The organism is Flavisolibacter ginsengiterrae DSM 18136 (assembly GCF_059568575.1).
The window spans coordinates 115,343-173,013 of the sequence record NZ_JCANTR010000010.1; the positions used below are offsets into that span (position 1 = coordinate 115,343).

The following is a 57,671-nucleotide window of genomic DNA, read 5'->3' on the forward strand; positions in this document are numbered from 1 at the left end:
TTTCAACAGGTTAGTGATCTTGGTAGTATTATAAGCAATGTTGAATCCGAGATCCCAGTTCACGTTGGTTGACCTTACAGGAGAAGTATTTAAAACAAATTCAACTCCTCTGTTTTCAATGTTACCAACGTTAGTGGTGATCCTGTTTACGAAGTTGGCACCAGGTGCAACCGGAACATCACTTAACAGGTCCTTTGTCTTTTTAAAATAATAATCAACAGAACCTGAAATACGGTTGTTCAAAAAGCCAAAGTCCAGGCCTGCGTTTGTGGTAGTAGTGGTCTCCCATTTAATGGAAGCATCATAACCTTCTGGACGCAAATAGGTGTAGAACTGGTCTCCAAACTGGTACTGTGCAGATGAATTACTACGTGTGTAGCGGGTGAGATAGGAATAATAGCCTATACCATCCTGCTGGCCGGTAATACCCCAACCTAAACGAAGCTTTAATTCACTTACTGCGCTGGAAGTCTTAAAGAACTCATCTCTTAATTTCCAGGCTGCAGCTACCGCAGGAAAATAACCAACCCTCTTCTCTGGTGAGAACTTGGAACTGGCATCCCTTCTTAAAGAACCTGTCAACAGGTATTTATCTGCAATGGTAAAGTTCACACGACCCAGGTAAGATTCCAGTCTGTACTTAGGATCATCCGTGGCAAATGTGGGTTGAGAATTTGCAATGGTATCTTTTAGTGCTGGCTTGGCCGGATCAGCGATGGCCCTGTAACTAAAGGAAGCATAGTTGTACACATTGGTAAGGAATTCCTGGTAAGAGTGACCTACAAGGATATCAAATTTGGAATTGATTTCCTTTATTTCCTTAGCGTATAATAACTGGACATCAGCGAGTGTATTTTTCTTGCCTTGCTGGTAATAGGATCTTCTGCCACCCGTTTTATAATTGGTAGCAGAAAGTGAATCTATATTGTCATTACCACTTCCTTTTGCATAATCTATACCCAGGTTAACCAACAGGTGCAGTTCAGGAAGGAAATGCATTTTATAATCAACCTGTGCATTACCAATGAAACGGTTTACCCTGGAGCGGTTATCTCTCAGGTTGATCAGGGCCAATGGGTTTTTACCTGCCAGGTCGATGGGTTTGCCATCTGTCTGCAACCATTCGTAATAGCCTCCATATTTATTGGTAGCCAGTACCGGTTGTGTGGGGTCGAAAGCCACGGCGGAACCAATAGCTCCCTGGTCAGAGAAATTATTTTTAATGGTACTTGCTTTGGCATTCAGGTTCACAGTCAGGTGATCATCCAGGAATTTGGGCGACAAATTCAGGGAAGAAGACAAACGGTCGAATGAATTCTTCAGCAAAGTACCTTCCTGGTTTAAATAACCCAGGGACACACGGAAAGGCACAACACCTACGCTACCGCTGGCGCTGATATTATTATCTATACCCAGTGCTTTTTGATAGATAAGATCCTGCCAGTCAGTATTTGCAGAACCATATATTTTTTTCCAGGCATCATTGCCCGTTTCAGCAGCGTCCGCATTTACAATAGAACGGATCTGGTCGCCATTAAGGACCTTAACCTTGTTGGCTACTTCACTTAAGGATACCTGTGAATTAAAGTTAAATCGAACCTTGCCTTTAACACCTTTCTTGGTAGTAACGATCAAAACACCATTTGAGGCACGGGAACCATACAGGGCCGTAGCGGAAGCGTCTTTCAACACACTCACTGACTCAATATCATTCGGGTTGATGGTACTTAAAAGGTTCCCTGTTCCGGATATGCCATTACTTTCCACCGGAACACCATCAATAACGATCAATGGGTCGTTACTGGCGTTCAGGGATGCACCTCCACGAATACGTATCTTACTACCACCACCTGCAGATCCTCCACCGGAGGTAACCTGCAAACCAGCTACCTTACCCTGCAGCAATTGCTCAGGAGAAGGAATAAATCCTTTTTGAAAATCTTTGGCCGAGACCGAAGAAACCGAACCGGTGAGGTCCCCTTTTCTCCTGGATCCATAAGCCACCACAACCACTTCATTCAGGTTATTGATGCCTGATTGAAGGGTCACGTTAATTGAATTACTGTTAATAGGTAATTCCTGCGCACTATAACCTACTGATGTAAACACCAGGGTTGTAGCTGACGAAGGAATAGAAAGGGTATAACTACCGTCCTCGGTAGTTACTGTCCCAAGGGTTCTTCCTTTCACGGTTACAGACACACCTAAAACACCTTTACCGGTGGCGTCACTAACCTTTCCGGAGATCACTCTGTCTTGTGCGGATACGATCAGGGAAAAAAAGAGAAAGAGGGGCAGCCCAATACAATGGAGCAATTTTCTCATGTTCATAAGCAATGAATATTTATTAATAAAGCGGATTTTGCAGTCGTTAATGTGTATTGTGGACACAATTATAGTCGTTTTTTAACATTCCCTAAAATTTATTTCGGTTTCCTGACCAATATCATACGTTGGAAACGATTGCCCCTGCTAAGTTTCAGGGCTCAGGCCACATGTGTGCGTACTGGTTTTGACCTGTTAAGATCAGTACCTACCCTTTTTAATCCTGATTTCAATTTGTACAGCTTTCCTGGCCTGTGGGGAACATCCTCTTCCATTTCGTTCAGGTCAACCAGCCAATTCTTGAGGTTGATCCTTTTGCGGAAGTTCCTTCGGTCCAGTTCTTGGCCCAGAATGGCCTGGTAGAGGTCCTGTAATTCCCTGAGAGAGAATTTTTCGGGCAAAAGATTAAAAACTACAGGATGTTCCAGCACTTTTTCCTGGAGCCTTTGCAGGCAGGTATCAAGGATGAGTTTATGGTCAAAGGCCATTAAATTTAATTCGGCCACATTATGCCAGTGGAGCTCATTATCAGTAAGGTTGAGCTTATGGCTTTTAATATTTACCAATGAATAATAAGCCGTAGTAACTACTCTTCCTGAAGGGTGGCGGTGAATATCTCCAAAACTGTGCACCTGCTCCAGGTATACATCCCTTAACCCGGTACGTTCCAATAAAACCCTATAAGGCGCATCATCCAGGTTTTCATTAGGCGTTACCAGGTCTCCCAGTAAAGACCAGAGACCCTCAAATTCTTTAAGGTCAGATTTGATGAGCAAGACTTTTAATTGTTTCTCCTCATAGCCGAAAATGACGCAATCCACCGAAACGGCAATATTGAAATATTCCTTATGGCTGATCTTTTCAATAGCAGCGGTTTTCAAACCGGTGTTTGGCATAAGCAATTATTGAATGGTTACGGAAATCGTTTTAGATAATTGTTTACTGGTCACCTTAATGAAATAATTACCCTTGTTTAATTGTAAGGCATTCATTTTCAATTGATGACCTCCCTTAGAATGAAATTGGTCGTGTATGGTTGCTATAAACTGGCCGGTAACATTATAAAGATCCGCACGAAGATCACCCGCCACAGGAAGGTTTACTTCCAGCATATAAGAGGAAGTAATTGGGTTAGGATAAACCTTAGCTTCCAGGGTTGCTCCGGTCCATGGCACATTTATAACAGGTGTTACCGCCACATTATTTACATTCCGATTGACGTAGACGTGAAATTCACCAGGTGATAAATTCATATTCTGGATGGCGCCGGTAGCAGTGATGGTAGAATTCTGCAAGTAATCAAACCAGGTTCCTGCAGCAGGAAAAGTTATACCTGCCGATTGCGCATATATATCAAAGTTGCCTACAACCAATAGTTTGGAACTATCACCAGAGGATACCGTCAACCACTTCACAGGACCCGATAGGTTTTGCGCAATGCTGCCCGACAGGAACGCTTCCTTATACCAGGGGTGAGCGCGCAGGTGAAGGAGCTGGCTATAAGTATTGTAAACAGATTTTCGCCGGGGGTCATTCAGGTAATCCCAACGGATCGGTTTTTCTGCCAGGCGACAATCATTACTGACAGAACCATCGGAGCAGGTATTAATGGAATAGTTGTATCCCAGTTCACCAAACTGCCATATCATTTTAGGACCAGGAATGGTGAACAGGAAGGAGGCGCTCAGCTCCATTCTTTTTAAAGCGGTTGCAGTATCCTTTATATTATATGACCCGCTGGAACTGCCAAAATTCAGATTCTTATACACAATCCTTTCCTCATCATGGCTTTCCATATAGCTCACCAGGTGAGGTTTGGTAAAATTTCTAACGGTATGTATGGCCCTTGAGAAATCCCAATCCTGGGCAATACCCATTGAAGCCTGGCCATAATTATAATTCATATTGCCCCAGAGCATCATGCCATAATCTGCCAGTTCCCTTTCTTCCTGGTCAGCTGCAAAATGTTCCAGGATGGCATATGACCCCTGCGATTTAATTTGTAATGTATCATAATAGCCTTTCCATATGGCAACACGGCTGGCATCATAGTTACTCCATTGACCCACATTACAATTTCCCCCGTTGGCATCGCAGGTTTGCGTTTGTGTAAATCCTTTAGAGAGGTCAAACCTGAATCCGTCAATGCGGTATTGCTGCAACCAGTGCTCCACTACACGGCTGACAAAATATTTTGTGTCTAAACTGGCGTGGTTCATATCATAGCCAACATTAAAAGCATGTTTAGCCACAGGGTTGAACCAGGGATTATCAGCAGCAGGCCTGTTATTGGCCGCATCCCAATACAACTGAACCATGGGCGACTGCCCGAAAGAATGGTTAAGCGCTATATCCATGATCACCGCAATACCTTTCTTATGACAGGAGTCGATGAATTGCTTCAGGGAATTCCTGGTGCCGTAATATTTATCCGGCGCAAAGTAAAAATCAGGATTGTAGCCCCAACTGCTATTGCCTTCAAACTCGTTTAAAGGCATGAGCTGGACAGCATTAATACCAAGGTTTTTTAAATAATTCAGGCTATCCATTACGGTCTTCCAGTCGTGAGCGCTTACAAAATCGCGAACCAGCATTTCATAGATAACCAAACCTCTTTTGTCTGGCCTGGTAAAAGTACTGCTCCAGTTATAGGCAGGACTTGCAGTCTGTAGAAGACTTACAATGCCGGTCTGTCCGGAAGGATATGTTTTTAAGCCAGGATAGGTAGCAGCAGGAATGAAACCATCACTATTTGGATCTAGAACTTTTTCCGTGTAGGGATCTGCGATCTTAAGATTATTATCAACCAGGTATTGATAGGCATACTCTCTTCCAGGCACTAATGGATGAACACGCAACCAGAAAAATTTCCCATCTGGGGTTTTATTCATGATATCACTTGCCTGTGGGGTCCAGTTATTAAACTCCCCCATTACAGTCACATTGGATTTGTTGGGAGCTCTCAATACAAGGGTTACAGATGTATCGCCCGGCTCATAATTGATCCCGTCTCTTACACCAGCAGGCAGGGCTGCCACGGGCGATGATCCTCCAGACACAAAAATGTTCAGCGTATCATAGGCGGAAATGGCCCCATTAATGGCTGAAACAATAAATTGCTGGTTGCCGATGGCTTTAATAGTTGAATTGGCAGTAAGGGTAGTGCCTGTAGTGCCACCGATCAGTGTACCATTATGGTATAATTTCAGATCAGCCGATTGGCTTGAATTGGCAGTGAGTGTAATAAGGCTTCCGTTGATCCATGATTGAGGCTCAGGTACCGGGTCATATTTGGGTTGTGAAGGCGGGGCATCAATACGAACAGCCAGGTTATTATTGTATATCGGAACATACATATCACTGCCATCCGTGTTGCGTTGGGCCTTACAGGCAGAAGAACAATTCCCCTCCCGGAATAAAATAGCTATGCTTTTCAGAATTTCTCCGGGGGTCAATCCAAAGAATACCCTTGGGTTATTGATTGTGTATTGCCATTTATTGGCACTTACATAGGTTGCCTGGGCTGCCACTTCGGTCGATCCCCAGGTAAATGGGGCATGCAACCATCCTGCATAATTGTTCTGGCTTGTTATAGCCCCAACATGCACATACACATTACCAGTGAAACCCATGAGTCCCTGGTTGCCTTTAGTGGCATCTACAGTTATAGTAATTACATCATTGTCTTTGGGAAAAGTGGGGGTCCATGTCAGCAGTTGGGCATTGGTTACTATACCCGTAATGGCAAGCATACATACCAGCAGCAATCTCTTCATAGCAATTTGTATTCGGACTAAAGATAATAATATGTACTTAAAACACATTCTTTTTCCAAAACTCTTTCCAAACCGCCACTATTTTTACATGGAATATGACCAGCAACCCAAACAAAGAAGTACAAACCCTTACGCAGAAATTCCTGAAAGACGTGAAATCAGGTAGCATTTCAGCCAGGGAGATACAAGACCTTAGGGAAGTGTTACGCTTTCACGAAACTCGTTATTATATCCAGAATGACCCCCTTATTTCCGATTTTGAATATGATAGCCTGTATAAGGCATTGGAGTCATTGGAGAAGGAGAATCCTGATCTTGTGGTGCCTGATTCCCCCACTCAGCGGGTAGCAAAAGGGTTGACCAAAGAATTCCCGGCTGTGCAGCACCTGGTACCGATGCTTTCACTGGACAATTCCTATAATAGTGAGGACCTGGTTGATTTTGATCGCCGTGCCCGTGAACTGACGGGCCTGAAATTAATAGAATATTGCATTGAACCCAAGTTTGACGGGGCCAGCATTTCACTGGTCTATGAAAATGACCACCTGGAGCGTGGTGCCACCCGCGGTGACGGCGTGCAGGGAGATGATATTACACCAAATATCAGGCAGATCAGGAGCATTCCCTTATCCGCAAGATTTTCGGATTATGGCATTCAAACCATCGAGATCAGGGGAGAAGTACTGATCAACAAGAATAATTTCAAGAAATTCAATGATGCTCTTGCAGAACAAGGTTTGGTGCCACTGGCCAACCCCAGGAATGCAGCTGCCGGAACGTTACGGATAAAAGACCCCCTGGAAGTTAAAAGAAGAAACCTCGAAGCTTTTGTTTATCATGTAAGCTATTATGTAGAGCAAAAGGGAAAAGTAGAACATCCTCCGCTTCTCACTCATGCCCAAACCCTCCAAATGTTATGGGAACTTGGATTTCGCAGTCCGGCGAAAGAAAAAAAGGTGGTAAAAGGTATACAGGCAGTAATTGAATATTGCCACTCTTTTGAAGAACACCGTGACAATCTTCCCTATGAGATCGATGGTATGGTAATCAAAGTGAATGATTTTGATTTGCAAGATCGCATGGGAATGACCACCCACCATCCCCGTTGGGCTATAGCCTTTAAATTCAAAGCCCGCCAGGCAACCAGCAAACTTCTAAGGGTTGATTACCAGGTAGGCCGCACGGGTAATATCGGCCCCGTGGCTAAAATAGAACCTGTTCATATTGGTGGTGTTACGGTTAGTTCTGTTTCCTTATTTAATGAAGATGTGATCCGGGAAAAAGATATTCGTATAGGCGACACTGTTTTAGTGGAAAGGGCAGGTGATGTGATCCCCTATATTGTCAAACCACTTTCTGAATTAAGAACAGGTGAAGAAAAACCCATTAATTTTCCCAAACACTGTCCTTCCTGCGGCGACGAACTGTATCGGTCACCCGAAGAAGCTGCCTGGCGCTGTGTCAATATCAATTGTCCGGCGCAGGTGCTGGAACGATTGATTCATTTTGCCAGCAAGGATGCAATGGATATCAGGGGATTGGGAGCCGCTATCATTGAAAAATTCAATTCATTGGGCTTGCTCACTTCCATCCCCCAAATTTACCAGCTTGATTATGCTGCAATGGGCCAATTAGAAGGCTTTGGCAAAAAATCGATTGAAAACCTGCAGACAGCGATTGAAAACTCCCGGAAACAGCCCTTGCACCGGCTCATCTATGCCTTAGGCATTCGCTATGTGGGAGAAACCACGGCAAAAACACTGGCCCATGCTGTAGATCATTTGCTAGATCTGAAAAACTTTGATGAAACTAATTTGCAAAGCCTTGAGGATATCGGGCCCAAAGTTGCCGGAAGTGTAGTGCAGTTCTTTAGCAATAAGGATAACATCGAAATGATTCAGGCATTGGAACAACTGGGCCTTACACTAAAAAATGAAAAAAAGGAATATGCTTCAGCAGGAAACCTTGATGGACAAACGTTTCTTTTTACTGGTACACTTGCCAGGCTGAAACGAAGTGAAGCAGAAGAGATGGTTGAACAAAACGGGGGCAAGATCGTTTCAGGTGTAAGCAGCAAGCTCAACTATCTTGTGGTGGGTGAGGATGCGGGCAGTAAGCTGGAAAAAGCTAAAAAGATCAATACCATAAAAATATTGTCTGAGGATCAGTTTATAAAAATGCTGGAGGTTGAATCGTGAGCCAGGGAAAATCAATGGTCAAGCTCTCCATTTAACATGAATTGGGAAATTTCTTAGTCCCGGTAATTATAATTAGCTTTAAATAGGTTGCGGCATAAAATTTTCATGTAGTATATTGCCACTATTGTTGACCGTTATAACTTCTAAAGGCAAACGATATGATCAAAAAATTAGCCGGTGAAACATGGAAACCCCTGGTTTTTAAAGGAAGCAAAGACTTGCGTAACCGTTATGCTGTTTCCTCCTCGGGCAGGATAGCCAGTTTTAAAGCAGATGTATTGGAAGATGGGAAACTGCTGAACGGATCTTTAACCACGGGTTACCGCACCTTGAACCTGCACCGCCCAGGTCATAAAGGCACTTTATATATACATCGGGAACTGGCAAAGCTTTTTTTACAAAGGCCATCTCCAAAGTACAGGTTCGTTATTCATAAGAACCATAATAAGCTGGACAATTCAGTGAAGAACCTGAAGTGGGCAACGTTGGAAGAAATGATTGAGCACCAGCAGGGAAGCCCTGCCAAGATCGCTTATAAGAAAAAGCAGGCCAACCGGGAAGTGGGTCTCAAACTAACTGCATCGCAGGTAAAAAAGATCAAGGATCAGCTAAAAAATAAGAACCGAAGGCTTACCATTAAACAGCTTGCCGATAAATACGAAGTAAGCGAAATGACCATGTACCGCATTAAGAGCGGGGAGAACTGGGGAAGGGTATAGCATACTGGTCCGAACTATACAATAAGATTCAAAAGAGTCCTGGTTTATAGTTTCAGACATTTGGTATTTGAATTAACTTTAGATTCATAATCCTCACCTAAAACTGCCTTTTCTTCAATTCAAAATAAAGGAGGTGTTTATGGTTGTCCGACTTACATTCTGCAAATTTCTACCGGATAAGATTGCTGAAGCCAGGAGGATCTACAATGAAGAGATTGTGCCTGTAGTCAAAAAACAAAAAGGCAATCTCCGGATTTTCCTGCTGGAGCCTGTTGACACAGCAGATGATTTTATTTCTGTTACTGAATGGAAATCTAAAGAAGACGCTGAAGCTTACAACAAGAGCGGTCTTTACAAATCATTGGTGAACAAACTGGAAAAAGTTTTCATGAAACAACCCACCATCAAGGTGTACAACGAGGTTGAAACTTTCACTCCTTCCTATCCCATTTTATGAAGCTTGAAAAGTTGATTGCAGGAATGCATTCTGCAATCAACTTTTTACCTCTTTGACAAGGTAAAGTGAAGCTCATACCTGCGCATATTCTTTATCTTCATTTCATGATAGAACCTCAAACCCTTAGCTTTTTAAAAAAGCTAAAAAAGAATAATAATAAACCCTGGTTTGATGCGCACAGAGCCCAATACGAAGCAGCACGCATCGATTTTTCCAATTTTATCCAACTACTCATTGATGCGTTGCAAATAAAAGATACAACCATCACCGGCATGACATCCAGGGAATGTCTTTTTCGCATCAATCGCGACATCCGTTTCTCAAAAGACAAGCAACCTTATAAAACTAATTTTGGTGCAAGCATCAAAAGAGGTGGTCGAAAATCAGGTTTTGCAGGGTATTATTTTCACCTGGAGCCAGGAAACAGTTTTATCGGTGGAGGATTATGGATGCCGGAACCGGCAGTCTTAAAAAATGTAAGGCAGGAAATAGACTATAACTGGAATGAATTCCAGGCACTGGTAAAAGATAAGAACTTTAAGAAGATATATGGCGACCTGTATATGGCTGAGGGAATGAGCCTGAGCACCACACCAAAAGGATATGAAAAAGATAATCCGGCAGCCACATACCTGAAGTTAAAAGGATTCATTGCAGAAACATCGGTCAGTGACGAAGAACTGGTAAAGGGCAGTTTGCATAAAAAAACATTGACTGCCTTTGAAGCATTGCAGCCCATGCTCAATTTTATCAATACCGCCATTGAAGGGTGAACTATATCGGCTGGAAATTTGTTTCCATAATACATAAATTATTATATGGCAAAAACCTGGTTTATAACCGGCGCATCAAGTGGATTGGGAGAAGCTTTATCGAAAGCCGTTCTGGCTTCAGGTGATAATGCAGTCGCTACCTTTCGCAAACTGGAACAGTCAGAGGCATTTACAAAACAAGCCAAAGAAAACGGGCTTGGCCTGGTACTGGATGTAACCCATACAGAAGCAATACGTGAAGCATTGCTACATGCCATACACAAATTTGGCCACATTGATGTCCTGGTGAACAATGCCGGTTATGGTACTATAGGTGCCATAGAAGAATTCAGCATGGAAGAGATCAGGGCTCAAATGGAGACGAATTTCTTTGGTGCTGTAGCCCTAACCAAAGAAGCCTTGCCACTCATGCGTGAACATGGTGGAGGACATATCGTACAGGTTTCTTCTCAATCCGGCTTCAGGGCTTCCGGAGGATTTGGTATTTACAACGCCAGCAAATTTGCCCTGGAAGGATTTAGCGAAGCACTGGCGCAGGAAGTACAACCATTCGGCATTAAGGTGGTAATAGTAGAACCTGGCCCCTTCCGTACTCAATTCCTTGGCTCTTCTGCAAAGACACCCCAACAAACCCTCGATGCTTATAGCAAGACACCTGTTGCGCAGATGTACCAATACATGGAGCGGATGAATGGCAAACAGGAAGGTGATCCGGAAAAAGCTGCCAGTGCCATTGTTGATTATATTCACAATAACCGCGAACCCTTACGTCTGCCATTGGGTAAAACAACTATTCAAGGCATGAGGGCGAAACTGGCATCTGTGGAAAAAGACATTACAGCCAATGAAGCCATATCGGTAAGCACTGTTTTTGAAAACTAATTTATTCCTGCTTTATTATCCGGGATCATTGTTTTAATAACTTGACATTGTGGTTTGTATGGGATGTATGCACATTCAGGAAATAAATCCCAGGTAGCAGGAAATCTGTTTTTATCCTGGTGGAGTTCATTCCCTGGTTCAATGTTACCCTGTCTTTAACATATTCCCTGCCAGATGCATCTAACAGGGTGTAATACATCATTTCCTGCAAAGGCGAACGTACTATGACATTAATTTCATCCCGCAAAGGATTTTGCTGCAGGAATACATTGAATGACCTGTTACTAATAGTAATCACCACGATAAAGGAATAAGCCAGACTGCCATCCATGTCAACCATTTTCAGCCGGTAATAAGATACGCCATTCAATGGCCTTTCATCTGTATAACTATAATCTATAACCGATGAGGAAGTGCCGGAAGCTTTAATCATTCCAATGGAAATAAAATTGCGTCCATCAATGCTTCTTTCCAACTGGAAATAAGAACTGTTTTCTTCGTTAACAGTCTTCCAGTTGCAAATCACCTTGTCCTGTTCGGACATTGTTACCAGTTTGGCTGAAAAAGAAAGAAGAAATACAGGCAATGGCAGTTCACTCACATTTTCAAACATAGCGAGGTATGGATGATCCTTTCCCTGAATGCTGGTGAATTCACCACCGGCAAACAGGCTATTACCCTTTACCAGGAGCGTGTGGATCGTGTTATTGGCATCAGGCTGCCAATTGGTAGCACTGCCGGTTAAAAGGTCAAGAGATGCCAAATGATCACGGGTCAAACCTCCAATGGCGGTGAATTGACCTCCAGTATAAACACGGCTGCCGTTTACAGCCATGGTTTCCACTATACCATTAGCATCCGGATCCCATGCCGTGCTATTTCCAGTACCCGCATCTATCGCCGCAATATGATTACGTTGTGATGCTCCTAAAGTAGTAAATGCACCACCAGCCAAAATAGATGGACCATTTACCGAAAGAGAATAAACAGGTGCGTCAGCATTTGGGTTCCAGTTGGTAGCTGCGCCGGTAACACTGTTAAGCGCTGCTACATAACCCCTGGGCAAACTTCCGACAGAGGTAAAATCTCCTGCAGCATAGATCGTATTCCCAATCCCGGTAAGGTCTCTAATAGTACCATTAGCATTAGGATTCCAGTTGGTGATATTACCGGAAGCCATATCGAAAGAAGCCATATTATTTCTTAACTGTTCGGCAATGGAACTAAATGATCCTCCCACATATAACTGCTGATCCTGCATCCACAAAGCCCTAATGGGGGCATTGGCATTAGGATCCCAGGATGTTGGAAATCCTGTTGAAGCATCAATAGCCGCAAGGTAATTCCGGGTAAGACCATTCACATTGGTAAAATCTCCGCCGGCATAAACAGTGTTCCCATTTACGGCAAGGTCTCTTACTGTTCCAAAGACTGCCGGGCTCCATGAGGTCAATTTTCTTGCACTTACATGGATAGCCGCTACGTGATTTCTTTTACCACCTCCTATAGAACTGAAATCACCACCGGCATATACTGCATTTCCATTCACGGCTACAGAGAAAACAAGATCATCTGCATTGGGGTCCCAGTCAGAAAGCAAACCTGTGATCTTATCGATCGCTGCCAGGTGATTGCGGGATTTTCCCCCTACCAATACAAAACCACCACCCGCATACAATGTATTTCCATCTATAGCAATGGATGTCACCCCTCCATTGGCATCCGGGTTCCAGGAACTAACCAGGCCTGTACTGGCATCAATGGCTGCCAGGTTATTCCTTGGCTGTCCTCCAATAACAGTAAAATTTCCCCCGGCATAAATTGTATTACCATCTATATCAATAGAAGCGACCCGGCCATTGGCATTGGGATTCCAGGAAAGCAGGCTTCCTGAACTGGCATCGACAGCCGCAATATAATTCCTTGTTTGACCAGCCATTGTAGTAAAGTCACCCGAAACATAGACTGTACTGCCATTGATGGCAATTGAATAGGTAAGGTTATTGGCATTGGGATTCCAGTTAGAAGCTATTCCTGTATTGGCATCAATAGCTGCCAGGTAGTTTCTTGCAGATCCCCCAGCCTGCGTAAAATAACCCACAATATATACCAGGTTGCCTGACAGAGCCATATCAAACACCCAGCCCGTTACCTGGGGATTCCATGCAGTGGCTAGTCCGGTAACAGCATCCAATGCTGCCAGGCTGGTTCTTGGCTGCCCACCTATATGATTGAATTCACCGGCAACATATACAAGATTACCTGCCACACTGATATCCAGGACCGGCTGATCGGCATTGGCATTCCAGGAAGAAAGGGTGCCGTCAGCATTGATCCTTGCAATATAGTTGCGTGGCTGACCACCCACCTGAGTAAAGAAGCCTCCAATATACCATCCTCCATTGCCATCTGGTGCAGCCGTGGCTACCCTGCCGTTGGGTTTCGCAAATGAATAATTGGGTATTCCCGTTGCCTTATCAATGGATGCACCATACGGTAACGAGGGACCAACATAGGTAAAATCACCACCTATATAGAGCGTATCACCGCTGGCTATCATTGCACGAACCGCCCCATTTGTATACAATGAATCCGGAACAAGGGTTTGAGAAAAAAGCGAAGTGGCGGAAAGAATTCCGGGTAGTATCAGGCAGGCATACAACTTCTTCATAACAGTTAAGTATTTACCTTAAATGAAGAAGATGGCTATTTAAAATTATTAAAAATAAATACGATAAGAGCTCAGCGGTATAACTATTTCGTCAATATTTTAATAACTAACTATCAACTCATTGCAACTCTTCTCTGTATGTATTGGTACCAGGTGCTTACCATATATCAACCTCGTCGATTAAGTTGTATAAAGGCAACCAACAGCTTACTATTTCTCATAAACAAATGCGCTTAACTGTTAGTATGCTCCCATAAAGCATTACCGGATCCAATAATTTCGCTTCGACTGACTTAAAAGAGCAGCCATAAAAGTGAGTCAGTAGCTAAAGTGTTTCCTTGTCTTGTTGATTGTAAAAGAATTGTTTTTGCAGTTTTACAACAATAAGAATTGTTAAGACGCTATGAGGATCCTCTAATGGTTTGTATTCTTGTTGTAACCAAAAAACTGTACCCATGAAAAGAGATCTACTCCTTTTACCAGTTTTATTCATTGTCCTTTTTACTTCATGTGCAGGACATAAATATTATACTTCTTCTTCCTTTGATCAACAGACCGCCAGGCATAAGCTCATAGCAGTACTTCCCGCAGAAATGATCTTTACAGGCACACTGCCCAAAAACCTGTCACCTGAAGACATTGCCTTTATTGAGGAAACGGAAAGCCGCACCTTTCAAAATTCCTTATACAATAGCATACTTCGTCATGCCAATGGCAGGAAGTTCTATACCAGCATCAATGTGCAGGACATAGGCACTACATTAAAATTGCTCGAGGAAAATAAGATCACGATCCGGGATTCATGGAAACAAGATGACCGGCAGTTAGCCAAAGTTTTGGGTGTAGATGCGGTAGTGCGGATGCGCATTCAAAAGAAAAGATACATGAGCGACCTGGCCTCAATGGGTGTGAATATGGGCAGGCAGGTACTCTACCAGTTAGGCGCGGGCAGCCGCTTCCCTTTCCCCTATGTTTCTGACAAAACCAACGACATCTTTGCCTCCTGTAATGTTGTAAGTAACAATCAAACGCTATGGAACGACAACTACCAGCGTGGTGCGGACTACAACAACCCATCCGAGTCAGTCATCTATGATATCACGGATAATTTTGGAAAACATTTTCCGTATAAAAAGAAAAGTTGAGAAGTTAAACAGTTGACAGGTTGACCAGGAGTTAAAGCACTTAATCATTAGTGGGAGTGCTTCTCCAAATAGATCTTTGTTACGTAAAGATTTATTTCGTTAGGCCAGGATCATAGTCTGCCTGGCCTGACGAAAACATTATATTGCTAATTTATCCAAGCATCTTTTTTTCCATAAGGTATTCCGCTATCTGGACCGCATTGGTAGCAGCACCCTTGCGCAGGTTGTCACTGACGATCCACATATTCAGCGTATTTGGCTGGGTCTCATCACGACGCAGTCTTCCTACAAACACTTCATCCTTTTCATGCGCCCATAAAGGCATTGGGTACACTTGCTGCGAAGGATCGTCCTGCACAACGATACCAGGTGAAGTGCTTAGTAATTGCCTTACTTCATTCAGATCAAAGTCTTTCCCAAACTCCACGTTCACACTCTCACTATGGCCTCCCATAACAGGTATGCGCACTGTAGTAGCTGTCACTTTGATGGAATCATCTTTCATGATCTTCTTGGTCTCGTTCACCATCTTCATTTCTTCCTTGGTATAACCATTATCCAGGAACACATCGATCTGTGGCAATGCATTCAGGTCTATGGCATATTTATAAGCCATCTCACCCTCTCTGCCTTCTCTTTCATTGAATAATTGATCAACTGCTTTCTTGCCAGTGCCCGTGACACTTTGATAAGTCGATACCACCACTCTTCTTACACCGTATTTTTTATGCAAAGGCTGCAGCGCCACTACCATTTGAATAGTGGAACAATTGGGATTGGCAATGATCTTGTCATTTGCCGTCAACACATCTGCATTTACTTCGGGCACTACCAGGGGTTTGGCAGGGTCCATTCTCCAGGCAGAAGAATTATCGATCACGGTGATACCTGCAGCGGCATATTTCGGTGCCCACTCCAGGGAGGTGCTTCCTCCTGCAGAAAAAAGCGCTACGGCTGGTTTAGCATCGATCCCTTCCTGCAGGCTCACTACCTTATATTTCTTACCCTTGAAATCAACTTCTTTTCCAACTGATCTTTCTGAGGCAACAGGAACTAATTCATCTACGGGAAAATTCCTTTCAGCCAATACCTGCAACATTTTTGTACCTACAAGGCCGGTGGCGCCAACAACTGCAACTTTCATTTTTTTGTTTCTTTTTGTGGTTTGTTATAATGGCTGCCGGTGATCAGCCGGCAAAAAAAAGCCTTCCGGTGAGGGAAGGCTTGTAATCTATTCTGAACATACTCATACGTTACACACCTTCCGCTTGCGAAAACTGTTTCTTCGTACGTTTTGTATGTGTGATGATCATCATTGCAGGGCGAATGTAACCCCAAATCTTTTTCTTTCCAAATACGCTATATTTTTTTACAAATAGTTTTTACATTAGATGCGATGAGGCCAAAACTACTGCTGCCGCTACTTGTGGCGCTATTCAGTACCCCTGTTCTCCATGCCCAGACAATTGCGCGTTATGATATGGTGATCGATGAGATCATGGCAGATCCTTCGCCCCAGGTATTGCTTCCCAATGCGGAATACATAGAATTAAAAAATACCAGTGGCCATGATCTGAATCTTTCCGGGTGCCGGTTGCGTACAGCTTCCACCACCAGTGGTGCATTCCCTTCATATATTCTACCTGCCGACAGTTTTTTGATCATTTCCTCCACTACCAATGCTCCCTTATTTACAGGTTATGGTCGTGCACTTGGCATTCCTTCTTTTCCTTCCTTACTAAATGAAGGAACACTGCTTTCCCTCCAATCCAAAGAAGGAATAGTAATACATGCAGTCAATTATACCTCCGGATGGTACCAGAACCCGGTAAAACAAGATGGAGGCTGGAGTCTTGAAATGACAGATACTCATAATCCCTGTGCAGGCGTAAATAACTGGAAAGTTTCTATCGACCCACAGGGTGGAACTCCGGGCAGAAAGAATTCCGTGGATGGGGTGAACAGGGATGAGGCGCCACCTCAATTAATCAGGACCTATAGTCCGGACAGCCTTACAGTGGTTGCCGTATTTAATGAACCCCTGGACAGTCTTTCAGCATCCATTAAGACCAATTACAGTTTTAATAATAACCTGCTTATAAGCAGTGTAACACCTCAAGGGCCCTTATTCGACATGGTTACCATCAGGCTTGTTCAGCCGATGCAAAAAAAGACCGTATACAATTTGATTGTTAGTTCCGTAACAGATTGCAAAGGCAACACCATTGCAGCCTATAATAAAGCCAGGGCAGGATTAACTGAAGAAGCCATACAGGGAGACCTTGTTATCAATGAGATCCTTTTTGACCCGAGGCCCGGCGCTTATGATTACCTGGAGGTTTATAATAACAGCAATAAAATATTCGATGCCTCTCATGTATATGTAGCCAATAGAAATGCAGCAGGTGAGATCAGTTCAGTGAAAAAGCTTAGTGAGATACCCCAAACCATTTTCCCAGGTGACTACCTGGTGCTGACAGAAGATGCCATTTCGCTTCAAAAAGAATACCTGGTAAAAGATCCTTCCACCATCGTGACACTTACAACTTTGCCTTCTTTCCCTGATGATAAAGGTTTTGCTGTTTTAACCAACATGCAGGGTGGCATTGTAGATGAAGTGCCTTATTCTTCCAAATGGCATTTTGCACTGATTGGAAATGCTGAAGGTGTTTCACTGGAAAGAATTGACCCTTCCGATCCTTCCGCTGACGCAGGCAACTGGCACTCCGCTGCATCCACTGCTGGTTATGGTACTCCAGGGTATAAAAATTCTCAATATGGATCTGGTGAAGTTTCCGGTTCTACCGTTGATGTTTCGCCTAAGATATTCTCTCCAGACAATGATGGATATGATGATATTGCTTCCGTGAAATACATGGTGGAGGAAAGAGGTTATGTAGCCAATATCAGCATATTTAATTCCAATGGCTTGCCGGTACGTTACCTCGTCAAAAACCAAACACTGGGGATGAATGGTTATTGGAACTGGGATGGGTTGGACGACAAACAACAACAACTACCCCGTGGCACCTATATCATTTTTACAGAGATCTTCAACCTGCAGGGAAAAAAGAAACAATTTAAGAACACCATTGTACTGGCAAGAAAAAATTAGATCACTTAACTATTGCCTCCCAACATAAAAAAAGAGCCTATATGAAGGCTCTTTTAATTATTAGTTGATGGCTTTTATACCAATTCAATATCAAAGCTTACCAGCTCGTGAAATTGCTGCAAACGGCGGTCTATATCTGCTTTTGTGATCTCTTTTAACCGCTGTGTTCCAAATTTCTCTACACAGAAGCTGGCCATGGCCGACCCGATGATGATAGCAGTCTTCATATTCTCGTAAGAAATGTCCCTGGTTTTAGCCAGGTGGCCGATGAACCCTCCTGCGAAAGTATCTCCGGCGCCTGTAGGATCAAACACGTCTTCCAGCGGAAGTGCAGGTGCAAAAAATACCTCGTCACCATGAAATAATAAAGCGCCATGCTCACCCTTTTTGATGATCAGGTATTTAGGACCCATAGTGAGGATCTTTTTAGCTGCTTTCACCAGGGAGAATTCGTGACTCAGCTCTCTTGCTTCACCATCATTTACCAACAATACATCCGTCATGGTTAGCACTTCTTTCAGATCTTCTAAAGCAGTTTCCATCCAGAAATTCATGGTATCCAGTACTATAAGCTTGGGACGCTCTCTCAATTGTTCAATGACAGCTTTCTGGAGTTTTGGCATCAGGTTACCGAGCATCAAAAATTCCGCTCCCTGGTAACTTTCAGGGATCACAGGGTTAAAATCAGCCAGTACATTCAGGTCTGTTACCAGCGTATCGCGGGTATTCATATCCATGTGGTACTTCCCTGCCCAGAAAAAAGAAGGTTTGTCTTTTACGGTCTCCACTCCTTCTACCTGAACCCCCCGCTCTATCAGTTCATTCATTTCCGTCTCAGGAAAATCATTTCCAACGATAGAAACCTGCTGCACAGGCTTTATAAAGTTTGAAGCTGCATAGGCTACATAAGTGGCAGAACCACCAATGATCTTATCACTTTTCCCAAAAGGAGTTTCAATAGCATCAAATGCCATTGTACCAACAACAATTAAAGACATTTCTAGTTTAAATTAGATTAGAGATTACCACAATTCAAAGCCTGTAGCATACATAAACAGGCCAGGAAACACGGACGTTTATACGGCGTGCAAACCTAAAGCAATTTTAATAAGCAGCCTGTATTTATTTGGCATAAAAAGCCCTACAGACTGCCTTGGAATCTCCATTTATGTAAACCTGTTGTTAAAAGCGCACGCCAACTGAAAGGCCAAAACGCAAACCGGGCAAAAATCCGCTATAGCCAGAAGAAACAGTTTTGGCATTAGGATCTACCACCACGTTTAACTTATCACCGATGATTGGCAGGTCACCCACTGAGTCATTGATCTCTTTCTGTGCATCTGCCGCTTCCTGAGCGTCCCATGAATCAGTGGATGTAATATCGTGCATGACAACTTTGTGTTTGGCGCTATTTGCTTCAGGGCCCAGGAAGAAAAAGTCAAGGACCACTCTTTTGGCGATCATAAATTGTACCCCCAGTTGTGCACCCACACCATAACCTGTATAGGCGCTAGTAGTGGCAAAATTGGTGGGGGTGCCGTCAAGATCAGTGTCCAAAATAGTGGAGGCATCACTTTTTACATATTTCAGGTAAGGTTCAAAGTAAAAGCCTGACATGGTTTTCCTACCCAGGTACATGCGGTATCCTCCCATGATAGAAAAAGTTTTCATTTTCACATCCCTGTCCTTATCATCTATTTTAACTGATGTTGTCTTGCTCATGGGAATACCAATATTGAATGTCACAGATTTTTTACGCTTGAAATTGTATTCTCCCATCAGTCCTATCTTTCCAAAATAAAGGCTGGAAGGATTCCATTTTATACTGGTAGAAGACATATACTGCTCAACATTTGCAGCATCGCCGGACTGGGCATTTACAAGTTGGAAAATGCAACTAAGGGCGAGCAGGAAAAAAAATCTTTTCATGTAGTGTTGGTTTTGGTTGTATGAGGGGCTAAGATAATATGATTCAACTGAATTCATTATAAGTAACCCAGGGGATTATCATTTGATCCCTGCATCCTTATCTTTGGCGCTTTCATAGGCTATATGATCCATTTCCATCCCCTTCGTGTTGAAAAAATTGACAGGCAAACTGAAGACTGCGTTTCCATCACTTTTACTGTTCCCGAAGATCTTAAGGATACTTTCCGTTTCAAGCAGGGACAAACACTTACGATCCGTAAAAAATTCAATGGTGAAGAAGTGCGGCGCAATTATTCCATTTGCAGCAGCCTATTTGATAATACCCTGCAGGTGGCTGTAAAGAAAGTGGAAGGGGGATTATTCTCTTCTTTTGCCAATGATGAATTAAAGCCCGGGGATGAACTGGAAGTGCTGCCCCCTACCGGTAAATTTTATACCGAATTGTCTCCTGCACAGAAAAAAAACTATGTGGCCTTCGCAGCCGGCAGTGGCATCACACCTATTTTATCCATAATAAAAACCACCCTCCTAACCGAACCCCAGAGTCGGTTTACACTGGTATTTGGAAACCGCACCAAGAATTCCATCATTTTCAAAGAGGAACTGGAAGCCCTCAAGGATAAATTCATTGATCGCTTCCGGATCTATCATATCCTTAGCAGGGAAAGATCAGATGCGGAGATCAATTCGGGTCGCATAGATACCAATAAACTGGACCTGCTTTTCTCTAAATTGATTGACATTAGGCATAGCGATGAATTCTTTATTTGCGGACCTGAGGAAATGATCTTTTGCATCAAGGGATACCTGGCAGGTAAAGGCGTGCCTTCGGAAAATATACATTTTGAACTATTTACTGTGCCTGGGCAAAAGACAACAGGTATTGCTTCCCTAACAGAAGCACCAGAAGAAAAAGGAACCAGGGCCCGGGTACAGGTGAAACTGGATGGGATCGTTTTTGATTTTGACCTTGGATATGAAGGACAAAGTATCCTGGATGCTGCATTGGAAAAAGGGGCAGACCTTCCCTATGCCTGCAAAGGTGGCGTATGCACTACCTGTAAAGCCAAACTTACGGAAGGGGAAGTAAGCATGGATGTAAATTGGGGTCTGGAGCCGGATGAAGTAGCCAAAGGCTTTATTCTTACCTGTCAATCTCACCCCAGGACTGAAAACGTCAGTGTTGATTTTGATACCAGGTAATTATTGAGCGGCTACATCCTTTGCCGTTTTTTGTAGTAATTCAGTGATCGACCGCTTCACCCAGTACACTGTATTGGGCGCCAACCCTGAAGTATGAAAATATACCTTGCCCGAGGGATCCAGTACCACATGTGTTGGATAAAACCTGACACCATATTGAGAAGCAATGTTTCTTCCTCCATCAATCATGGTATATTTAAAAGGCATCTTTTCCAGGAAGCTGGTTATGTCATTGGGCGCATCAAGTGAAACACCAATGAAAAGCACGTTCTTATTGTCCTTGAACTGATCCACCAGTTTATTCAGATCAGGTATCTCACGACGACAGGGACCACAATTGATGAACCAGAAGTTCAATACAATGATCTTTCCCTTTGCGTTGGCAAGGTCAATGGGGTTGCCATTAATGTCTTTGCCATTGAACAACTCTAACTTTTTACCCGTAGTGAAAAAATTGCTCTCCTTTGGCTTTGGCATTTTGGAGAATTCAGCATCAATGGCATTTTCATTCAGTTTTATCAGTATCAGGGCTGTTCTTTGATCATTGGGATTTTCTGGCTTTAATCCATAGTCACCGCTGTTAAAGAGCTTTTTCCATTCCTGCAAAGCGTATATTTTGCCTGTTGAATCTTTTACAACAGAGCTATCTGTAACAGATATCTTAACCTGTGCCTGCAAGGCCAGGCTAAAAAAGCAAAAAATGATGGCCGCAATAATTTTCATTTCGTTCAATTACTAATAAAGATATAGTGTACTATGGCTCTTTCACAGCAAATAACCAAAAACTTAGTCATAAAGCTCTTCCGGAATTAACATCAAACAGGGGACTGTTTCATTAAATTTGTGGTAACGAAAACGCTATATGTCTACACAGGAACTTGAAAAGAACTTCCAGGAGAAGGTGGATGCAGAGGTTCGCATTGAACCCCGCGACTGGATGCCGGAAAAATACCGCCAGACCCTGATACGCCAGATAAGCCAGCATGCACACAGTGAGATTGTTGGCATGCTACCTGAAGGAAACTGGATCAGCCGTGCCCCCTCGCTAAAACGCAAACAAATATTAATTGCCAAAGTACAGGATGAAGCTGGCCATGGGCTTTACCTGTATAGTGCTGCAGAAACCCTTGGTATCACCCGTGATGAGATGATAGAACAACTGCACACCGGCAAAGCCAAATATTCGTCCATATTTAATTATCCCACGCTTACCTGGGCCGACATGGGAGCTATTGGCTGGCTGGTTGATGGCGCGGCCATTATGAACCAGGTGCCACTATGCCGCACTTCCTATGGCCCTTACAGCCGGGCTATGATACGCGTCTGTAAGGAAGAAAGCTTTCACCAGCGCCAGGGATTTGAAAGCCTGCTGGTATTAAGCAAGGGTACTCCGGAGCAAAAGGCCATGGTGCAGGATGCTATTGACAGGTGGTGGTGGCCAAGCCTGATGATGTTCGGACCACACGACGCTGAAAGCACCAATACAGAAGCCAGCATGAAGTGGAAGATCAAACGCTTTAGTAATGATGAATTACGCCAGCGCTTTGTTGATATGATCGCCGAACAGGTGAAACTGCTTGAAATGAACCTGCCTGATCCCGATCTGAAATGGAACGAGGAAAGAGGCCATTATGATTTCGGCAAGATCAACTGGGAAGAATTCTGGAACGTGGTTAGCGGAAACGGCCCTTGTAATAAACAGCGCCTGGATACTCGACGCAAAGCCTGGGATGAAGGGGCATGGGTTCGGGAAGCTGCCAAAGCACACGCAGAAAAAAGAGCGGCAAGAAATAAAGAGCAAATAGCTGCTTAAAACAAAAATTGATCAGAATGATATTCTTTAAAAAATATTTTTACGGGGATTACGGCGATAAAGAACAGGTAGCCAATAATAACGAGTCTTCACAAACCGGGGCTCATAACGCTGATCTTTCCTCTTTGAGTAAATCAAAGGGGGCCGAGTGGCCTCTTTGGGAAGTTTTTATTCGCAGCAAGCAGGGACTGGATCATAAACATGTTGGATCGCTGCATGCCTCCGATGCACAAATGGCCATTGAAAATGCCAGGGATGTGTATACCCGCCGGCAGGAAGGTGTGAGCATCTGGGTGGTGGAAAGTAAATACATCCATGCCTCCAACCCTGATGATGCTGAAAGCTTTTACGAACCTGCCAACGATAAGGTGTATCGTCATCCCACCTTCTATGACCTGCCGGATGAATTGACCCATATGTGATCCTGAAACCCATAACTTTTAATTGATCAAATTGCCGACAACAGAACTATTTCAATTCACCCTTCAGCTGGCAGACAGCACCCTGCTCATGGGTCAGCGCCATAGTGAATGGACAGGGCACGGTCCTGTGCTGGAACAGGATATTGCCATCACCAATATTGCTCTTGATTACCTGGGCCAGTCAAGGAATTTGTACCAGTATGCCGCAACGCTATATAATAATAGCAGCGAAGAAGATAAGAGGCTAATGGATACATATATCCCAAGACCCTGGAAATCTTTCAACCGCGAACTGCAGGAAGATGACCTGGCATTTCTAAGAGAGGAACACCAGTTCCTGAATGTTTTGCTGGCAGAATTGCCCAGGGGCGATTGGTCTTTTACCGTGCTGAAGGAATTTTTCTTCAGCGCATTTCAAATAAACCAATACCAGCAGCTCCAATCCGGCACGGATACCCAGTTAGCTGCCATTGCAGAAAAATCAATTAAAGAGGTTTCCTATCACCTGCGCTGGAGCAGCGAATGGGTAATACGCCTGGGCGATGGAACGGAAGAAAGCCATGCCAGGTTGAACCATGCATTGGCTGACACCTGGATGTTCACAGGTGAACTGTTTGTACCTGCCTCTTATGAACTGGTCCTGTCTCAGCAAGGCATAGCCGCAGATCCTCAAACATTGAAGGAGCAATGGCTGGAAAAAGTACATACAGTATTCCATGAGGCTACACTTGATATACCCACCCAAACATGGATGCAGCAAGGGGGCAAAGAAGGAAGACATACAGAACATATGGGGTATCTGCTGGCTGAAATGCAACAATTGCAAAGAACCTATCCTAATGCTACCTGGTAATGCCGGAAGAAAAGGAAATATGGCAGATACTGGCAGAAGTGAAAGACCCTGAAGTGCCGGTGCTTTCAGTAACTGACCTGGGCATTATACGTTCCGTTACAGTTACCGGCAACCATATTGATGTTGTGATCACCCCAACTTATTCAGGTTGCCCGGCCATGGATGTTATTTCCATGGACATACGATTGAAACTGATAGAAAAAGGTTTTCGGGATATATCTGTAAACCAGCAACTTTCACCTGCATGGACAACCGACTGGATGAGTGAGGAAGGCAAACAAAAGCTAAAAGCTTTCGGTATTGCACCCCCTAATCCAAAGCAACAGTTTTGCTCCACAGAAATGTTTCGCCAGGAAGCAGTAGCATGCCCAAGATGCAACTCCTACCATACCGAGTTGATCAGCCAGTTTGGGTCCACAGCCTGCAAAGCCATGTATCGTTGCCTGGACTGTAAAGAAGCTTTCGATTATTTCAAATGCCACTGACAGCCCCATAGAATTCATTTAGTTTTGGATCACCAAATCATACTACCATGTCATCGATCTTATTTGAGATAAAGGATTCCATTGCTTTTATTACGCTCAACCGTCCTGACAAGTACAATGCCTTCAACCGTGAGATGGCTTTGTCCATGCAGGAAAAGCTGGACCAGTGTAAAGAAAGCAATATCCGATGCGTGTATATAACGGGATCGGGTAAGGCTTTTTGTTCCGGCCAGGACCTTGATGAAGTGGTAGATCCCCAGGGCCCCAAAGTGGTCAATATAGTTTCCGACCATTACAATCCCATCATCAGCAAGATCAGGTATCTTGAAAAACCTGTTATTGCAGCCGTCAATGGTGTGGCTGCCGGTGCGGGTGCCAACCTTGCCATTGGCTGTGATATCGTTGTTGCCAAAAGATCCGCCACCTTCATACAGGCTTTTTCCAAAATCGGATTGGTACCAGATACAGGTGGTACTTTCTTTTTGCCACGCCTGATAGGGCTTCAAAAAGCGTTTGCATTGACCATGTTGGGTGATAAATTATCTGCAGAAGAAGCAGAGCGCATGGGCATGATCTATAAAGTATTGAATGATGAAACATTTACCGAAGAATCCATAGCTATTGCAACCACCCTATCTCAACTTCCCACCAAGGCTTTATCCCTCACCAAAAAAGCCCTGAACCAAAGCTTTATCAGCAGCCTCGAAGAACAATTGCATGCCGAGGAAGTTCTCCAGCAACGAGCCTCCGCCACCAAAGATTTTAAAGAAGGCGTACAGGCTTTTTTAGAAAAGCGAAAGGCGAATTTTACAGGAGAATAATAGAACTAAGATTAATATGATTTACCAGGATTTAACGGGAGAAATTATTGGATGTGCTATGGAAGTGCACAGGCAAATGGGACCAGGGTTCCAGGAATATGTATATCAACGTGCTTTAGAAATTGAATTACAACAAAAAGCAGTTAAATATCAACGTGAGTTCGATATAAAAATATTTTACAAAGGAGAATATATTGCATTGAGAAGAGTCGATTTTCTTATTAATGATGTTATTACCGTTGAACTAAAGGCACGAACCGAAATTGAAGATCTCCATCTGGCCCAGGCAATTAATTACCTGGAAAGTTCTGTCTACCCGGTAGGTCTCCTTATAAATTTTGGTGCAAAAAGCCTGCAATTCAAAAGACTCTACAACAAAAAGCTCCTTAATAATCAAACAAAATCAAATGAATTTTAATTCTTTTTACTTCCTCAAAAATCCTATTAAATCCTATGAATCCTAGTTCTATACCTAGTTCTACCCCAAGTTCCATCACCACCCACATGCTCCGCCTCGATCAATTCAGCCAGTGGCTGGGGATAGAGATCGTTGAGGTCAGCGAGGGCTATTGCAAGGCAAAGATGAAATTGAGGGAAGAAATGATCAATGGCCTTGGCGTGGTGCATGGTGGTATTGCTTTTTCCCTGGCAGACAGTGCCTTTGCTTTTGCCTGCAACAACCGTAATAACTTATCACTTGCGCTGGATACCAGCATGAATTTTACAAAACCATTATTGCCCGGCGATGAACTGGTTGCGGAAGCCAAAGAATTACACAACGGCAAAAGTACCGGGGTGTACCTGGTAACCCTGTATAATCAAAATAATGTGCAGGTGGGACTATTTAAAGGCACCTGTTTCAGAACAGGCAAACCCGTAGTTTAATGAAAGAAACCATTCTGCATTTATTTCAACAATATCCACATACTGCATTGCTGATCAGCATATGCATTAGTATTATAGTTGCGTTATTAGGAATTATCCCCAGCTTTTTTATCACTGCGGCCAACATTTTATTTTTTGGCTTTTGGGAAGGCACCGCCATTTCTTTCATTGGAGAATCTGTGGGAGCCATTCTTGCCTTTCTTTTGTACAGGGCAGGATTTAAAAAAAGCATATCGCTACAGTTACAAAAATACCCAAGGGTTCAGCGTTTAACCGAAGCAGAAGGCAAACAAGCTTTTTTACTCATTCTTGCTCTACGCCTTATACCCTATGTCCCATCCGGCCTTGTCACTTTTGCAGCTTCTATTGGAAAAGTATCAACGCTAACTTTCTTAATAGCCAGTTCCATAGGCAAGTTGCCTGCCTTATTATTGGAAGCCTTTTCTGTTTACGAGGTAATGCAGTTTGGACTGATGGGGAAGTTGCTGCTTACTTCCATATCCCTGTTGATTTTATTTTTCCTTGGCAGGCAGGTAGTATATAAGACCCGCAAATGAATTGCTCATAATAGGCATAAGCATTTGAAAAACGTATAGGTTTGTAATATGGCTTGTTATGAATTCAATGGCATCAAACCAGTGGTCCATCCCTCCTCATTCATTCATCCCCAGGCATCAGTAATGGGCAATGTAATCATAGGAAAGGATGTTTATATCGGTCCCGGTTGTGCGCTTCGGGGCGATTGGGGAAAGATCATCATTTCCGATGGCTGCAATGTGCAGGAGAATTGCACAGTACATATGTTCCCGGGTGTCACGGTGTTGTTGGAAGAAAATGCACATATCGGGCATGGCGCTATCATTCATGGTGCTACCATTGGCCGCAATTGCCTGGTAGGCATGAATGCTGTGATCATGGATGAAGTGGAACTGGGTGAAGAATGCATTGTCGGTGCATTAAGTTTTATAAAGCAGGGACAGTTAATCCCGGCAAGATCCCTGTTAGCAGGTAATCCTGCACGGATCATAAAACCGGTAAGTGATGAAATGATGAAGTGGAAATCTGAGGGCACTTCCATTTACCAGCAATTACCACTGCAATGCAAAGAAACCCTCAAAATTTGTGAACCTCTTCGGGAGGAAGTACCTCAGCAATTCATATCACCCATTGACTATAAACCATTTAAAAAAAGCTAAGTGCCATTGAAAACAAAAAGGCATTTCCTGTTACAATATTTTGTAATTTAAAGCCATAATTAACCGCTAAACCAAAAAGATCATGAGAAGAATTATACCATCTCTCATTGCTGCCTGCCTGACACTTTCCTCCATACAGATAAATGCCCAGCGCGACCGTTTTGCCTATGCCATTACCGACCTCACTAAAGAAGGTGCCGGCTGGAATGCCTTACGCAAACTGGATCTGCAAACAGGTGAATACAGCAATGTGATTTTAAATGGTACTGATAATCGTGTAAGCGTATATGATGCCATTACCCAGAAAGAATTAAAGCAGCAACCTGATGCCCGCTATGGCACTTTGCTGGAAACACCATTTGGTACAGGGGTAGCAGCTGCGGCATTCGACCGTAAGCACAACCGCCTGTATTTCACTCCTATGTTCGTCGACCAGCTACGGTATATTGATCTGAAGTCCATGAAGGTGTATTATGTTACCGGGCAGCCGTTCAGCAATAGCGGGGACATGCACAATGACCAGGCAAAGGTGATCACCCGTATGGTGATAGCACCTGACGGAAATGGCTATGCGATCAGTAATGATGGCAACACGTTTATCAGGTTTACTACCGGCAAAAAGCCATTTATTGAGCAGTTGGGTTCACTGGTTGATGACGCTTCTAATAATACTGTTTCCATTCACAATAGCTGCTCATCCTACGGTGGTGATATGATAGCAGATGACAATGGCAATTTGTACATTCTTTCGGCTCGCAACTCTGTCTTTAAAGTGAACACAGAAACCAAGGTGGCCACTTACATGGGAGGTATTAAAAACCTGCCACCTACATTCACAGTGAATGGAGCCGTAGTAGATCCTGATGGTTCACTATTGGTAAGCAGTGCTGTGGATGCCAGCGCTTATTATGTAGTAAATCCAAAGAACTGGACAGCCATGGCTTACCAGGGTACCAACAGTGTTTACAGGAGTTCAGACCTTGCCAATAGCAATTACCTGAGAAGCAATAAGCCTGTAAGACCTGAACTGGTAAATGTTCAACTGACAAGGTTTGCCCCAACAGACAAATTTGCCAAACTCATCGCAGTGTATCCTAATCCTGTGATCAATGATAATGTCACGGTTCAATTCAATAAGGTTCCCGATGGAGAATATACTATTGAATTAACGGATGTCCTGGGCCGCAGTGTCATTCAAAGAAAGGTTACAGTGAACCAGGAAGACCAGGTGGAATCCATGGGCATCAGCAGGAGCCATGCAAGAGGAACCTATCTTGTTAAAGTATTCGATAAACAGAAATTATCTGTGTTTACACAAAAAGTGCTGGTTCAGTAAACCCTGAACCCTCTGACGAAACGCTGGCCCGTAAGCCGGCGTTTTTTTATTGCTATCTATCATCCTTCCACACCAGTTTAACCAATTGTGCACTATCCTTGAAGTCCGGGCATTTCTGGTCACCCTTGCCGGTAAGTCCTCCACTCGGTGCACATATTTGATTGCATTGTTCATCTACCACAGTATTGTACTGATCGCAGCAATTACTGGAGAAGTAATAAACCTTCTTTCCCTTATAGTTGTATTCAAATACTTCGGCAGGCGGGTTCCACTTTTCCTGCTTTTTGATGGCTTCGATTCTCTGTTCGATGCAGGCAGGTAATGCGGTGGACGGGGACTTTTTACAATTCTTGCCGGCAGTGGCCAGCACAATCAGAGAAGTTAATAAAATCGATTTCATATGGCAATGATAGATGGACCGGTATCTTTGTAAAACAGCAAAAATAGATACCTCTTGGAGAAAAGCAATTTTGTAGACCAGATCAGGGTCTTTTGTAAAAGCGGACATGGTGGTGCGGGCATCAAACATTTCAGGCGCGATAAACTAACTGCCATGGGCGGCCCTGATGGTGGTGATGGCGGCCGTGGTGGCCATATCGTACTAAGAGGTAACAGCAACTTATGGACATTATTACACCTTCGTTATTACAAAAATGTTCTGGCAGAAGATGGCGAAAGAGGCAGTGACAACAACAGGACCGGCCGTAATGGCAAGGATATCATATTGGAAGTGCCCCTGGGTACCATTGCCCGCGATGAAGAAACAGGTGAAAAGGAAGTAGAGATACTGGCAGATGGTGAAGAGCAGGTATGGCTTCCGGGCGGTAAAGGAGGATTGGGTAATACCAATTTTAAAACCCCAACCAACCAGGCCCCCGAACATGCCCAGCCAGGATTACCCGGCCAGGAAGGATGGAAAGTGTTGGAACTGAAAGTCTTGGCCGATGTAGGCCTTGTAGGTTTTCCCAATGCCGGCAAGTCCACGCTATTATCCGTAATGACAGCCGCCAGACCTAAAATTGCAGATTACGCTTTTACCACGCTTACCCCACAATTGGGTATGGTGGAATACAGGGATGGCAAAAGTTTTTGCATCGCCGACCTTCCCGGTATCATTGAAGGAGCTGCTGAAGGAAAAGGCCTGGGTCATCGCTTCCTGCGCCATATTGAGCGCAATTCGGTGCTATTGTTCCTGATTCCTGCAGACAGCAAGAATCATAAAGAAGAATTTGATATACTTGTAAACGAACTGGAAGAATACAACCCTGAATTACTACATAAGCAATTCATTATCGCCATCAGCAAAAGCGATATGCTGGATGAAGAGTTGAAAAGAGATATCGAAAAAGAATTGCCTGAAGAAATACCCCATATTTTTATTTCTTCGGTTACCAACTATAATATCCAGGAAATGAAGGACCTGCTATGGAAGATACTCAACACCCCGGCCTCCTGATAAAAGTATGGTAGAATGATTAAGGCAGCATAGAAGATATGCTGCCTTTTTTTGTACATGGTCAGCGTGCTACATTACCTGAAGCAGGATGTATTATTAACATTAATAATAACAACCATGGTCCCATGCGCACTATCTATGTATAGAGATTGGGTATTCTCAGGCCAGGCTATTCCCTACCTTCTCCCTATCTACTCCCTATTTACGGTATAGATACTGCGTGATGATCACGCAGTATCTATACTCCAGGTAGGGCGTTGATAGGGAGTAACTATACCGGAGGCTCCCAGGAAATAAGCTTTAGACTAACAGTTGCGCAAAATCATAAATAGTTAAGTAGGCCAAACGGGGTGGCACATGGCATTTTTAAGTAGGTTTGCCATCCGCCAGCTTGCGGCGTTTCACAAAAAACAAACATGATGAAAAAATTTTTAATTGTCTTAACCCTTAGCATCTCCGTAGTTTTTAAAGCTGCGGCCGATGAGGGAATGTGGCTGCCCCTGTTATTGGGCCAGCAGGTGTATAATGACATGGTGAAAAAAGGATTGAAGCTCACCAAAGATCAATTGTATAACATCAACAAGGCTTCCCTGAAAGATGCCATCGTTATTTTTGGCGGCGGTTGTACTGGTGAACTGGTCAGCCCCCAGGGTTTGATCTTTACCAACCACCACTGTGGCTACAGTGTAATAGCTGGTGCAAGTACTATGGAACATAATTACCTCCGTGATGGGTTTTATGCCAAAAACAATGGCGAAGAGATCCCTGGTGGCAATTTGTCTGTTCAATTCCTGGTACGCATCAATGATGTGACCAAAGAAGTGGAAGATTCACTGAAAGGACTTACTGGTGCCGACAGGGCTGCCAGGCAGTCTTCCGTGCTGGCTTCCATCAACAAAAGGCTGTCTGATACAGCTAAGAACATCGAGACCAGGATCAGCCCCTTATTTAAAGGCAACCAGTTTTTGGCTTTTGTGTACCAGCGCTATACCGATGTTCGCCTGGTGGGTGCCCCGCCGGAGGCTGTAGGAAAGTTTGGTGGTGATACAGACAACTGGGAATGGCCCCGTCATACCGGAGACTATTCTATTTTCCGTGTGTATGGTACAAAAGATGGCCAGCCTGCACGTTTTAGTGCATCCAATGTGCCCCTGAAACCAAAATGGTACTTGCCTGTTTCAATGAAAGGTGTAAAAGAAGGTGACTTCACCATGATCTGGGGATATCCCGGTGGTACCAACCGCTACGAATCTTCACTGGGTGTGCAACTCTCCACTGATATCAATAACCCTACACTGGTAAAGCTGCGTGACATGCGCCTGAAATACATGTTTGAGCAGATGAAAACAGATCCTGCCATTAAACTGCAGTTGGCATCTGACTACGCCAGCATAGCCAACTACTGGAAGTTCTTTGATGGGGAGACCAAGCAGCTACTGAAATATGATGTGTATGGCCAAAAGAAAAAACAGGAACAGGAATTTTTAAAATGGGCAGCCAACAAGCCTGAGTACAAAAACATTTTTGCTGACCTGGAAACTGCCTATAATGCCTGGAGGCCTTATGCCGCTCACCGTATGTTTATCAACGAAGGTATTTTGGGATCACCATTATTAGCCTTTGCCGCCAGCCTGCAGCAGGTAGAAAATATTATGGTTAAACCAGGTGCTTCTTCTGAGGCTATTCGCAAAGCCATCGATGCTGCCAATAACTCCAGGAAAAATTTCCTGGCAAGTGAAAACAAGGCTTCTGATCAGAATATTATAGGAACAGTATTACAGATGTATTACAAGGAGGTTCCAAAAGACCAGCAGCCACAGGCCCTATTCCCTGCAATTAAAAATGAATACGGCTCACTGGATAATGCTTCTACCTACCAGAAATATGCAGAGTCCATCTTCAAGAATACCATGATCCTGGACGATAGCAAATGGAATGATTTTGTGAAAAACCCGGATGCCAATACCCTGCAACAGGATATGGCTTATAACCTGGTGAATACCATTTTGCGTAACTGGCAGGGGAAATACCTTCCGCTGTACCAGCAGTTTGTGACCAAAAACAATGAATGGGGTAGGTTATACCTGAAAGGTGTAAGGGAAATGAACCCTACCAAAGTAATGTATCCTGATGCCACTTTCACCATGAGGGTTTCTTATGGCAAGGTAGCTGCCTACAATCCAAGGGATGCCGTGCATTATGATTATGTGACCACTTCAAAAGGCATACTGGAGAAATATGTGCCGGGAGACTATGAGTTTGACCTGCCGGCCAAAGAGATCGAATTGCTGAAAGCAAAAGATTACGGACCGTATAAGGATGCCCGCACCAATAACCTGGTTGTTGGATTTATTACCACCAATGATATCACAGGCGGTAACTCAGGTTCTCCTGTTATCAATGGCAATGGTGAATTACTGGGACTTGCTTTTGACGGCAACTACGAAGCACTAAGTCACAAGATGGCATTTGATAAAGACCTGAACCGCACCATTTGTGTGGATATACGCTATGTATTATGGTGTATTGATAAACTGGGCGGAGCGCCACAGATCGTGAAAGAGCTGACATTAAGAAAATAAGTTACAAGAATCTATAAATAAAAAGGAGCAACCCATATGGATTGCTCCTTTTTATTTGTCAAACTTTTAATTATAAAAAAAGTCCCGCGGCTGCGGGACTTTTCCTTCAATAGCAAGCAACATTAGAAGCCCTGTTGCAGTGTGTCGCCTTCTTCATGGTGCATTTGCCTGCGTCCTTCGCTGGTTTTCTGTGAGTAGTAGTGAGCACTGTTGCCGTAACCGCTGCGGTTGTAAGCAATGCTACTCCTGCCACTAATAATTTCTTTTTCATCCGTAAACATTTAAGTGATTGTCCTGGCAGTGATGGCGGGATCTTCTTCTGACCATGGCCATCAGGAATTTGTCAACATAAGTTAGGACAATTTTTTAAAATTACCATCTGCCCAATACAGTAACACCACCTTTTACCTTCTGGTTGATCTTAACCTCAACCTTGGTATCAAGGGGCAATAAAAGATCTACCCTTGATCCGAATTTGATAAAGCCCATTTCAGCGCCCTGCTGCACTTTATCGCCTGCCTTTAAATAGTTGACGATCCTTTTGGCCAATGCGCCCGCAATTTGTTTTACCAGCATTTCCTTGCCGCCCTGCTTGTAAACCACGGAATGCCTTTCATTATCAGTTGATGACTTAGGATGCCATGCCACCAGGTATTTGCCGGGGTGGTATTGACTGTACAGCACCTCACCGCTTACGGGATTTCGGTTTACATGCACATTAAGAGGGCTCATGAAAATAGAAAGCTGCAAACGCTTATCCTTGAAATATTCGTCCGCCTGCACCTCTTCTATCACCACTACAGTCCCATCGCAGGGGGCTACAATAATATCCTCACCTTCGGTATGGGTCCTGTTGGGAATGCGGAAAAAGGACAGGATAAAGATCAACAGCCCTGTAATGCCCACTGCAATGATCCAACCCAGGATAGGGTAACGGGGCATCACCAGTAAAACGGTCAGCAAAACTACAACGGCCACTATCACGGTACTGATCACAATAGTTTGAAAACCTTCTTTGTGTATTTTCATTTATAAGATTGAAGGGGCAAAATTAGGAAGAAGGGCACAGAGAATTATCAAGTTTCCTGCAAGAGGGGCCCTGCTCTAAAATCTAACCGGATTTGATGCCCGATAGAGTACTTTTAAACTATGGTAGGCCAACCTTCAATCACCGCACAACCAGGGCAATTAGCTGCTTACTTTCAAACAGGTGTCACCAGGCCCTATGCTTTTCGGAAAGAACAATTGGTAAAGCTTAAAAAAGCCGTGTTGAAGTATGAGCAAGAATTTTATGAAGCCTTGTACACTGACCTGAAGAAAAGCCCCGAGGAAACCTGGGTTACAGAAATAGGCTTCCTGGTGGCCGAGATCAACCACACCTTGAAGCACCTGCACCAATGGATGCAAAGAGAAAAAGTTGCTACCAACCTGCTGAACCTTCCCAGCAGGAGCTATGTGTATAAAGAACCCCTGGGCACTGTTTTGATCATTGGACCCTGGAATTATCCCCTTCAATTATTGTTCACGCCTTTAACCGGTGCAATTGCGGCAGGGAACTGCGTAGTTTTAAAACCCAGTGAATTTGCGCCTGCCACTGCGGCCGTTATGCAAAAACTGGTAGGGGAAACTTTCCCTCCCAACTATATCATGTTTGCAGAAGGCGATGGAGCCATAGTGGTTCCTCAACTAATGGAGTCTTTCCGTTTTGACCATGTATTTTATACGGGCAGCACGCAGGTGGGTAAACTGGTGTACCAAATGGCAGCCAGCAAGCTGGTACCTGTTACGTTGGAACTGGGAGGCAAAAGTCCCTGCATTGTGGAGGCAGATGCCAACCTTAGGGTGGCGGCGCGGCGCATTGCTATGACCAAATTTTCCAACGCAGGACAGATGTGCGTAGCACCTGACTATGTGTTGGTACATGCATCTGTAAAAGACGCCTTGATCAAAGAACTCATTCATTGCCTCCGGCAATTCTTTTCCGACGATCCTTCTTCCAGTTATAATTACGGGAAGATCATCAACGAAAAACAATTTTACCGCTTGCAGCATTACCTTGAACAAGGCACCATCATTTATGGTGGCGCACATGATGCTGGTACGCTTTATATACAACCCACTTTGATAGAGGAGGTACCACTTAATACTTCAATGATGGGTGATGAGATCTTTGGCCCTGTACTCCCTATAATTCCTTTTAAAAACTTTGAAGAAGCGAGGGATATCGTAAACCTCAATCCGAACCCATTGGCCCTGTATGTATTTACCAGCAGTGAAGCCATGGAAAAGAAATGGACAGAGGAAGTTCCGTTTGGAGGAGGCTGTATCAATAATGCCAGCTGGCACCTTACTAATTTCAACCTTCCATTTGGAGGCAGGGGCAACAGTGGTATGGGCAAGTACCATGGCCGTTATTCATTTGATGTTTTCAGTCATAGCAAGGCTATTATGAAAACTCCCACCTGGTTTGATCCTGGGATCAAATACCCTCCATTCAAAGGCAAGCTAAACCTGTTCAAAAAGATCATTAGGTAATGCCTGGTTCATTTACCAGTGTTTCTCTTCGCTCTCCCACCTGTTGTCGCCACATAGCATAATACAAACCTTTTTGTAGTAGCAGCTCATCATGGTTGCCTGTTTCCACGATCTTTCCTTTTTCCAATACATAGATCACATCGGCATGCATGATAGTGGACAGGCGGTGTGCGATCAATATAGATATTTGCTCCTGGCTTTTGGAGACATCACGAATGGTATTGGTGATCTCTTCTTCTGTCAGTGAATCGAGTGCTGATGTGGCTTCATCAAAAATGAGTAATCGCGGGTGACGTAACAAGGCCCTGGCAATGGATATGCGCTGCTTCTCACCACCCGACAATTTCATGCCTCCTTCGCCCAACACAGTTTCTATTCCTTTCGATGACCGGTTTAACAGTTGTTCGCAGGAAGCTTTGTGTAGTGCTTCTTTGATATCCTCATCAGTAGCATCAGCTTTCACAAACAAAAGATTTTCCCTGATAGTACCGGCAAAGAGCTGTGTATCCTGTGTCACAAATCCTATCTGCCTGCGCAATTCATTATATCGTATTTGCTGGGCAGAGTGGTCATTGAAATAGATATCGCCTTGTACCGGCTTATATAATCCAACCAGCAGCTTTACCAGGGTTGATTTACCCGAGCCTGATGGTCCCACAAAAGCAATGGTCTCACCAGTTTTCACTGCAAAGGAAATTCCATCTACTGCATTGTGTCCAGCGGTTTTGTGCCGAAACACTACATCTTCAAAACGAATAGTCTCCAACTCCCCAATATTAACCGCATTTTCCGGCCGCAGTTCAATGGGCTTGTGCATCAGGTTGTCAAAGCTGTGAATGGATGCTTCGACTTCGCGATAACTTAAAATGATATTTCCGAGGTCCTGCAAGGGGCCGAAAATGGAAGTAGAGATGAATTGCATGGTAATGAGTTCACCCGTTGTCAATACTTTACGGAAGATCAACCAGAGAAGAATAAACAAAATGGATTGCTTCAGCAGGCTTAACGTGGTGCCCTGCATGAAGGTAAGTGTGCGTACCTTTTTCACCTTCACCATTTCCAGTTCAAAGATCTTCAGGGTTTGATCTTTAAGCCGCCGTATTTCGGGGAAGGTCAGTCCAAGGCTTTTTACCAATTCTATGTTGCGTAATGATTCAGTGATAACGCCAGACATTTTATTGGTCTCACGATTGATGGACCGTTGCGTGGTCTTGATCTTCTTGCTTAACAAACCTGTGAGTGAGCCCAGGACCAAAATGCCGATAACAAAAACAGGGATCAGCATCCAGTTTTTAGTGATGCTGTACCAGATGAGGAAACCAATACCTACAACCGAAGAAAACAAAATATTGATGAAGGCATTAATGAATTGCTGCGTATCCGTACGCACCTTTTGCAATACGGAGAGTGTTTCACCACTTCTTTGTTCTTCAAACTCCTGGAAGGACAATCGAAGCGTTTGTTTCAACCCGTCATTGAATATTTGCATACCAAACTTCTGCACGGCAAGGCGGGTAAAATAATCCTGGAATGATTTGGCGATCCTGGCCACCAGTGCCACTACGATGGCTATTCCCAGCCACCAAAGAATTCCATTTACCAGTTCATGCTCTGTACGATTACCAGGTTTGGAAGCATATTCGTCGATAATCTTACCAAAAATGACGGGATCTACAAGGCTGAGGAGCTGGCTAATACCTGCCAGCGCAAGAGACAATACGATAAGCCAGCGCTGGGGATGGAGATACTTCCATAAAATTGCCATTAGATAGTTAAAGCAAAAAACAGGCCTTTCAATTCCTTTGCAGCATCAAATGAATTTACGCATCAACCAATCCCTTTGCAGATCCCTGCCTAAAAGAAAATCTGTTTCATCAAATTTCTCAAAGCCCCATTTGGTATAAAAATCAATGGCACGCTGGTTCTTTTCCCATACGCCAAGCCACACGGCATCGGCTCCTATTTGCTTTGACCAGTCAAGGGATGCCTGCATCAATAGCTTACCCACTCCTTTACCAATTTTATCAACCTGGGAATAAAGCCTTGCGATCTCGATGGCATTTAAAGTTCCTAATGACTTAGGTGGTCTTGATTCGCGAAGCTTTACATAGCCTGCAACCTGATCGCCCTCTTGTGCCAACAAAAAAGTATTACCAAAAGAACCGACTTCCATAATAAGTTTTCCCCTTGTGAACTGGGTGGACAGGAACAGGTCCATGTTTTCTTTAGTATTATCAGCAGCAAAAGTGTCATAAAACGTTTGCCTGCTGATATCTGCTATCAGAACAGCATCTTCCCTGGTGGCCAAACGAATCGTAAGACTCATATTGCAATTTACTGGCAAAATATTTTGTTTAGTGATGAGTGACAGGTGTTTGGTTTAAAAGTACAGTCAAAGCTTCGGGAAAACCTTTTTGAAACATCGACAGGTGTCCTTCACCATTGCGGTAATGCATAATGGCGGATGGCAATTGTTTTTCTACAGTTTCCGCGTGAATAGCCGACACACTGCTGTCCAGGGTTCCCCACCAGTAATGGACTGTTTGCTGAATGTCTGAAATGGAAAACCCAAATTCCGTACAATACAAGCGGGCCTCGTGCACCGCCCCTTCGGCTCCATTTCGACAGGCTTCCTTAAAACTAAGGTCTGCAAGCGCATTCAGATATGTCACATCCCTGATCAGTTCATAATCAACATAGGCAAGACCTGTTAGCCTTTGCGGTATGGGAGACTTGAGTTTTTTATTACGTAATACATTCATAATATTTTTTAAGGCCCAGGGACTGTATTTGGCCATGCGGAAATACCACCGGTTGGCACCCATCTGCCGGAATACGGATGCATCAAAATGATGGCTGATGCCACATAGTATTCCAACATTCCTGATCAGTGCCGGGTATCGCCTTGCTATTGCCAGCGCATAGGGTCCGCCACCCGACCAGCATAATACGGGACAGGAGCTAATGAAAAGCTGGTGAGCCAGCAGAGCTACATCATCTGCAAAAGAAAGAAAAGTCCCACCTGGGTTAAATGTAGAAAGACCCATGCCCGGGCGGTCAACAGCTATCAACCTGGTATTGGTTTGGAGCAGTAATGCTTCCAGGTCAAGACCAAACTCATTTAGTAACAGCGGCTCCAGCCTTGAGCTGGGAGAACCATGAAAATACAGCAGGGGAAGTCCTGAAGGAGGGCCGTACAGGGCAAAGCCCAGCTTACGTTGATCAGGTAATGTAATAGCCTGGTGGTACATGCAAAAATGTAATAAAGATGTGCCAGCTCTGAAACAAAGTTGGTCATTGGTTTTGATAAAGGCATGCTTTATTTTTAGGAAAAAGAATCCATGTGTGCCTATCACAGAAAAAGCTGGGAAGAAAAACTGAATGTTGACCGCAGCCCCGAAATAGAAAAAGTGGAGAAAGACTTTGGTGGTGTGAAGGCCGGGCAAATGATGCTGATACCAACACCCAGGCTGGTAGATGCATATATCAGGCAGATTCCAAAAGGCAGGCAGGTTGATAGCCTCACGCTTCGCAAAGACCTTGCATCGGAATACCATGCGGAAATAACCTGCCCGCTGACAACAGGGATCTTCATACGTATAGCTGCAGAAGCGGCCTACGAGGCTTACCAGAAAGGAACTCCCCTGGAAAAGATCACTCCATTCTGGAGAGTGATCGATGAATCATCACCAACTGCAAAGAAACTGACCTTCGGCACGGCCTTACTAAAACAACAACGCAAAAAGGAAGGGCTGGAACCCATGCCTAAGTTACACGCCACCCATTAACCAGGTGTTGAAAGTTCAATTAAAAAAATTACGCTGCAACTCCTTTACAAATAAATAATTTCGAAGGGATGGATGATGAATATTACATGCGCCAGGCATTGGTACAGGCACAGCAGGCTTTTACCGAAGAAGAAGTGCCTGTAGGTGCCGTTATCGTGATCAATAATAAGATCATTGCAAGAGGTTACAACCAGGTGGAAAAATTAAATGATCCAACTGCACATGCAGAGATCATTGCCATGACTTCTGCCTTTAATTTTTTGGGGAGTAAATATTTACCTGAAGCAACGATTTATATTACAGTGGAACCCTGCCTGATGTGTGCAGGCGCCTTGTACTGGAGCAAGATCGGCAAGATTGTTTATGGTGCTTCCGATGAAAAAAATGGTTACCTGCATATTACCGGAAACACCTCTCCATTTCATCCAAAAACAGAACTGGTAAAAGGCGTATTGCAGAAAGAGTGTGCAACACTGATGAAATCATTTTTCAAAATGAGAAGATGAATGGAATCGGGAGATTGAACCACGGAGACCCTGGGACACAGAGAGGCACAGGGTAATATGTATATTGGCCTCACTTCTCTCCCTTAAACGTTTTGGTAGGAATTCCAATATGACCGAATAATTAAAAAACTATAATATACCTCTGTGTTATTCCTGTATTAACACCCTGTGATTTTTTCCATCTCATTTTTAAACTGGGAACTGTTACATACTACGTTCACCAAACTTACATCAATCTGTATTTGACCTAATGAATGAATTCATACCATAGTTCTCTTTGACCTAACAACAAGAAACAATAAACGAAAAACCAGAAACTCAAGCTAATTGACAATTGACCATATACAATTGCCAATAAAAAGAGCCACCCGAAGGCAGCTCTTTTCTAAACATTGACTAAGGCTATTAAGGTTGGTCAAACCAAAGCTTATCTGTTAAAGTAACAACAGGAACATTTCCAGCATTACGGTCTGTTTCCGTGGAAGGATAATTAGACCTCCTGATAAAGGTGGTCAACAAAGCATTGACCGGCAATGTAAAATCCTTGTACTGGTAATCAAATCTCCTGGCATCTACCCATGCTTCTGGCTGCAGGAACATAGCAATATACTTTTCTTTGAAAATAAGGTCTTTGGTAAAGTTGGCTACTCCCACTGCTACTGCAGGATTAGTCAGGTACGCATTCTTTTCAGCTGTCAGAACACCCAATTTATCCATATTGGCAGCAATACCATCCAGGTAAGCCTGGTAAGATCTTGCTTTGTCAGTGGCAAAGGTGGCTTCGGCTTCAATGAACTTCATTTCTGAATATGTGACCAGCAATAATGGTGCTCCGGGCTTAGAATAAAACCCTGTCAAGGACAGGTAACTTTCTTCATGTGCTGTTCCTGTTCCTATACGTCCCTTACCGTTAGGCGTGCCACGGAAATCACCAAATTTGGTTGTATCGGCTATGTATTTCAGCCTTGGATCTACGACACCAAATGTAGTACCATCCATTGCATCAACAGATTGCTCACTCATCCAGCCATCCAATAATAAATTCTTATTATTAACAGCTACCTGGTTCCAGGGACTGGCTCCGTTGAACGTAGTTATTTGTGCATCATCTGCATTTGAAGTGTACGCCTTGGATAATGCATCAAGGATAGCTGTAGGATTGTATGAAGCTTTTTTACTCAGGCGGTTCAACAATCTTGCTTTTAAAGCATAGGCTGTCTTGATCCAGTTACTGATATTTCCTTTATGAATCAGGTCACTTGCAGCATCAAGCTTGATGGTGGGGTCCGTTTTATTGAATTCCACCACTGCATCATCCAGGAGCTTAATACTGGCATTGAATATATCCTGTTCCTTATCATAGCCCGGGGTAAATTTTGTAGCATCAAAGGCCTGTGAATAGGGAGCGTCGCCGAAAATGCTGATCAGCAAACTCATATTCATGGATTCCATTACATCCGCCACACCAATATGCTGGTATCCATTCTTGGCTGTAGCTTGTGCTTTCATCACCCTGCCATCCTGGATGGTATTATAGATATTATACCATAGCGAACTGCGATCCACATTATCATAAATATCCGACCCGCTTGATGCATTCGGCGAAGCCAGTTGTTGGGTATAGTACGCCGTGATATTTGCTGCCCTGAAATAGTTCAGGCCTGTTTGATAGGTTACCTGTGCCAGTAATCCGTTAATAGGAGGATTTTGCGTCTGGTTTGGATTTACCTCGTTCACATCGAGGTAGTTTTTAGAACAACTGCCCATAGCGAAAGCGGACAGTAATAATATATAAGTGAGTGTATTTTTCATGCAAGTGTTTTTAGAATTGAATGTTTACAGATGCCATAAAAGTCCTTACGCCCGGATAAGTGAATCCTGAGAATCCTTCAGAGCTATTTGTTCCTGAGCTGAATGAACTGGACTCAGGGTCAAAACCGGTATAATCGGTTTTGAGCCACAGGTTATTGCCTGTCAGGCTAACAGAAGCACCTTTTAACACTTTCGTGTGGTTTAAGATACTTCCTGGAAGATTGTAAGTCAGGGAAAGTGAACGCAGCCTGATCCAGGATGCATCTTCCACAAAATTCTCAGTAATACCACGGTAAACATTCCTGTAATATCCATTACCATAATCAACGCCATCAGGACCTTTAGCCTGTCCTAAATAAACAGCCTTGGTATTTGGAGTACCATCGGCCAGTACGCCCGGAAATACAATGGTCTCAGTCCTGTTCTCTGTCTTTTTTGAAACACCAAAGGCTGCCATGAAATTGGCAAACTGGTTGTACTTCATTTGACCCTGCCTGGTGTCCAGTAAAGCAGATATAGCGAATTGTTTGTAACGGAAGGTTTGTAAAGTGCTGGCAATATAATCAGGCTGGGAACTGCCCAGGTATTTTTGCTTGGTATCTATTTGAGGGAAACCATTGGCGCCAATTAATAACGGAGCATCATAGTCGATCCTTAAAGGATCTTCCGTCTTGGTACCATAATAACGCTTGAATGTTCTGCCGAATAAAGCACCATATTCAAAACCAGGTATCAGCTTCATGTTGGCATTGGAAGAAAGATAACCAAACTGGGTTTCCAGCAGGATTTCGTTCAGACCCTGGTTCAGTTTTACAACTTCGTTCTTATTGGAAGAAAAGTTGATAGTGAAATCCCAGGAGAAATCGTTGTTTCTCACCGGCATTGCATTCAGGCTGATCTCTATACCCTTGTTCTTGATCTCTCCTGCATTGATATAGGCCTCATCAAAACCTGTCGTGTTGGAGATCTTTACGGGCAGTAAAAGATCTTTACTGTTAGCCTTGTATCCTGTTACCTCCAAACCTAAACGGTTGTTCAGGAAACGCAATTCAAAGCCTGCTTCCGCCGTCGTTGTAAATTCTGGCTTCAACAATGGGTTACCTAACCTGTCAACATTGGTCCAGGGAAGGACGCTTCCGATAGGACCGCCAGGAACAAAACCGGTTGTTGTTCCATAAGGATTACCATCTTTACCCACTTTGGCATAGGAAGCCTTTAACTTACCATAGCTCCACCAGGTAGGAAGATGCAGCATGTCGCTGAATATATAACTCAGGCTATAGGAAGGATAAAAATAACTGCGGGTATCTTTTGACAATGTTGAAGTAAAGTCATTACGGCCTGTTACTTCAAGGAAAAGATAATTTCTGAAACCCAGGGTAAGATCACCAAAAACACCATAGTTGCGGTAATCTTCTATCAGGTTAGAAGCCAGTATTTTCTTAGTATTCTGCAAAAGGAAAAGATCTGGTACCACCAGGGTATCACCTGTAGTACTTACTCTTCTCAGTTTGGCATCTTTAAGGTCATGGCCTAATTTCAGGTCAATGGAAAAATCATTGCCGATGTTATGATTAAGGTTGGCAATAAAAGTGGAAGTAATGATCCTGTTCCTGATATTATGTTCCTGGTAAAAACCCATTCCATTATCAGAATTGATTAATTCACCTACAACACCTTTTGGTCCTGGAGCATAACGCGTCCTGCCATCAGTATAAAAATCATTACCAAAACGGTAGGTAAAGTTCAACCAGCTTGTTGGCGCGTAATTAATATTCGTGCTTCCAATGATCCTGTTCACATTATCAAAGAAACGGTTGGTGGCCAGGGTGTACACAGGATTGTCATTGTCAGTACCATAATTCTTCTGTGTACCATCAGGTTTGATATAATCCATCACATCCCATCTTGGAGACCAGTAGATCAATTGTTCACCATAACGGTCGGAGTTGACACGGGAACCACCGGAATTGATAAAGTTCATAGAGGCGCCTATCTTCACTTTACTGCTTACGTTCAGGTTACCATTCACCCTGGCATTATAGCTTTTATAATCACTGAAAGGAATAACACCATTCTGATTAGAATAGGAAAAAGAAGCACCGAGTTGCATCAGTTCAGATCCGCCACCCAGGTTGATGCTGTGACGTGTCTGGTTTCCCTGCCTGTAGGCTCTTTTAAAATTATTGAAGATCTGGTCAGGGTGCGTGGGATCAAGCGCTTTGGCCGCTTCAACAGTTGGTCCCCATGAAGGCCAGAAGCTGGTCTTATCATAAACACCCAGGTATCCCTGTGTAAACTTTGTTTGTACATCCGGGGTCTTATTGACATTGTCAAAGCCGTAACTACCGGTATAGCTTACCTGTATTTTTCCTGCACGGGCAGACTTAGTGGTGATCAACACAGCGCCATTGGCGGCACGTATACCATATAAGGCTGTGGCAGCACCACCTCTTAATACAGAGATGCTTTCAATATCGTCAGGGTTGATATCTGCAGCCCTGTTGGTCATACCCCTGGTATCACCGCCACCCGTTACAAAAGTGCTGTTGTCAACTTCCACACCATCCACTATAAAGATGGGCTGGTTATTCCTGCCTGCATCAAGGGAGTTGATACCCCTGATCTGTATCCTTGCACCTTGTCCCGGTGCACCACCTGTACTGGAAATGGTAACACCTGCAACCTTACCCTGCAGCGCATTGACAACATTGGACTGGTGGTTCACTGTGAGGTCCTCAGCATTTACACTTTGAACCGTATATCCCAGGGAGCGTTTTTCTTTACGGATGCCCAGGGCAGTTACTATTACCTCCGACATGGCCCCCGAAGAACCCAGGCTTACATTGTAGATAGCCCCGGTACCTACGGCCATTTCCTGTGATTGTCTTCCTGCATAGGAAAATACCAGGACAGGACTTACACCGGTAACGGTCAGGGTATAACTTCCCCTGTCATCCGTACTCGTTCCATTGGTTGTCCCTTTTTGCAAAACAGAAGCGCCTGAAAGGGGAGCACCCTTTTCATCGCTGACGATACCTGTAATTTGCCGGGATTGGGACAGCGCCCAGAATGGCATGGATATAAATAGCAGTATCCATGCAGATAGCAGTGTTTTCTTCATAAAAGCGAATGTTGATTATTATTGGTCTTAATTAGCAATTAGTATCCGTTTCCCACAAGGGGCAACATTGTTAGAATCCTGCACAACCCTGCAAAGATTCCGCATAGTGTCAATTTCCAATGGGAAGTTATCAAAAAAATTGAATTGTTAAGATTTTTATAATGACTAAACCTCATCAACACCGCAAAACACGCAAACTAAAACAGCAGAAAGAATTCGGGGATTGCAGCCGTCATTCCATCGATCCTTAATAAATTTGTGTCTCCTTAATCAAGAAGATTTATAATTAATAGAAAAATTTAAAAACAATTGTTATGGCTTTTACTCTTCCTCCCTTACCGTATGCGTTTGACGCCCTGGAACCTCATATTGATGCGCAAACCATGCAGATCCACCACGATAAACACCACCAGGCATATGTAGATAACCTGAATAAGGCTATCGCCGGCAGTCCCAATGAAAATAAAAGTCTTGAAGAACTGGTTCGTAATGCAGGCACCATTTCACCTGCAGTTCGTAATAATGGCGGCGGCCATTGGAACCATAGTTTCTTTTGGGAAATATTGGCACCCAATGCAGGTGGACAACCATCAGGCAAACTGGCTGATGCCATCAATCAAACCTTTGGATCTTTGGATGCCCTGAAAGAGAAAGTAAACACTGCAGGCGCTACACGCTTTGGAAGCGGCTGGGCCTGGCTGATAATAAAAGAGGGTAAACTGGAAGTGTCTTCCACTCCCAACCAGGACAATCCATTAATGGATGTGGCTGAAGTAAAAGGAACGCCTATTCTTGGTATAGATGTATGGGAACATGCCTATTACCTGAAATATCAGAACAGGAGGCCCGAATACCTCACCAATATCTGGAATGTGATCAACTGGAACAAGGTTGCTCAGCATTTTGATAATGCCGGTAAGTAAAAAAATCAAGTATAATAAAAAGGGCTCTCATGAGCTCTTTTTTTATGCCCCTTATTTTAAATTGAAAATTACGGAACGGGGTCATAACCATGCCCGCCCCAGGGATGGCAACGGCTGATACGCCGGACAGTAAGCCAGAAGCCTTTAAACACGCCGTGCTTTTGAAAAGCTTCCACTGCATAATGTGAGCAGGTAGGCGTAAACCGGCACTTAGGTCCCAGCCAGGGAGAGATCACCCATTGGTAGATCCTGATCAGGCCAATAAAAGGAAGGGCTAATATTTTAAGTAGTGTCTTCATGAACCGTCTCCAGTTTATGTTGCAGTTTTCTCAGGCAGGAAGACATGGCTGTTTTAAAAACGTTGAAAGAAGCAATGGTCTTATCCGTATAAATAAAAAAAAGATAAGCTTTCAATTTTGACTGCTTCAGCTGCAAGGCGAGTTCTGGTTTTTGAAGACGATAAGCCTCCCGCAATAATCTTTTAACCCTGTTTCGGTCAACAGCTTTCTTAAAATACCGCTTGCTCACCGTCACCCCTATTTGCGCCAGCGGCTCTTCTTCAGTGGGCAAAAACCTGTAGGTGACCCTGATGGGGAAAACCGTAAAGCTTTTCCCGGTAGCAAACAGCGTATCTATTTGCTTGCGGCTTTTGAGCTTTTCTTTTTTACCTAGTCCAAAGGGCTTGGCCATGCTGTAAAATAAAACAAAATAGCCTCTTAAAAGAGGCTAATGATGTAAACGATCTATGCCCTTGGGCAGAGTTCAATTATTTTAATTTCTTCTCATCGCTGATGGTCAGCTTATGACGTCCTTTAGCACGACGGCTTGCCAACACTTTCCTACCATTAGCTGTCTGCATGCGCTTTCTGAATCCATGAACTGTTTTCCTGCGGCGGCGATGCGGTTGAAATGTACGTTTCATTGTTTAATCAGTTTTTTCACGTTACTAAATGCCTGTGGAGAGCCAGGCTGGTTTCAGTTACCTACAGGTCACCACACCCGTTGGTTTTGTGAAAGGACGGCAAAGGTAGGGGAGAATTGGGAGATTTGAGATCGCAAATTCAAAGATTTTGACTGGAATGCTGTTAAAATAGCCCCTTGCAGTTTAACAAGATGGGCTTTCTGACCCCTTAATTGGCAACGGGGTAAATTAATTAATACCTACATGGCTGGAACTCACGGCCTCGCCAAAGAACAGGCTAGCCCTGGTATCAAAATCCCCGGGGGCATCAGTAGTATAAAAACTTCGCTGACCGTGCCGGGAAAGACGTGCCTCCATACCCGGGTGACGTTGCAGGTAATCTTCAAGACTAAGCGCTACGATCTCCCCTTGTGATAACAATTTTATATGATCCGGGAGAAATTTCCGGATCTTATCCTTCAATAAAGGGTAATGCGTGCAGGCCAATAAAATGGCGTCAATATCCGGGTCGCGGCCTAAAAGGTTGTCTATATTCTTTTTAATAAAATAGTCTGCCCCCTCTGACTGGTGTTCATTATTCTCCACCAGGGGCACCCACATGGGACAAGCCTCCTGTTCCACCCTGATATGTGGAAAGAACTTTTCTATCTCTATCGGGTACGATTCTGATTGAACGGTTCCGGAAGTGGCCAGTATACCTATATTATTGGTGCTGGTGTAATTTCCAATAACCTCGGTGGTTGGCCGTATCACGCCTAATACCCTCGCATCAGGGTTGAGTCCCTGAAGGTCATGTTGCTGGATAGTTCTTAATGCTTTGGCAGAAGCAGTATTACAGGCCAGGATAATAAGCGGACAATCCTGGTCCAGTAACCACTTCACACATTGCAGCGTGTACCTGTATACGGTATCAAAACTACGGGTACCATAGGGTGAGCGTGCATTATCTCCCAGGTATACATAATCGTATTGAGGTAATTGATCGACAAATGCTCTCAAAACCGTTAATCCACCATAACCTGAATCAAAAACACCGATTGGACCCATGTAGTAAAGTATAAGTTACGAAGATAGGGGGATGAATGGAAAGGGGTTAACAGGTTAACAAGTTGAAATGTTGACAAGGGAATAAGCTATTATGTAAAATAAAGATTAACCGTTAGTTATAAAAAGAAATCCCGCTTCGAAGGGAAGCGGGATGACTATATGAAATTGAATGAATTATTGTTTTTTACCTGCCGCAGGTGTAGTTGGTCTGCTTGCAGCTGCTTTTGCACCTCCGGGAATGGTCAGGTTTAGTTTTTTAGCCACCAAGGGTAAAAGATCATCTGATTCTGGCGCTACCAGTAAAGCATCTTTGGTATACACATAAGTATAACCGCTTTCTTTGGCTACTGTTTGAATAGCTGTTACAGCTTTAGCATAAATAGGCTCTAATAATTGCTCCTGTTTGTTTTGAACTAATTGCTGTGACAACTGTTGCCAGTTTTGCAATTCGTACATATCCTGTTGCATTTCTTCACGCATTTTAGCACGTGCAGCAGCAGGTGTTTTTAACGAGTCCTTGCCATTTACTATGCTATCCTTGCGTTGAAATTCTGATAATGTATAATTGAACCTTGGTTGTAACGAATCAGCCTGGAATTTTTCCAGGGTAGTTTGCACCTTGGCAGTTTCAGGCATTAATCTTACTACATCATCCACCCTGATGTATCCAGTCTTCTGTGCTGCAGCGCTGCCTGCGATAGTGAAAATAGTTGCTGCAACTAAAAATAATTTGATTTTGTTCATGAGATTGATTTGTGATGTTTAGTTATGATTCGTTTTTTTGATTTATGGTTGTATTAAAAAAATCGTTTTAGAAAATATTTATTATTTCACACCCAGTTCTTTCAGCACATCATCGCTTTTTTCCAGTTTAGGGTCGGCAAATATAACCGTAATTCCCTCACTTTTATCCAGTATAAAGTCATATCCACGTGCTACCGCTAATTTTTGCACTGCGTTATAAACCTTGTCCTGCACGGGTTTTATCAATTCCTGCCTTTTCTTGAAAAGTTCTCCCTCAAAGCCAAAACGCTGGCGCTGCAGATCCCTTAAATTCTTCTCCTTTACAAACAACTGGTCTTCTCTTTTCTTCTTCAATTCATCACTAAGCATTACCTGTTCGGCATCAAAGTCTTTATACATCTTATCCAGTTCCTGCTGCATGCCGTCTATTTCTTTCTGCCATCCTGCCGCTACGTCATCCAGGTTTTTTTGCGCCGTTTTATATTCCGGCATTTTATCCAGGATGTACTTGGTATCAATCACCGCATAACGCTGAGCGTTGGCAAAACCAATAATACATAAGCAGAAGGCTGCAAGAAGGAATACCTTTTTCATATAGTTTGATTTAATGCAATCAAGTTAATAAATATGCTGACACCTTTTTTTATTCTGGTTCAAATCCAAGCATAAAGGTGAAGCGCGTCGCATTCTTAAAGCGGTTAGCTCCAGGCTGCAAACGGTCAAGTCCTACCCCATAGTCAAATCCTAACAAACCAAACATAGGCAGGAAGAAACGCATACCCACACCCACACTGCGACGTAAACGGAAAGGATTGTACTCCTTGAAATTGTACCAGCCATTGGCTGCATCAAAGAAGGTCAGTCCGTATATGGTACTACCGGGGTTTGTTACCAATGGATAACGCAACTCCAGGGAATATTTATTGAAAATGGTAAAGAACTTATTGGTGCTGGTCTGGTCTGGATTATTGATTGAAGGATCAGAGGTTTCAAAAACAGGATACCCTCTTAATGAAACAACATCATATCCCAACAAACCATAACTGTTTGTCAAACCATCGCCACCCAGCTGGAAACGCTCAAATGGTGATACTTCCAGCTTGTTGTTATAGCGACCCATGAAACCAAACTTCGCAGCTAACTTCAATACAAACTGGCGGTTCTTATCGGCACCTGTTGGTTTTCCAATTGGTACAAACCACTCTGATGTAAAGCGCCATTTATGGTATTCAGGATTCTTATACGGATTGCCTGAAGTAACCAGGTCTGGATTCAGCAATGAATAAGGAGGTGTCAGCTGCACACTGGCCACAAAGTTAGATCCGCTTCTCGGGAAGGTAGGATCATACACTGAGGAGCGCTGAAGGGCTAACTTGAAACTCACGTTATTGGAAGTTCCATTGTCAAACCCTGAGAAAATAGGATAGTTGCGCATGCTATACTTTGTATAGTTCAAAGAATAGACAAGGCTGAAAAAGTCATCCGGCCATTTCAATTGCTTACCTAAGGAAACAGAAGCTCCAAAAGTTTTTAAATAGTTGGTATCTGATTTGGCTTTATCAAACATCCCCGTACTATAATTGTAAGCATTGGAAAACTTACTACGGTATAAAGCCACTGTGAAAGAATTTCTCTTCTTTCCTCCCAGCCATGGCTCGGTAAAGGAGAAGTTATAGGAATTATACGCCCGGCCATTTGACTGGTACCGCAGGCTTAACTTCTGGCCATCACCCTGTGGCAATGGGTCCCATGAATCTTTCTTAAAGATATTCTTGATAGAGAAGTTATTGAAAGTAACACCCAGGGTTCCTGTCAAACCAACACCTCCTCCCCAACCGGCAGATAGTTCCAACTGGTCGGAAGACTTCTCTTCCAGTTCCCAGTTAATATCCACCGTACCATCATCCTGGTTAGGCACCACGTTAGGGTTGATCTTTTCCTGGTTGAAATATTGCAGGTTTGCCAGTTCTCTTTGTGAACGTATCAGGTCAGCACGGCTGAATAATTCACCCGGCATAGTTCTCAATTCACGGCGAATCACATAATCTTTTGTTTTTTCATTACCACTAATGGTAATGTTCCTGTAGCGGGCCTGCGGTCCTTCCACTACCCTGATCTCGTAATCAATAGTGTCATTATATACAGAGGTCTCAACCGGGTCGGCACGGAAGAACAGGTATCCATCATCCTGGTACAAGCTTCCAATATCACCACCTTCTGCGCTTAGCTGCTTGCCCAGTCGTTTATTAAGTATGTCAACATTATAAACATCGCCCTTGTTGATACCAAGAATTGTATTTAATAATGAATCGGGATATTTCGTATTACCTCTCCAGGCTATGTTGCCGAAATAATATTTATTGCCTTCAGCCACCTTGATGTCAACCTGCAGGTTGCCGTCTTTATTATAATACAAGGCAGTATCCAACACCTGTGCATCACGGTAACCCTGTGAATTGTAATAATTCACTACGCTTTGAAGATCTTCTTCAAATTTCTTGCGGTCGAATTTAGCACTGCTGAATAATTTAAAGCGGAAGTAAGGATCCAACAGGGCCTTTGTTTTAGAAAGAGATAAAAAGCCATAATCCTTAACGTAATCCCCGAAGGTCAAAGAGTTGTTCTCACCAAAAGGACTTGGTGTTTTTGTAGGATTGAGCGTAAACTTGGTTCTTTCCTTTGTACCCTTAAGTTGCTTTTTCAATTGCAGATCGCCAACAGTTTCATTACCATAGAAATTGATCTCATTGACCTTTACCTTGTTTCCTTTGTTGATATGAAAAGTCAGTGAATTGGAATTAACAAATGCAGGATCGGGTTTTTCTTCAATATCTACCTGCACGTTCATAAACCCTTTCTCAGTATAAAATTTCCTGATTGCTTCTATAGCATTACGACGTGTATTCTCTGTAATAATGGTCTGGCGCACCAAACCTGCCTTACCCTGGATCTCTTCGGCTTCGGATTTTTTAATACCTGTGAACTTGATATTACCCAGCTTAGGTCTTTCCTGCACATTGATCTCAAGGTCGATATGATCTTCATGAACACCTGTAATGAATATCTCCACGTTGCTGAAAAAACGCTGGCGCCATAAATTGGTAATGGCTTTAGAAAAAGCGTCTCCACCAGGTATCATAACCTTATCACCTCTTTGGATGCCTGAAATAGAAAGAACAATGGCTGAATCCAGTGTAGTTAAACCGGTTACCTTGACTGAATTAATGATGTATTCTTTTGGTACCCTGGAATTTTGAAGTGCAAGCAGGTCGGGGTCAACTGAAGTAACCTTTGTAGTATCCTGGCCATATGAAATAGAAGCAATGAGCGTGCACAAGCTTAAAGTAAGAATTCCGGATAAAAATCGTCGCATATAATAAGTTCAGTCGGTAATGCAATTAGGCAAATCGCAGTTTGGCAGGCAAATTAAAGGTAAATTTCAATCGGTTTTGTTAAAACAGATGCCCGTAACGGGCCTTTTCCCGACCTCTTCCAAAGGAGGTGACCATCTTCGTACAGACCCATTTAGTTTTACATTCTTTACATACATAAATAAGCGCTCACGACCAGGAGATGTTTGAAGTTTTTTGTGTGGTTGAATAAATTAGCCTGTGTGCTGGCTGTTTCCCTTTTTGGGAGGGTTGGGGAGGCCTTCTACTCCTTGGAGGGTCTATGGGAGACTATACGGTTTCAACCTGCTCACTGGTTTTCCCAAAACGACGCTCCCTGTTCTGGTAATCAATAAGCGCCTCATAAAGGTTTTCCTTTCTGAAATCAGGCCAGCGAACATTAGTAAAATACAATTCAGCGTAGGCCAGTTGGTATAAAAGGAAGTTACTGATGCGGTATTCACCACTGGTGCGTATCATTAATTCAGGGTCTGGAAAATTACTGGTGCAGAGGTATTGCTGGAGTGTTTCATGATCTATCTCCTCAATATTGATCCTTCCTTTCTTCACTTCCCAGGCAATGTTCTTCACAGCGTTCAACAATTCCCAGCGGCCACTGTAGCTCAATGCCATGACCAGGTTGAGGCCTGTATTATTTTTTGTGATCTCCAGTGCTTCATTTAATTCCTTGCGGGCATATTCGGGGAGCATGTTCATATCACCTATAACATGCAGGCGTATGTTATTCTTATCCAGGCTTTCCACTTCATTACGGATGGTTGTTACCAACAGTTCCATCAGTCCAATCACTTCATACTGGGGGCGGTCCCAGTTTTCAGTGGAAAAAGCATATAAGGTCAGGTATTTGATACCCAGTTCAGCACAACCTTCCACTATGTCCCGCACGCTTTCCACACCCTGGTAATGTCCAAAAAGGCGGTCCTGTCCCTGTTCCTTGGCCCAACGCCCGTTGCCATCCATGATGATAGCTATGTGTTGAGGTAAACGGTTTTTATCTACTTGTGCTAAAAGCTCAGACATGATTTCTGGTTAAGATCTCCCGGTAATTATTGACCTTCCGGGCAGGTTTAGTAATACAAAAATAATCAGCTATACCGAGCATAGTGTTATTAAAATGGAAAAGCACGGCGTAAACCGTACTTTTTACCTAAGAATATAGAAAGTATGATTAATTAGCTGAAGGACATCTATAACTCTGGAGGTTAAAGCTTACATATAATATTGCCGTTGCAAACTGGTCCTTATTCTGGCTATTGCCTCTTTGCCTCCCCTTGGCTCCTATCCTAGGCCCAGTTTCATATGATCTGTCTGATAACAGGTAAGCAGGATTAGGCGTTCCGTCCGGGTTGGGAGGAAATACGGATGGATCTACATAGGTTTTGCTCACATCATCTATATAATCAGTATTCGTAAACCGGTGAACGATCTCGAAGCCAATATTCATCCTGTCATTCAGGGAATATTTTACACCCACGCCAAAAGGAACGGCAAAGGCCATAGTGCCATAAGGTTTGTTATTAGTGGTTGTCGGGTCATTTTGCCCTTCAGTGCCTAGCTGGCGCAGGTTGTATTTCTGTCCATCCAGGTATGCATACGGATCATAGTTAAAGGCACTGACACCCAAGGTTATATAAGGTGTAAAACGGAAATCAGGATCTCCGGGCATAAACCGGAAGAAATTAAAATCTCCCTGCAGTCCCAGTTCCCAGATATTGGTATTAAAACTCAGGTTACGCCTTCTCATGTATTCATTATGCGTATTGTACACATCAGAATAACCCAATTGGGCAAAGGTTCCTTCCACCCTGAGACCTATATAATTACCGAAATTCTTTCGAAAGAAAATACTGGCAGCCAGTTTGGGCCGGTTCAATTTCGCTTTGGTATTCAAGTCACCAAAATAATGTGCGGCGCCAACACCCACACCAAATTCCCCTTCCTGCACTATGGAATTCTGGGCAAAAACTCCCAGGGGCAGGCAATACATAACCAGGGCCAGAAATTTTCTCATATCTGCAAAATAAGATTTTAGCTTCGAGATTTAACGCAATTTAGTGTCGTTTGGTATTGAAGAGGGAAAAAATCAGGAGACTGAATGAAAATAAAAAGCTTCTCTCTTCAGAATGCCTAATTTCTTTTATCAAGACCCCAGGAAAGCTTGTTGCGAAGGGTTTGCAGGAAATTGTTTTCGTTCAGGCGTACCAGGTTCAGCATGAAATTCTCCTTTCTTACTGCCAGTAAAACATTCTTACTCACTATTTCCCTGCGTGAATCCAGGGCGCAGATAATATCATCCGCACGACTTTCCACTTCAAAAGATATGATGGTATTGTCAGGTATCACGATTGGCCGAACATTCAGGTTATGGGGTGCAATAGGGGTCAAAACCAGGCTGCAGGCATCGGGAAATACCACGGGACCATCACAACTTAAAGAATAACCGGTTGAACCTGTGGGTGTTGCCAGTATCAAACCATCCGCCCAGTAAGTATTCAGCAACTCTCCATTCAGGTAGGTATGGATCTTCACCATAGGTGAGGTATCTCTTTTATGAATGGCAAATTCATTCAGTGCATAGGGCACATCACTGAACATTGGCACATTGGAATCAAGGTGTATCAATGTTCTGCGGTCAATGATATAGGACCGCCGGGCAAGCGCTTTTATAGCTTCCACCATCTCCTCCCGCCCAATGCTGGCCAGGAAACCCAGCCTGCCGAAATTGATACCAACCACCGGGATATTCTTATCCCTTACCAGGGTAACGGTATCCAGCAGGGTACCATCACCTCCAAGGCTGATGACAAAATCAATCTGGTCGTTCAGGTCCACATGCGAAGAAAAGGTCTCTGTAGTTTCAGGAAGAGAAAGTTTGGTTTTGATCTCGTTGAAGAAAGGCAGGAAAATAACAGGTACAATGCCCTCCTTCTGAAGTTCATCAAAAAACAATTGTATGTACTGTTGCTGGGCTTCATCCAACACCCTGCTATATATCGCTACCTTCAAAACGTATCCTTTTAGCTAAAATTCCTTGAATCAATTGGCGTACCGTGACTGTAAATATAGATTGTTTTACCCGTTGCGGCAATCAGCTAACAGGCATGATGAGGGATTTATATTCTTTGGATTCCTTGTTTGGGATTCAAACAATGGCAGCTTCAAAAACATTATATGTGCAAGAAAAAAAATTTTGAATATTATACCTTATCGCCAAAAGCAGAAAGCATGCTAAGCTATTTTCTAAGAAACAGTAAATCGTAAAATGAAATTCAATTAGTGTTGCTCTTGAATCAAAAGCAAGCCCGAATGGCATAAGGTATCATTAACCTGAAGAACCAGAAACCAAAAACAATAAACCAGAAACACTTATATTTTCAAATAGTTCATCAGGTTATCATAGTTCGTCCTGAGTTCATTTTCAAACAACTCTTCGCCAAAATAATATTTCACATTGTACTCGTAACGCTGGAAGGTGCCAATGATATCAGATACCTCCAGCTTACTGACTCGAATGGTGATCTGGCTCATGCCCGTCTCGGGATCGGTGAAAGTATTTAACTGCGTGATCTGCGCATCGTTGGATTCAACAATACGGTTGATCTCGTTAAAAGAATAGTTCTTACTGTCCATCTCCAGCACGATCAGGGCACCGGGCTCGTTCAGGCTCATAAAATTGGAAGCATTGCGCAGCAGGTCATTATAGGTAACAATCCCCAGGAGTTGCTTTTCTTCTACCACGGGAACTACGCTGAGCTTGTTGACAACAGCGGTTTGAATGGCTTTCAGAAAGTGATCATTAGCCTGAACGGATGTCGTTCCATCCGTAATATTCAATTCATCCAGTGTGTCGTCGTCATCGCTTTGCAGTAATTGTTCTTCGCTGATGATGCCCAAGTAGCTATCATTTTCCACAACGGGAAGATGAGCTACATGGTAATCATTCATAAGCTGCAGTGCATGATGCACTTTATCTTCTTTATGGAGATAAGGTATTGAGTTCGATATGAGTTCGCGGGTTAACATAGCTAACGGTTTCAATAATAAAGACAAGCGATATTATACAACTGTTGCAGGCTGGCTGAGCTTTTTCAAAAATTTATCTAAAATAGCATTGAACTCCGCCGGTTGTTCCATCATGGGTGCATGCCCGCACTGATCAATGAAATGCAGCTCGCTGTTTGGTATAAGCCTGTTAAATTCCCGTGCCACAAAAGGAGGGGTAATCGTATCGTTATTGCCCCAGACCAATAAGGTAGGCTGTTTGATATTATTGAGCTCTTCACCCAGGTTATTCCTGATGGCGCTTTTAGCCAGTGCTATGATCTTTATGACTTTTAAACGGTTACGGGTGATCTCGAATACCTCGTCCACCAATTCATTGGTAGCCATTTTAGGATCATAAAAAGTCACTTCGGTCTTTTTCCTGATGTATTCATAATCTCCTCGACGGGGATAAGTATCCCCCATACCATTTTCAAAAAGTCCGGAACTGCCGGTCAATATCAGCGACTTGATCCTCTCGGGGTTTTTCAATACATGAACAAGGCCAACATGGCCACCCAGTGAATTACCCAACAGGTTCACATTCTTATAATCCCTTGTTTCAAGGAACTTGTTTACGTGTTTTGCTAGGCCACCAACACTGGTGTGCAAAATATCCAGGTCAAACAAAGGCAGCATGGGAACTACCACCTTGTATTGCAAACGGAAATGTTCAATGAGATCTTTGAAATTACTTAGGGCACCAAACAATCCATGCAACAACACCAAAGGTTCACCTTCTCCTTCCTCGATATATTTAAACTTGCCTTGCTCTTTAATGGAATATTGCATCGGCTTAATCAATCTAATTTTTGCTAAAATAAACGTTTTACCTCAAATGCCTAAGCTATCGCAACAATACAAAACACAATATCATGCCTACGGTTTCTTACCAGAAACGTTTTGAAAGAATTGTAATAGTTGATCAAACATATCCTTAAAAAATGGTATAACCGCTCCCATTGTACTCATTATTTTAGGGGCAATAGGTTGTATCCATGGATAACTTACTGATGCCTCAATGGTTTCAGGCTTTAATACATGCAGTTGTTGCGCATAAAACAGCAATATGCTGAATATAAAAAAGTAGATCAGTATGTAGAAAATTATCCCACCCAGCCTGTTCAACCAGCCCAGCATGGCCAGCTTCACAACACCTTCCAGCATTTTTGCTCCCAGGCGTATGGAAAGTGCCACTATTAAAAAAACCACCAGGAAGGCAATAACCGGCAACCATCGCTGGGAGATATTCACAGTATTGCCAATATAGCTGGCTGCCAGTGCTGAAAGCTTTAATGCGGCTGCCAGGCCAATAATAAAAGCCAGGAATGAAAAAAGGGCTACAATAAAACCTTTTGTAAAACCTTTAAATACTGAAATAACCAATAAAACAAGGGCAACCGTATCTATGAACATTCTGTTATTATTTAGCCAGCAGCTCTTTTACCGTTGCAGAAATAGCTTTACCATCTGCACGGCCGGCCAGCTTTTTCGTTGCCACCCCCATCACTTTTCCCATGTCTGCCGCAGAAGCTGCACCGGTTTCAGTAATGATCTGTTGCAATTCAGCTTTCAATTCCTCACCACTTAACTGTTGGGGAAGGAATTTTTCGATCACCGCCATTTCTTCCTGTTCTTTTTGCGCCAGGTCAGTACGGCTTTGTTGCTGGTAAATTTCCAGTGAGTCCCTCCGTTGCTTCATCATCTTCTGCAACATACTCACTTCCTTTTCCTCATTGATCTCACCATGTGCTCCCGGTTCTGTCTTTGCTTTGAT

The 57,671-nt window shown here is 43.4% G+C and carries 54 protein-coding genes (2 of these 54 running past the window's edge); 24 read left to right on the plus strand and 30 right to left on the minus strand.

Annotation, left to right across the window (positions count from 1 at the left end; genetic code table 11):
* The 3 genes from BP74_RS12040 to BP74_RS12050 form a co-directional block, all read right to left on the minus strand.
* Positions 1-2,331 carry the 5' portion of a SusC/RagA family TonB-linked outer membrane protein gene (locus tag BP74_RS12040; protein ID WP_496374420.1) on the minus strand. Its footprint begins 675 nt before the window's first position, so only the first 2,331 of its 3,006 coding nucleotides appear in the window; the start codon lies at positions 2,329-2,331; the stop codon falls past the left edge of the window.
* Between the two features lie 155 nt (positions 2,332-2,486).
* Positions 2,487-3,221 (minus strand): NUDIX hydrolase, encoded by a 735-nt coding sequence (locus BP74_RS12045; protein WP_496374422.1) that lies wholly within the window; start codon positions 3,219-3,221, stop codon positions 2,487-2,489.
* Between the two features lie 6 nt (positions 3,222-3,227).
* Positions 3,228-6,101 carry an alpha-amylase family glycosyl hydrolase gene (locus BP74_RS12050; protein WP_496374424.1) on the minus strand — a complete coding sequence of 958 codons (2,874 nt, stop codon included), beginning with the start codon at positions 6,099-6,101 and terminating at the stop codon, positions 3,228-3,230.
* Positions 6,102-6,196: 95 nt separating this feature from the next.
* Between BP74_RS12050 and ligA the strand changes: the two genes are divergently transcribed.
* From ligA to BP74_RS12075, 5 genes are all read left to right on the plus strand, one after another.
* Complete coding sequence (ligA, locus tag BP74_RS12055) at positions 6,197-8,299, plus strand: NAD-dependent DNA ligase LigA (protein ID WP_496374426.1); 2,103 nt, start codon at positions 6,197-6,199, stop codon at positions 8,297-8,299.
* 158 nt (positions 8,300-8,457) lie between these two features.
* Positions 8,458-9,018 carry an NUMOD4 domain-containing protein gene (locus BP74_RS12060; protein WP_496374428.1) on the plus strand — a complete coding sequence of 187 codons (561 nt, stop codon included), beginning with the start codon at positions 8,458-8,460 and terminating at the stop codon, positions 9,016-9,018.
* 139 nt (positions 9,019-9,157) lie between these two features.
* The gene (locus BP74_RS12065; RefSeq protein WP_496374430.1) at positions 9,158-9,475 is read left to right on the plus strand and encodes an antibiotic biosynthesis monooxygenase family protein; all 318 of its coding nucleotides are present in this window, start codon (positions 9,158-9,160) and stop codon (positions 9,473-9,475) included.
* A gap of 104 nt (positions 9,476-9,579) precedes the next feature.
* Positions 9,580-10,248 (plus strand): DUF2461 domain-containing protein, encoded by a 669-nt coding sequence (locus BP74_RS12070; RefSeq protein ID WP_496374431.1) that lies wholly within the window; start codon positions 9,580-9,582, stop codon positions 10,246-10,248.
* 45 nt (positions 10,249-10,293) lie between these two features.
* Positions 10,294-11,130 (plus strand): oxidoreductase, encoded by an 837-nt coding sequence (locus BP74_RS12075; RefSeq protein ID WP_496374433.1) that lies wholly within the window; start codon positions 10,294-10,296, stop codon positions 11,128-11,130.
* Between the two features lie 25 nt (positions 11,131-11,155).
* Here the strand turns inward: BP74_RS12075 and BP74_RS12080 are convergent, their stop codons facing one another.
* Entirely contained in the window at positions 11,156-13,801 is a 2,646-nt protein-coding gene (locus BP74_RS12080) for a T9SS type A sorting domain-containing protein (RefSeq protein ID WP_496374435.1), read from the minus strand.
* Positions 13,802-14,256: 455 nt separating this feature from the next.
* Here BP74_RS12080 and BP74_RS12085 point away from each other — a divergent pair, with 455 nt between their 5' ends.
* Positions 14,257-14,946: a hypothetical protein gene (locus tag BP74_RS12085; RefSeq protein WP_496374437.1), complete on the plus strand. Its 690-nt coding sequence runs from the start codon at positions 14,257-14,259 to the stop codon at positions 14,944-14,946.
* A gap of 151 nt (positions 14,947-15,097) precedes the next feature.
* Here BP74_RS12085 and BP74_RS12090 read toward each other — a convergent pair whose 3' ends face one another.
* Positions 15,098-16,090, minus strand: coding sequence for an aspartate-semialdehyde dehydrogenase (locus BP74_RS12090; protein WP_496374439.1), 993 nt, complete (start codon positions 16,088-16,090; stop codon positions 15,098-15,100).
* Between the two features lie 252 nt (positions 16,091-16,342).
* On the opposite strand from BP74_RS12090, the gene BP74_RS12095 reads away from it, so the two are divergent.
* Complete coding sequence (locus BP74_RS12095; protein ID WP_496374441.1) at positions 16,343-18,061, plus strand: lamin tail domain-containing protein; 1,719 nt, start codon at positions 16,343-16,345, stop codon at positions 18,059-18,061.
* A gap of 74 nt (positions 18,062-18,135) precedes the next feature.
* On the opposite strand, the gene BP74_RS12100 is transcribed toward BP74_RS12095, so the two are convergent.
* Complete coding sequence (locus BP74_RS12100; protein WP_496374443.1) at positions 18,136-19,059, minus strand: PfkB family carbohydrate kinase; 924 nt, start codon at positions 19,057-19,059, stop codon at positions 18,136-18,138.
* Positions 19,060-19,243: 184 nt separating this feature from the next.
* Positions 19,244-19,990: a DUF3575 domain-containing protein gene (locus BP74_RS12105; RefSeq protein ID WP_496374445.1), complete on the minus strand. Its 747-nt coding sequence runs from the start codon at positions 19,988-19,990 to the stop codon at positions 19,244-19,246.
* Positions 19,991-20,113: 123 nt separating this feature from the next.
* Here BP74_RS12105 and paaE point away from each other — a divergent pair, with 123 nt between their 5' ends.
* Complete coding sequence (gene paaE, locus BP74_RS12110) at positions 20,114-21,193, plus strand: 1,2-phenylacetyl-CoA epoxidase subunit PaaE (RefSeq protein ID WP_496374447.1); 1,080 nt, start codon at positions 20,114-20,116, stop codon at positions 21,191-21,193.
* On the opposite strand, the gene BP74_RS12115 is transcribed toward paaE, so the two are convergent.
* A complete protein-coding gene (locus BP74_RS12115; RefSeq protein ID WP_496374449.1) occupies positions 21,194-21,916 on the minus strand; it encodes a TlpA family protein disulfide reductase in 723 nt (240 codons plus the stop codon).
* A 139-nt stretch (positions 21,917-22,055) separates the two neighbouring features.
* Between BP74_RS12115 and paaA the strand changes: the two genes are divergently transcribed.
* The 10 genes from paaA (at position 22,056) to BP74_RS12165 (ending at position 29,004) form a co-directional block, all read left to right on the plus strand.
* A complete protein-coding gene (gene paaA, locus BP74_RS12120) occupies positions 22,056-23,006 on the plus strand; it encodes a 1,2-phenylacetyl-CoA epoxidase subunit PaaA (protein ID WP_496374451.1) in 951 nt (316 codons plus the stop codon).
* A 17-nt stretch (positions 23,007-23,023) separates the two neighbouring features.
* Positions 23,024-23,428 carry a 1,2-phenylacetyl-CoA epoxidase subunit PaaB gene (paaB, locus tag BP74_RS12125; protein WP_496374453.1) on the plus strand — a complete coding sequence of 135 codons (405 nt, stop codon included), beginning with the start codon at positions 23,024-23,026 and terminating at the stop codon, positions 23,426-23,428.
* Between the two features lie 31 nt (positions 23,429-23,459).
* A complete protein-coding gene (paaC, locus tag BP74_RS12130; RefSeq protein ID WP_496374455.1) occupies positions 23,460-24,281 on the plus strand; it encodes a 1,2-phenylacetyl-CoA epoxidase subunit PaaC in 822 nt (273 codons plus the stop codon).
* Positions 24,281-24,766: a 1,2-phenylacetyl-CoA epoxidase subunit PaaD gene (gene paaD / locus BP74_RS12135; protein WP_496374457.1), complete on the plus strand. Its 486-nt coding sequence runs from the start codon at positions 24,281-24,283 to the stop codon at positions 24,764-24,766. The genes paaC and paaD overlap by 1 nt, the downstream gene beginning before the upstream one ends.
* A gap of 47 nt (positions 24,767-24,813) precedes the next feature.
* Positions 24,814-25,587 carry an enoyl-CoA hydratase-related protein gene (locus BP74_RS12140; RefSeq protein ID WP_496374459.1) on the plus strand — a complete coding sequence of 258 codons (774 nt, stop codon included), beginning with the start codon at positions 24,814-24,816 and terminating at the stop codon, positions 25,585-25,587.
* Between the two features lie 16 nt (positions 25,588-25,603).
* Positions 25,604-26,005 (plus strand): GxxExxY protein, encoded by a 402-nt coding sequence (locus BP74_RS12145; protein WP_496374461.1) that lies wholly within the window; start codon positions 25,604-25,606, stop codon positions 26,003-26,005.
* 35 nt (positions 26,006-26,040) lie between these two features.
* Complete coding sequence (locus BP74_RS12150; protein WP_496374463.1) at positions 26,041-26,472, plus strand: hotdog fold thioesterase; 432 nt, start codon at positions 26,041-26,043, stop codon at positions 26,470-26,472.
* Positions 26,472-27,029, plus strand: coding sequence for a TVP38/TMEM64 family protein (locus BP74_RS12155; protein ID WP_496374465.1), 558 nt, complete (start codon positions 26,472-26,474; stop codon positions 27,027-27,029). The genes BP74_RS12150 and BP74_RS12155 overlap by 1 nt, the downstream gene beginning before the upstream one ends.
* 48 nt (positions 27,030-27,077) lie before the next feature.
* On the plus strand, positions 27,078-27,668 hold the full coding sequence (locus BP74_RS12160) for an acyltransferase (RefSeq protein WP_496374467.1): 591 nt from the start codon (positions 27,078-27,080) through the stop codon (positions 27,666-27,668).
* An 82-nt stretch (positions 27,669-27,750) separates the two neighbouring features.
* On the plus strand, positions 27,751-29,004 hold the full coding sequence (locus BP74_RS12165; RefSeq protein WP_496374469.1) for a T9SS type A sorting domain-containing protein: 1,254 nt from the start codon (positions 27,751-27,753) through the stop codon (positions 29,002-29,004).
* A 52-nt stretch (positions 29,005-29,056) separates the two neighbouring features.
* Here BP74_RS12165 and BP74_RS12170 read toward each other — a convergent pair whose 3' ends face one another.
* Positions 29,057-29,404, minus strand: a complete 348-nt coding sequence (locus tag BP74_RS12170; protein ID WP_496374471.1) for a DUF6970 domain-containing protein — start codon at positions 29,402-29,404, stop codon at positions 29,057-29,059.
* Positions 29,405-29,458: 54 nt separating this feature from the next.
* Between BP74_RS12170 and obgE the strand changes: the two genes are divergently transcribed.
* A complete protein-coding gene (obgE, locus tag BP74_RS12175; RefSeq protein WP_496374473.1) occupies positions 29,459-30,460 on the plus strand; it encodes a GTPase ObgE in 1,002 nt (333 codons plus the stop codon).
* 419 nt (positions 30,461-30,879) lie between these two features.
* Entirely contained in the window at positions 30,880-33,042 is a 2,163-nt protein-coding gene (locus tag BP74_RS12180; protein ID WP_496374475.1) for a S46 family peptidase, read from the plus strand.
* A gap of 122 nt (positions 33,043-33,164) precedes the next feature.
* Here BP74_RS12180 and BP74_RS12185 read toward each other — a convergent pair whose 3' ends face one another.
* Together BP74_RS12185 and BP74_RS12190 are read right to left on the minus strand one after the other, a co-directional pair.
* Positions 33,165-33,323, minus strand: a complete 159-nt coding sequence (locus BP74_RS12185; protein ID WP_496374477.1) for a hypothetical protein — start codon at positions 33,321-33,323, stop codon at positions 33,165-33,167.
* Positions 33,324-33,414: 91 nt separating this feature from the next.
* A complete protein-coding gene (locus tag BP74_RS12190; RefSeq protein WP_496374479.1) occupies positions 33,415-34,071 on the minus strand; it encodes a phosphatidylserine decarboxylase family protein in 657 nt (218 codons plus the stop codon).
* Positions 34,072-34,191: 120 nt separating this feature from the next.
* Here BP74_RS12190 and BP74_RS12195 point away from each other — a divergent pair, with 120 nt between their 5' ends.
* The gene (locus BP74_RS12195; RefSeq protein ID WP_496374481.1) at positions 34,192-35,577 is read left to right on the plus strand and encodes an aldehyde dehydrogenase; all 1,386 of its coding nucleotides are present in this window, start codon (positions 34,192-34,194) and stop codon (positions 35,575-35,577) included.
* On the opposite strand, the gene BP74_RS12200 is transcribed toward BP74_RS12195, so the two are convergent.
* The 3 genes from BP74_RS12200 to BP74_RS12210 are packed head-to-tail and all read right to left on the minus strand — an operon-like array spanning position 35,570 to position 38,828.
* Positions 35,570-37,342, minus strand: coding sequence for an ABC transporter ATP-binding protein (locus BP74_RS12200; RefSeq protein ID WP_496374483.1), 1,773 nt, complete (start codon positions 37,340-37,342; stop codon positions 35,570-35,572). The two genes, BP74_RS12195 and BP74_RS12200, sit on opposite strands and share 8 nt — an antisense overlap.
* 45 nt (positions 37,343-37,387) lie before the next feature.
* Entirely contained in the window at positions 37,388-37,903 is a 516-nt protein-coding gene (locus tag BP74_RS12205; RefSeq protein WP_496374485.1) for a GNAT family N-acetyltransferase, read from the minus strand.
* A gap of 28 nt (positions 37,904-37,931) precedes the next feature.
* Entirely contained in the window at positions 37,932-38,828 is an 897-nt protein-coding gene (locus BP74_RS12210) for an alpha/beta hydrolase (RefSeq protein ID WP_496374487.1), read from the minus strand.
* Positions 38,829-38,918: 90 nt separating this feature from the next.
* Here BP74_RS12210 and BP74_RS12215 point away from each other — a divergent pair, with 90 nt between their 5' ends.
* Entirely contained in the window at positions 38,919-39,365 is a 447-nt protein-coding gene (locus tag BP74_RS12215; RefSeq protein WP_496374489.1) for a hypothetical protein, read from the plus strand.
* A gap of 68 nt (positions 39,366-39,433) precedes the next feature.
* A complete protein-coding gene (gene tadA, locus BP74_RS12220) occupies positions 39,434-39,871 on the plus strand; it encodes a tRNA adenosine(34) deaminase TadA (protein WP_496374491.1) in 438 nt (145 codons plus the stop codon).
* 405 nt (positions 39,872-40,276) lie between these two features.
* Here the strand turns inward: tadA and BP74_RS12225 are convergent, their stop codons facing one another.
* Complete coding sequence (locus tag BP74_RS12225; RefSeq protein WP_496374493.1) at positions 40,277-41,683, minus strand: SusD/RagB family nutrient-binding outer membrane lipoprotein; 1,407 nt, start codon at positions 41,681-41,683, stop codon at positions 40,277-40,279.
* Positions 41,684-41,693: 10 nt separating this feature from the next.
* Entirely contained in the window at positions 41,694-44,807 is a 3,114-nt protein-coding gene (locus tag BP74_RS12230; RefSeq protein WP_496374495.1) for a SusC/RagA family TonB-linked outer membrane protein, read from the minus strand.
* Between the two features lie 314 nt (positions 44,808-45,121).
* Here BP74_RS12230 and BP74_RS12235 point away from each other — a divergent pair, with 314 nt between their 5' ends.
* The gene (locus tag BP74_RS12235) at positions 45,122-45,730 is read left to right on the plus strand and encodes a superoxide dismutase (protein WP_496374497.1); all 609 of its coding nucleotides are present in this window, start codon (positions 45,122-45,124) and stop codon (positions 45,728-45,730) included.
* A gap of 68 nt (positions 45,731-45,798) precedes the next feature.
* Here BP74_RS12235 and yidD read toward each other — a convergent pair whose 3' ends face one another.
* The 14 genes from yidD to BP74_RS12305 all read right to left on the minus strand — a co-directional run.
* Complete coding sequence (yidD, locus tag BP74_RS12240; RefSeq protein WP_496374499.1) at positions 45,799-46,029, minus strand: membrane protein insertion efficiency factor YidD; 231 nt, start codon at positions 46,027-46,029, stop codon at positions 45,799-45,801.
* Positions 46,013-46,420, minus strand: a complete 408-nt coding sequence (gene rnpA, locus BP74_RS12245; protein ID WP_496374501.1) for a ribonuclease P protein component — start codon at positions 46,418-46,420, stop codon at positions 46,013-46,015. Before rnpA ends, yidD begins: the two co-directional genes overlap by 17 nt.
* A gap of 76 nt (positions 46,421-46,496) precedes the next feature.
* Positions 46,497-46,652: a 50S ribosomal protein L34 gene (gene rpmH / locus BP74_RS12250; RefSeq protein ID WP_072836616.1), complete on the minus strand. Its 156-nt coding sequence runs from the start codon at positions 46,650-46,652 to the stop codon at positions 46,497-46,499.
* Positions 46,653-46,880: 228 nt separating this feature from the next.
* On the minus strand, positions 46,881-47,699 hold the full coding sequence (gene murI, locus BP74_RS12255; protein WP_496374503.1) for a glutamate racemase: 819 nt from the start codon (positions 47,697-47,699) through the stop codon (positions 46,881-46,883).
* 174 nt (positions 47,700-47,873) lie between these two features.
* A complete protein-coding gene (locus BP74_RS12260; protein WP_496374505.1) occupies positions 47,874-48,443 on the minus strand; it encodes an OmpH/Skp family outer membrane protein in 570 nt (189 codons plus the stop codon).
* Between the two features lie 81 nt (positions 48,444-48,524).
* Positions 48,525-49,037 carry an OmpH/Skp family outer membrane protein gene (locus BP74_RS12265; protein WP_496374507.1) on the minus strand — a complete coding sequence of 171 codons (513 nt, stop codon included), beginning with the start codon at positions 49,035-49,037 and terminating at the stop codon, positions 48,525-48,527.
* A 49-nt stretch (positions 49,038-49,086) separates the two neighbouring features.
* Complete coding sequence (locus BP74_RS12270) at positions 49,087-51,816, minus strand: BamA/OMP85 family outer membrane protein (protein WP_496374509.1); 2,730 nt, start codon at positions 51,814-51,816, stop codon at positions 49,087-49,089.
* Between the two features lie 307 nt (positions 51,817-52,123).
* Positions 52,124-52,873 (minus strand): undecaprenyl pyrophosphate synthase, encoded by a 750-nt coding sequence (gene uppS / locus BP74_RS12275; protein ID WP_496374511.1) that lies wholly within the window; start codon positions 52,871-52,873, stop codon positions 52,124-52,126.
* A 148-nt stretch (positions 52,874-53,021) separates the two neighbouring features.
* A complete protein-coding gene (porG, locus tag BP74_RS12280; RefSeq protein ID WP_496374513.1) occupies positions 53,022-53,864 on the minus strand; it encodes a type IX secretion system protein PorG in 843 nt (280 codons plus the stop codon).
* 116 nt (positions 53,865-53,980) lie between these two features.
* Positions 53,981-54,859 (minus strand): NAD kinase, encoded by an 879-nt coding sequence (locus tag BP74_RS12285; RefSeq protein WP_496374515.1) that lies wholly within the window; start codon positions 54,857-54,859, stop codon positions 53,981-53,983.
* A 360-nt stretch (positions 54,860-55,219) separates the two neighbouring features.
* On the minus strand, positions 55,220-55,876 hold the full coding sequence (locus tag BP74_RS12290) for a CBS domain-containing protein (protein ID WP_496374517.1): 657 nt from the start codon (positions 55,874-55,876) through the stop codon (positions 55,220-55,222).
* A gap of 33 nt (positions 55,877-55,909) precedes the next feature.
* A complete protein-coding gene (locus tag BP74_RS12295) occupies positions 55,910-56,686 on the minus strand; it encodes an alpha/beta fold hydrolase (RefSeq protein WP_496374519.1) in 777 nt (258 codons plus the stop codon).
* 87 nt (positions 56,687-56,773) lie between these two features.
* Complete coding sequence (locus tag BP74_RS12300) at positions 56,774-57,310, minus strand: CvpA family protein (protein ID WP_496374521.1); 537 nt, start codon at positions 57,308-57,310, stop codon at positions 56,774-56,776.
* 7 nt (positions 57,311-57,317) lie between these two features.
* Positions 57,318-57,671: the 3' portion of a GatB/YqeY domain-containing protein gene (locus tag BP74_RS12305; protein WP_496374523.1), read on the minus strand. It continues 99 nt past the right edge of the window; only the last 354 of its 453 coding nucleotides appear in the window; its start codon lies beyond the right edge, outside the window; the stop codon is at positions 57,318-57,320.

Coding starts and splice junctions, on each gene's coding strand:
- BP74_RS12045 (WP_496374422.1), bottom strand. CDS start 3,221: ATGCCAAACACCGGTTTGAAAACCGCTGCTATTGAAAAGATCAGCCAT.
- BP74_RS12050 (WP_496374424.1), bottom strand. CDS start 6,101: ATGAAGAGATTGCTGCTGGTATGTATGCTTGCCATTACGGGTATAGTA.
- ligA (WP_496374426.1), top strand. CDS start 6,197: ATGACCAGCAACCCAAACAAAGAAGTACAAACCCTTACGCAGAAATTC.
- BP74_RS12060 (WP_496374428.1), top strand. CDS start 8,458: ATGATCAAAAAATTAGCCGGTGAAACATGGAAACCCCTGGTTTTTAAA.
- BP74_RS12065 (WP_496374430.1), top strand. CDS start 9,158: ATGGTTGTCCGACTTACATTCTGCAAATTTCTACCGGATAAGATTGCT.
- BP74_RS12070 (WP_496374431.1), top strand. CDS start 9,580: ATGATAGAACCTCAAACCCTTAGCTTTTTAAAAAAGCTAAAAAAGAAT.
- BP74_RS12075 (WP_496374433.1), top strand. CDS start 10,294: ATGGCAAAAACCTGGTTTATAACCGGCGCATCAAGTGGATTGGGAGAA.
- BP74_RS12080 (WP_496374435.1), bottom strand. CDS start 13,801: ATGAAGAAGTTGTATGCCTGCCTGATACTACCCGGAATTCTTTCCGCC.
- BP74_RS12085 (WP_496374437.1), top strand. CDS start 14,257: ATGAAAAGAGATCTACTCCTTTTACCAGTTTTATTCATTGTCCTTTTT.
- BP74_RS12090 (WP_496374439.1), bottom strand. CDS start 16,090: ATGAAAGTTGCAGTTGTTGGCGCCACCGGCCTTGTAGGTACAAAAATG.
- BP74_RS12095 (WP_496374441.1), top strand. CDS start 16,343: ATGAGGCCAAAACTACTGCTGCCGCTACTTGTGGCGCTATTCAGTACC.
- BP74_RS12100 (WP_496374443.1), bottom strand. CDS start 19,059: ATGTCTTTAATTGTTGTTGGTACAATGGCATTTGATGCTATTGAAACT.
- BP74_RS12105 (WP_496374445.1), bottom strand. CDS start 19,990: ATGAAAAGATTTTTTTTCCTGCTCGCCCTTAGTTGCATTTTCCAACTT.
- paaE (WP_496374447.1), top strand. CDS start 20,114: ATGATCCATTTCCATCCCCTTCGTGTTGAAAAAATTGACAGGCAAACT.
- BP74_RS12115 (WP_496374449.1), bottom strand. CDS start 21,916: ATGAAAATTATTGCGGCCATCATTTTTTGCTTTTTTAGCCTGGCCTTG.
- paaA (WP_496374451.1), top strand. CDS start 22,056: ATGTCTACACAGGAACTTGAAAAGAACTTCCAGGAGAAGGTGGATGCA.
- paaB (WP_496374453.1), top strand. CDS start 23,024: ATGATATTCTTTAAAAAATATTTTTACGGGGATTACGGCGATAAAGAA.
- paaD (WP_496374457.1), top strand. CDS start 24,281: ATGCCGGAAGAAAAGGAAATATGGCAGATACTGGCAGAAGTGAAAGAC.
- BP74_RS12140 (WP_496374459.1), top strand. CDS start 24,814: ATGTCATCGATCTTATTTGAGATAAAGGATTCCATTGCTTTTATTACG.
- BP74_RS12145 (WP_496374461.1), top strand. CDS start 25,604: ATGATTTACCAGGATTTAACGGGAGAAATTATTGGATGTGCTATGGAA.
- BP74_RS12150 (WP_496374463.1), top strand. CDS start 26,041: ATGAATCCTAGTTCTATACCTAGTTCTACCCCAAGTTCCATCACCACC.
- BP74_RS12155 (WP_496374465.1), top strand. CDS start 26,472: ATGAAAGAAACCATTCTGCATTTATTTCAACAATATCCACATACTGCA.
- BP74_RS12160 (WP_496374467.1), top strand. CDS start 27,078: ATGGCTTGTTATGAATTCAATGGCATCAAACCAGTGGTCCATCCCTCC.
- BP74_RS12165 (WP_496374469.1), top strand. CDS start 27,751: ATGAGAAGAATTATACCATCTCTCATTGCTGCCTGCCTGACACTTTCC.
- BP74_RS12170 (WP_496374471.1), bottom strand. CDS start 29,404: ATGAAATCGATTTTATTAACTTCTCTGATTGTGCTGGCCACTGCCGGC.
- BP74_RS12180 (WP_496374475.1), top strand. CDS start 30,880: ATGAAAAAATTTTTAATTGTCTTAACCCTTAGCATCTCCGTAGTTTTT.
- BP74_RS12185 (WP_496374477.1), bottom strand. CDS start 33,323: ATGTTTACGGATGAAAAAGAAATTATTAGTGGCAGGAGTAGCATTGCT.
- BP74_RS12190 (WP_496374479.1), bottom strand. CDS start 34,071: ATGAAAATACACAAAGAAGGTTTTCAAACTATTGTGATCAGTACCGTG.
- BP74_RS12195 (WP_496374481.1), top strand. CDS start 34,192: ATGGTAGGCCAACCTTCAATCACCGCACAACCAGGGCAATTAGCTGCT.
- BP74_RS12200 (WP_496374483.1), bottom strand. CDS start 37,342: ATGGCAATTTTATGGAAGTATCTCCATCCCCAGCGCTGGCTTATCGTA.
- BP74_RS12205 (WP_496374485.1), bottom strand. CDS start 37,903: ATGAGTCTTACGATTCGTTTGGCCACCAGGGAAGATGCTGTTCTGATA.
- BP74_RS12210 (WP_496374487.1), bottom strand. CDS start 38,828: ATGTACCACCAGGCTATTACATTACCTGATCAACGTAAGCTGGGCTTT.
- BP74_RS12215 (WP_496374489.1), top strand. CDS start 38,919: ATGTGTGCCTATCACAGAAAAAGCTGGGAAGAAAAACTGAATGTTGAC.
- tadA (WP_496374491.1), top strand. CDS start 39,434: ATGGATGATGAATATTACATGCGCCAGGCATTGGTACAGGCACAGCAG.
- BP74_RS12225 (WP_496374493.1), bottom strand. CDS start 41,683: ATGAAAAATACACTCACTTATATATTATTACTGTCCGCTTTCGCTATG.
- BP74_RS12230 (WP_496374495.1), bottom strand. CDS start 44,807: ATGAAGAAAACACTGCTATCTGCATGGATACTGCTATTTATATCCATG.
- BP74_RS12235 (WP_496374497.1), top strand. CDS start 45,122: ATGGCTTTTACTCTTCCTCCCTTACCGTATGCGTTTGACGCCCTGGAA.
- yidD (WP_496374499.1), bottom strand. CDS start 46,029: ATGAAGACACTACTTAAAATATTAGCCCTTCCTTTTATTGGCCTGATC.
- rnpA (WP_496374501.1), bottom strand. CDS start 46,420: ATGGCCAAGCCCTTTGGACTAGGTAAAAAAGAAAAGCTCAAAAGCCGC.
- rpmH (WP_072836616.1), bottom strand. CDS start 46,652: ATGAAACGTACATTTCAACCGCATCGCCGCCGCAGGAAAACAGTTCAT.
- murI (WP_496374503.1), bottom strand. CDS start 47,699: ATGGGTCCAATCGGTGTTTTTGATTCAGGTTATGGTGGATTAACGGTT.
- BP74_RS12260 (WP_496374505.1), bottom strand. CDS start 48,443: ATGAACAAAATCAAATTATTTTTAGTTGCAGCAACTATTTTCACTATC.
- BP74_RS12265 (WP_496374507.1), bottom strand. CDS start 49,037: ATGAAAAAGGTATTCCTTCTTGCAGCCTTCTGCTTATGTATTATTGGT.
- BP74_RS12270 (WP_496374509.1), bottom strand. CDS start 51,816: ATGCGACGATTTTTATCCGGAATTCTTACTTTAAGCTTGTGCACGCTC.
- uppS (WP_496374511.1), bottom strand. CDS start 52,873: ATGTCTGAGCTTTTAGCACAAGTAGATAAAAACCGTTTACCTCAACAC.
- porG (WP_496374513.1), bottom strand. CDS start 53,864: ATGAGAAAATTTCTGGCCCTGGTTATGTATTGCCTGCCCCTGGGAGTT.
- BP74_RS12290 (WP_496374517.1), bottom strand. CDS start 55,876: ATGTTAACCCGCGAACTCATATCGAACTCAATACCTTATCTCCATAAA.
- BP74_RS12295 (WP_496374519.1), bottom strand. CDS start 56,686: ATGCAATATTCCATTAAAGAGCAAGGCAAGTTTAAATATATCGAGGAA.
- BP74_RS12300 (WP_496374521.1), bottom strand. CDS start 57,310: ATGTTCATAGATACGGTTGCCCTTGTTTTATTGGTTATTTCAGTATTT.